Genomic DNA, 55629 nt, shown 5'->3' with positions numbered 1-55629 from the left:
CGCCACCTGGATTATCTTTTCCACCGATGGTCCCAGCGTTTACTGAAGCAGGTAAAACTAAAAGAATAGTAAGCATTAACATCACCAACCTTTTCATTCCAACACTCCCTCTAAATAATTTAGGGGATATACTCCCCATCTATTCTATCGGAAAAGAGGAGAGATTAAGAATGAATTTTCTGAAAATGAGCATGAGGTAGGAGTGTATCACCATACTTAATAGGAAAAAGGATAGCTTTTCGACATATTCAAGCAGGAATTTCTCGTGCAGGAAAGAAATGTATGTAATGTGAAAGAAAAAGGTAGTACTTACTATCCAGAAAATACAGAAGAGGGAGAAAAGGATGATTTTTGTTATTTGGGCATTGTATTTGATTCTGTCATTAGGCAGTATTTACACCATTGTTGAAGCAGGGTCTTCAACGGAAATGGTAATTGGCGTTATCTTACTTATCATAAGTACCATTGGATTTATTGCGGCCTTACTTTATTACAAAAAGAAACGTGAAAAAAAGAATCGAGATAGCAGTTGGTGGGACTGCTGGTATTGTGATATTCCATTCTCGGGATCAACTGGTTCAGGGAAATCTAGCAGCATGGATTGCACAGATTTTGACTGCAATCCATTTAACTAAGGTGAAATTACGATGCTAGCATTAATGAAATCATTTTTTACTTTGGAGTTCTTTCCATGTCATCGCAGACGGGAAAGGTCCTTGGTTATCAGAGGAAAACAGTTTCCTATTTGTTATCGGTGCATGTCTATCCTTTTAGGGTATCTAGTAATCTTTCCGTTGTTTTTTATAGCTAGTACCCTATCATTTCTTGTAATGATAATTATAGGGTTTGCACTCATTTTTCCAATGGTATTGGACGGCTACACCCAGTGGAAGGGCTGGCGAATGAGCAATAATTTTCTTCGTGTTCTAACAGGATTGGTGAGCGGAGTGGGGATGTCTTTTATCATGGTAGCATGTATTGTTCAATTTCCGCGAGGTGTGAAGGCTGTTGCTGTTATGATTGAGGGTATTATTTAATAGAAAGGGTGAGGCTATGAGAAAGTTTCCTATGTCTCACCTATTTTCCGTTATGGTCGATTTTATAAGAATTGGAGGATGCGTACTCTCCATTCTTTTTATTTTAAGGCTATGTTAAAAAAGCATGTTCTTAACATGAGTTTCTAGCAGTTGATTGGAGTCAATGGCAGACACTCTTCTCGGAGTGACCCAGCAGGGCATGCCCGAGGAGGCTTACAAATCGCCCCGCGGACGCGGAGTCAATTTGCGGAAATCAACAGCGAAATTAAACAAAGCCTATTTTAAATAGATATTTTATATGTAGAAGACATATTCATAGATAGACAAGATTAGTGGAAGGGGAGAAGCAGCTAATGAAAGCCGTTGTTTATTCTAAATATGGACCACCGGAGGTACTTACATTAACGACTTTAGATAAACCTAAACCGAAAAACAATGAAATCCTCATTAAGGTAGCTGCAAGTGCAGTAAACGCAGCAGATTGGCGACTTCGCAAAGCTGAACCTGCTTTAGTAAGGTTTTTCTTTGGATTAACCAAACCAAAGCAACCGGTTCTTGGTGGTGTATTTTCAGGTGAAGTAGTGGAAACAGGTACGAATGTATCTCGTTTTAAAAAGGGAGATCAAGTATTTGGGTCAGCTGGCTTAAAAATGGGTGGTTATGCAGAGTATATTTGTATTCCTGAAACTGCTATATTATCTGAAAAACCTGTCAGCCTCACTTATCAGGAAGCATCATGTATTCCTTTCGGTGGAACAACTGCCATTTACTTTTTGAAAAAAGCAGGTATCCAAAAAGGGCAAAAAGTCCTCATTTATGGAGCATCCGGAGCGGTTGGAACTGCAGCAGTCCAGCTTGCTGTGCATTTTGGTGCTGAAGTAACGGGAGTTTGTAGCACTGCGAATCTAGAAATGGTTCGCGAGATTGGCGCAAAAAAAGTGATAGATTACTTGAAGGATGACCTAACTGCGTCGTTAGAAAGATATGATATCATCTTTGATACGGTAGGAAAAATGCCATATCAGGCACTCAAAGCAAGCCTAAAAGAAAAGGGAACTCTAATTTTATGTGGTGCCGGCCTTGGACAAATGACTCAAGGACAGTGGCTAAAATTACGGCATGGGATAAATGTTCTCGCTGGAGTTGCAAGGGAGAGACAGGATGATCTCCACTATTTGACGGCATTAGCGGAGCAAGGGGAATGGAAGGTTGTAATGGACAAATCATATAAGTTGGAGGAGATTGTGGAGGCACATCGGTATGTGGAACAAGGGCATAAGAAGGGAAATGTGGCAATTGTTGTGGGAGAGGAATAGCACTATTGAAGGCTATCTGCATGCTAAATTGCAGATAGCCTTTATCGGAAGCTTCGTTTGGCCAGTATAGAGGGGGGATGATAGAAACATTTGTCAAATGGACTTTATAATTGAATGAGTAGCAAATAAATTAAAAACAGCGCAAATAAACCCCTAGAAAGTGCAAATAAAATAAAAATAGCGCAAATAAAACCAAAACTCCGCAAATATACGTATATATGCTATCGCCACCGAATATCAAATACCACCAAAATACTAAACTTTGGAGTTTATTCTATCCATCCCTCGAGCCCTTACAAATTAGTTGCTTTTTTCACACGAAAACTTTGACAAAGTCCAGAATGTTCCACCTTCGACAATAGCGGTGCCGCCCTTATCCATGCATTCTTCCATGTTTGTTAAAAGATCTTTGGAATTTGTATGTACTTGCACAATTCTACCCACTCCTAAAAATAATAGGAGAGCCAATATTATGATAAACCCTCTCCACACATAAACATTCGCTTTTCTGATATGGGGGATTTCCTTAAATTGATAGCGTCCATTGAAAAACTTCTTCATATCCCAATAAACCATAGCATACTGAGCTATTAAAATAGTGAAAATAGCAAAAATGAAGACAAAGCGGTGCAAAGGGAAAAACATCAACAACACTAACACAGGAAGTACACTAGAATACAGGATGTAGATTTTTTGAGTTACATTCTTGGAAACTTGCTGAAGCATCTCATCATCATCAAGTAGCTCACCTGGTCTAAAAAAAGAAAAGAAAAGTAGTTTTTTATTTGGACTCTTCCTATTGTGGGCTTTAAAACGTACAAAAAATATACCATAAAAAAGAATAAATGAAACCATGCTTATCCCAAGCCATGAAAATGTTGGAAGCTTCCAATTGAATGCACCAGTTTCCGCAATAAATACATCAAATTGAAAAAAAACTAAATTCCAAAATTCAACGGCGTGGTAGGTAAAAAACATCATAAGCACCAATAAACCAATCGTCCAAAGCGGTAACTCCACACGCAAATCCTTATCCATTGTGCTCATCCTCTCCTTCTAACCAAAATAAATCATCCACTTTCACCTGCAAGTGTTTAGCAATTCGCAACGATAATGCAATAGAGGGGGAAAACTCTCCTTTTTCAATAAATCCAATTGTTTGCCTAGTCACTCCAACAAGATTACCAAGATCAGACTGCGAAAAACCATGTCTTGCCCGCAATTCCTTCACTCTATTACGAAGCATATACTCTACTCCTTTTGTTAACTTTACTGTACTAAATGTAAAGTATTATTAACATAATGTCAATAATAAGTAACACATGAAATCCCCCATGTAAAATTTACCTTCACCATACAATTTTTTTAGTAAAATAAAGGGAAGAAGGATTAATAGCTTATTCTGCAGCTATTATTGTCACAAAAATCAAATGTTAGGAGACCTACCCATGCAAATAAAAATAGACAAAATCGAAGAACAAGTTGTTATTGATTTTCTAAAAGATCATATGTACCAGCTTAGCTTAGAATCTCCACCAGAAAGTAATCACTATCTTGGCATTGACGAGTTGAAAAGGGAAGATGTTACTTTTTGGACAGCTTGGGAAGATGGAGAATTGCTCGGCTGTGGCGCGATAAAAGAAATAGAGGCAGGTCATGGAGAGGTAAAATCGATGAGAACTTCTTCCAAGCATTTGAGAAAAGGTGTAGGGAAGCAAATTCTCCTCAGAATCATCGAATCTGCTAAACTACGAGGATATCATCGAATTAGTCTTGAAACAGGCTCTCTACAAGCATTTATTCCTGCTCAAAAATTATATGAAAGCTGTGGTTTTACATATTGTGCTCCATTTGCTGATTATCAGGAAGATCCTAACTGTGTGTTTATGACATTATTATTGGAAGAAAATTCCGAAAAATAAAAAGGGATTTGTTGATTCTTGCCGAATTTTACTTTAAAAAGAAAAAGTAGTAAAGGTGGAGTTCGTGATAAACATTTCAATGACAGATGTAAAAGTTATTATAGAAAACCAATCGTTCTCAAAGAGGGAACAAAAAATTTTAGAGGTTTTATTATTGAACCTTGCTGCTCAAGCAAACGCCCAAACAATCGGGGAAGGAATGGCGTTAAATCCTTTGGAATTTTTTTCAGAAAAAGGCGAGCTACTCCATTATCGCTTTGCATGGCAAAAAGCAATCACCCAAGAAAAATATTCAGAATTTAAAGAAGGGATTCAAAGAAGGTTTAATAATACATTTAAGATGTGTGAATTACCTCAACCAGAAATTTCTTTCAAGGAAAATGCGTATGCTGAACAATAACAACAAGGGGTTTGCTTTTTAGAAAGTAAGTCTCTTTTTATGAAACATAAAAAAATTTGTTACGTACATATAAGATAAGAGGTGAATCAAATGGTAGTAGATCCTATTGAAAAAAAGCTTCGAGAAACGGATAAAAAGCGAAAGCGACTAACTATTTTAATTTGTGGATTGATTGGGTTATGTGCAATCTTTTACATGATTCGTTTCCCAGTTGCAATGGCAAACTGGATTGTTCCTTTTGAAGTTCAAAATCCGACTTATGTTCCATTGGATGTAGAGAATAGCTATGCTTCTACTGGTGGATGGAATACAGTGCAGATGGTGTATGAAAATGACAATCAGAAAATCAGAATATGGGCTTCGACAAAAGCGGGAACAAGCGCCTCTGAAACTACAGAAAAAGTGATGCTAAACGATGAAAAACAAGCAAATTATTCTGCAGAAGGTCTTTCACAACATCTCTCCTTTAGAAAAGGAGATGTCCTCTATTCAATCGAATATAGTGGAACAGGATTAGTAACAAAAGAAGAATTAATAAAAATGGCCAACTCCATTAACCAAAAATAAAGGAGGGGGATGCAATCATTCCCCTTTTAACCGGTGTCAATATATTCATTTAAAATACGCATCCTTCGCCTTCTTTACCACACCGCTCAATAAGACAATTCCGATGATATTGGGCACTACAATCAGGAATAAGAGTAAATCCAATAACTCCCATACAAATTTCAACCCGCCAACTGCTCCTATCACGATTGCTCCAAGGTACACAAACCGCATGATAAAACGAACTTTTCGCCCAAATAAAAGCTCTGCCTGACTTTCTCCATAAAAAATGATAACACCGACAGTTGCGAGAACAAAAAAGACTAAAAAAATGGAAATGGAATAAGAACTGAGCCAATCTGGCAAGGTGGTTTTGAAAGCGTAAGAAACCATGGAGGCTGCTTTTCCCACTTCAACCTCTTTCCAAACGCCTGTAATCAAAACGGTTAGGCCTGTTAATGTGCATATTAACAGGGTGTCAATCATTACTGCAATCATCCCCCAAAACGATTGCCTTACCGGATTATCCGTATCGGCTGAAGCATACGCGATGGCTGACGTCCCCATACCTGCTTCACTTGTATAAAGTCCTCGAGCTAGTCCCCAGCGCAAAGTCTGCACAACCGTAGCACCTGCAAACGTTCCTATTGCAGCTGTCGGAGTAAAGGCATCAGAGAGAATCATGGAAAAGACACTAGGCAACTTGGAAGCGTTCATTACAATGACAAAGAGGGTCAAGCCTACATAGGCAATAACAAAAATAGGGAGGAGCACTGCGCTCAATTTTCCAATCCGTTCAATGCCACCAAAAACAATCACTCCAGTTACAAGGGCTAGGACAATACCAATAATGATGAGGGACACATTATGCTCATGGTGGACCTGTACACTCACGCTGTTTGCCTGCACCATCACACTAGGTACCACTTCTAGCATCAATCCAAAAGCATAAAACCAGGCTAGTTTATCCCATTTTAATCCCTTTGATAAGTAATAAAAGGGTCCTCCAACCCATTTGTCGTCTTTATTTTTTTCTCGAAAAGTGATGCCTAGTACGAGCTCCGAAAAAATGGTGGTCATTCCAATCAAAGCAACAATCCACATCCAAAACAAGGCTCCTGGCCCACCGAACGCAATGGCGACTGGTACACCGACAATGTTTGTTGCTCCGGCTGTTGCAGAAAGTGCAGATGTAAACGCCGCAAAAGGGCTAATTCCACCCCCATGACTTGCCTTTTTTTTACCAAGCTGTCCGATGGTCATTTTGAAAATATGAGGAAAATGAAGAAAAGGAAGAAAGCCCATTCGAAATGTCAAAAAAAGTCCTGCCAACACAAAAAGCGTAATCATTGGGAATCCCCAGATAAATTCAGTAAACGTGGATAGATATTCTTTCATGGATAAGCCCCTCCTCCTTGTTAGCTTTTTCAACAAAGAGGAAAGTATTCTTACAAAACTAAGTCCATAAAGTTTAAGAAAAAGGGAATTGCTGCTGCAATTAGGAGTACACCAGCAATTAAATTGATACTCCTTAATATTTTTTCTTTAATAAAAGCACGAGCAAAATGAACAGTAAATGCCATATTCAAATTCCAAAGAAAAATGCCAAGAAGAATCGAAAGAGAGCCCACCAAAGCAACGTACCACCCTTTTATTGCAAGAGATTGAAGGGCCGACCCAAAAATACCAAACCAAAAAACGAAGTTAATGGGGTTAAACGCGGCAATGGCAAACCCTATGAAAAAAGAATTATTCCCAACTGGTTGTCCAAAATCAAGAATGCGTTTCTTTTTCAGATTTACATAAATCGTCGTGATGCCTAAATATAATAACAAGCTGCTTCCAATTCCATACATGCTGATTTGAACGAGTTCCAGTTGAAGAAACGGACCAAGACCAACTAAAATTCCAAGTAGAAATAAACAATCCGCTGTCATCCCACCAATCCCCACAAGCCAGGACGAGTAAAAACCTGAAGAAATCCCTCTTTTAATTATCTCAAGATTTATCGGACCAACTGGAGCGGCGAGACTAATTCCAAGCACGATAAACTGAAGCGCAATCCAAAAAATGTCCATTCCAAACTCCTCTTCGTAAAGACTTGTCCTTACGAATTATATGAGGACGAGCAACATTTTCATGCATAGGACCGCACATTATTTCGTATCTATTATTATGTATTCATAATCTAAGGGGGAATTGTGTGCAACCAACAGAAGTCAAAAGCTTGTATTCTTTGAAGGACGTTCCTCCATGGGGACATAAGATCTTTGACGATTTTACGAAGGATATGCTCTCCGACCTTCGTCCTTTCCCTTGTGTGCTTGGTGTAGAAGGGTTCAAGCAAGGATCCTTACGCTTTGTATTCATTGATAGTATTTCTTCCGATGAAGCCATGAAAAAGTTGGCCGCAGAGTTGAAAGGATATTTGAAAATCGCCAGAAGCTTAGGGAAAAATACATCTTTCGTTGCTTTTTTCAAGCCAGAAGCCGTCAAAACCTTAAAGGAGTATGAACAACAATTTTGGGAAGTATTAAGCAACCTACATCGTCTAGATGAAATGGAATGGCCACACCATATTCCTACTGATCCCGATCATTATCTTTGGGAATTTTCCTTTTGTGATGAGCCGATGTTTGTTGTTTGTAACACTCCTGCTCACAAAAAAAGAGCAAGTAGAAAGAGCTCTACTTTTATGATTACCTTTCAGCCAAGATGGGTGTTTGATGGAATCAGTGGGGACACCATCGTAGGGAAGCAGTTTAAGAAAATCGTAAGAGAACGTCTCGAGCAGTTCGATGAGGTGGAAGCCCACCCATCGTTAAACTGGTACGGTAATGAGAAAACGAGAGAATGGAGGCAGTATTTTTTAATGGATGACAATCAAACTCAAACAAGTAAATGTCCTTTTCATGCTTCATTGGAGAAAAAGCAAACGAAGGTCACTTACCAAGTAAATCACCTATTTGAGCATTTTAGAGTGGAAGAAGGCGTAGGAGGCACGCTTGATGAAGTAGTGATGGAACTGCTGCCAGTAAAAGGAACAGGGTATGTAGAAGTTCAAAAAGATGAACCGTTTAAAGCGCATCCTGCTCACACTCATCCTACCAACGAAATCCTACATATCCTCTCTGGTTCTGTGTCGATAGAGGTGGGAGGCGAGCTAATCTCCTGCAAGGGCGGGGACAGAATTTATCTTCCTAAAGAAACACATCATGCTTCGTTAGCTGGAATGGATGGATGTCTGTATGTGATTGCGGTGTTAAAAGAATAAAATGAAATTCACCTCCTGTTGAAAATAAGGAGGTGAATTTTTTGTTAATTTACATATATTAATTCTACAGGTCCATGGTCATCGCAATGGTCACCATGTACGTGATGTAATCTTCCGTTTACCAAATAGTCCAGATGATCGCCATGGGGAACCAGTTCATGTCCGCAATCCTTGTCATGGCGACAACCACAATTCATTGGTTTACATTCTGCTGGATTTGTTTCATTCACAGGAATTGTACATTCATCCCAGTGGCCGTTGTGTTCATGGTGCATATGACCATTATGCAAATAATCTATGTGATCACCATGCTTAATTTTTGTATGCCCACAGGACAAGCTATGTTTATGAGGATGATTTTCATGGATTTGATGATCGTTCATTTTTCGCACCTCCTTTACTTTTTCCGTTTTATTCTGTCCCAAAAGTATAGAAATTTTTTCATGAAGAGCAAATAATTGTAAATAATCTTGAAAGCATACATTTTGACATCGAGATTTTATCGTGTTAAATATAATAAGTAACTTTCAAATAAGAAGGAGAGATTCAAATGGCTAACACAACAACTAAATCTGCAATTGATATAATGAAGGAACGTCATTCCGTTCGAAAATACACGAAATTTGAAATGCCACAATCTGATTTAACAGAAATTTTGGAAGCGACCATAACGGCTCCGTCTTCTTGGAACCTACAGCACTGGAAGTTCCTTATCATCCAATCTGACAGCCAAAAAGAAAAGCTGCTTCCTTTAGCATATAACCAACAGCAAGTAGTGGACAGCTCCGTAACTATTGCCATTCTAGGTGATTTGCAGGCCAATGTGAATGCGGAAAAAGTATATGGAGAAGTCGTTAGCAAAGGCTTTATGAAACAAGAAGTAAAAGACATTTTGACTGGCCAAATCAATGGAGCTTACACAAATGAACAATTTGCCCGTGATGAAGCGGTAATGAACAGCTCCCTAGCAGCCATGCAATTGATGCTTGCCGCAAAAGAAAAAGGCTATGACACAGTTCCAATGGGCGGCTTTGATCGAGCAGCATTCGTAAAAGAATTTAACGTACCAGATCGTTACATCCCAGTAATGCTCATCTCAGTTGGAAAAGCAGATGCTGAAGCACACGGCACACTGCGTTTCCCATTGGATGAAGTTATTGCATATGAGACGTTTTAAGTAATGGTGGGGCTCACTCTTTTTTGGAGTGGGTCTTATTTTTACTTTTGGAAAAAGAAGCAGATCCTCGTTTTTTTGTCTACCTGAAGGAAAGAAAGAAAATCGATGAAAAGCGTGTGCCTATTGATCGGAAGAGGCGAGGGAACCTATTGAAATGATGGATAGAGCCAGTCTCTACATCAAAAAACTCCCTCCAAGCAAGAAAAGTGATGTCTAAAGCTTGCCTCTTCATCAAAAAACAAGCAGCAAGCGAGACAACAGTCATCTATAGCTAGCCCTTAACCCCACTCTCACTCATACAAATATCCAAAAATCATAGGCAGTCTTTCCCGCCATGCAGCCTCGTTATGTACGGCGTCCTCCACAATTTCAAAACGGACATTTTCCACCTTTGAAGCCAAAATATCATATACCGCCTGACTGGAATCCACATAGATTTGATGATTGATAAAGGAAGTATCTTCTTTTGTTCCAATGTCCATATAAAAACGTTCTAAGGCGAATAAGTCACTTTGACCTACATATTCCTCTATTTCTTTCTGGTTAATCCAATAAGCAGAAGAGATAGAAGCTACCTTCTTATAAATTTCAGGGTATTTACATGCGGCATAGGTTGAAATTAATCCTCCCATGGAGCTACCGGCCAACGCAGTTTCATTGGGGAGTGTTCGGTACTTTTCATCAATGAACGGCTTCAGTTCGTGGGTGATGTAGTCAATATATTCCTTTCCTTTCCCACCTTTTAAATTCTCATCATTGAACAAGCGTTGACCGAGTTCCTTATTTTCCCACGGTGCATATTCGTTAAAGCGTTCAAATCCTTCTTGATTGCAATCAATCCCAACTACGATTAACTCCAGGTCAGGCTTATTTTCCAAATACTCTTTGATCCCCCAGCTAACCCCGAAGCTTGCCTCCTCATCCAAAAACAAATTCTGCCCATCATGCATATATAAAACAGGGTATTTTTTATCGGATTGATGATAGTTCTGTGGTAATAGCACACTTATTCTTCTGTTCAATTGAAAAGGGGTAATGGTCACATGAAAATACTCTATCACAACGTTCACTCCCATATAGTTTCCTACTATTATATTAAATTTTCCAAAAAACAGATATACTAGATTATTATAAGGATAAAAGAGGCGATTACTATGCTTGACATCGAAATTAGAAGGCCAACAAAGGAGGATGTAGAAAACTTACATCAATTTTTCACAATAGTTATCACGGATACGTTCCAAAAAGAGGGCATTGGTGACCAAGTGTACGATATTCAACAAGAAATCGAAACTAAAAAGGCTTACATAAAAAGTGATCTAGAAAGTGGGGGAAACAAACGTTATTTTCTCATCGCTACTTTACATAACGAAATTATCGCTTCCATAGAATATGGACCTGTTAGTGAATTAATCATTGAATGCACACATGGTGCTTTTCAAGATTTAATAGAAGTGGGAACCGTCTTTGTTCATCCAAACCATCAACGGCAGGGAATTGGAGTCAGGATGCTTGAAGCGATGAATCAGCAGTTGAAAAAACAAGGAATTCGCGAGTATTGTCTCGATAGTGGGTATAAAACGGCGCAACAGATTTGGCAAAATATGTTTGGAGTTCCTGATTACTTGATGAAGGATTATTGGGATGAAGGATTCCACCATATGATATGGAAAATTAAAATCTAGATAAAAGAAAGGGAGAGCTGGTGTGCAGACTCTCCCTTTGAATTATTTTAGGTGCTTTCTTAACAACTGAATATGCTTTTGATGCTCCTGTAAAATAGCGGCGACCATATTTCTGCTTTCAAGGTCAAGGTCGCCTTTTACAAACTCTGCCATCATTTCTGAACCGAACTCTTCCCCATGTATGGCACCTTCCACAATGGATTTCCTATCTTTTGGATACCCTTTTACCTGCTGAAGTCGTTCTTGGAATTCTCCAACCAATCCTACATCATCCACTGCTGTGCCACCTAAATTTTGGATGTGCTCTGCTACAAAAATGGCGTGCATTTTATGATTTTGTTGGATATTTTGTAGCTCTTTTTTTAACTCAGCATCTTCCGCATGTTGAATGTAATGTTCATATGCATGTATTCCCATAAACTCGCCTTCTAAAAAGGCATTCAGTTCCTTTATCTGCTCGTCCTTCATACCTCAATCCTCCAATCAATATTTATAGGGTTTAATTTTGAAGGAGAATTTATTCAATTAAAAAAGCAGAAAGCCTAATAGCTCCCTGCATTACTCGTTACCAAATCCAATTTCCTCTAAAAACTCATCGATTGCCTTTTCATATTCTTCCCGGTTTTCTGAGTAGCTCATCGCATGCATCCCATTTCTGGCAACGTAGAGCTGCTTTTTTCCTAGTTTTTTCTCAAATAGCTGTTGAGTCATCATCAAGGGAATGAAATCATCGGGCTCACTATGGATGAAGAGAACAGGGTTTTCAATGTTTTCAATAACAGTAATTGGTGAGACATCTCGGATCGAATACTTATCACGAATTCGTAAAAACGTGTTTGCAATAGGCATCACGAGCTGCTTTGGTATGTTAAAATCCGCTTTCAGCCTGTAGGTGAGTTGTTCCTCCAGGTCAGAGAATGGGCAGTCTGCAATATAAAAATCAGCACCGTCCTCAATAGCTCCAGCATACATGAGGAGAGTGGCAGCTCCCATGGATTCTCCGTGAATTCCGATAACGGCATCCTCCACTGCGTGTTCCCTTACCCAATCGACTACAGCTTTTAAGTCATGCTTTTCATAAAATCCGTAACTCGTTGTTTTTCCACCTGATTTTCCGTGACGGCGGTGATCATAGAGAATAACGTTCCAGCCTCGTTTTAAAAAAATATTCATGTACTTAATGGAATTTAACGTGTTTTGTGTTACTCCGTGGCTAAGAATCATATATCGTTTTGATCCTGGTACATCTACCATTTCTCCATAAATGTTATATCCCAATGGAGATTGTATGGTTAGTTCTTTTTTCTGGATTTTTTCATAAAGCTCTTCCTGATAATGACCAAGCAATCTTTCCTTCTCCAAAATTTCTTCATTCGTTTTTTTGCGAATATACATGACTTTATTGGTGAAGAAAATACCAACGAACAAAATATAGGACAATAAAATGCCAAGAACAATGAACACTCTTTTTAGTTGACTCACATGAAAACCTCCATCTAGCTATATGATACATTTTACCATTTGGAAATGCTGGAGGGGAAATGGAATTGGAAAAAATTATTTGTTATTTCTCAAGACAGTAATAAAGCCATCCAAAATATCATGACTAACATAAAATCCTTTTCGTTTATAAAACTCTAGTGCCTTCTCATTGCCATTAGACACATAGATAAACAAATCATCCACATCGTCAAATTGTTTTAACCATTCCATGCTTAGCTTAAAAAGCTCCGATCCTACACCGTATTGGCGATAGCCATCTTTAATGTAAAATTGAGACAGGCAGCCCACATTCCGTTTCGCAACAGAATCCATGTCAAAGAAGGTGGCAAAGTCGTTTGAATATGCTTGTTTAGGTGAAACATTGGAATAAACATAACCAATAATCTGTTCTTCATGCTTTACCACCACCAAATAATTATGTATGGCCTTTTCAATAGAAGGGAGCATCCTAGTATCAAAATTCATTGTATCAAATCTCTCTGGAGCAATATGCGCTTTTGACTTTTGGAAAGCCATCAATTCATTGCATATCTCCCGGCACTCATCCGCTCTTTCTAGTGGTAATACCTCATAAACAAGATTCATCACGATTTCCCCTTTATAAATTTACTGAAAATTTAAGAAATAAAGCTTTAATTGTGGTAAAATATTACAAGTAGCCATTTGCTAAATATTAAAAGGCAGTTTTGCAGCTTGAAAAATAGTACAGAGATATTCATATTTTACTCTTCAAGGGTAATTTTTCGCAATACTGTTAGGTTGACAAGGGGGAACAAACATTGCTTTATTCTTTGGAATTTTACTTGTTTGTCACAGTTACAGGAGCATTTTGGGTTGGAGCCAGAAAACTTTTAACTGTTAATAAAAAGTTGGCAATTGGGGCGTTTGCATATATTGTGTTGCTTTGGGGGTTTGTATTGTTTCAAGAGTTGAAAGTATTATCCTTTCACAGCTTAGCTAAAGAATATATTCATGAAGAAACGACAATTCAGCAAATGACGATAAATGTGGTTGAGGGGGAAAGTAATGAAGTTGTAAGAAGCATTGATGTAAGTGATTCAGATACCATTCAAAAAATATTAGAGAATCTATCAGAAATTAAGATGCAGAAGCCTCAAAAAGAACAACAAATAGAATATGAATATTTGCTGTATTTTTTAGTGTCTAATCCTAAAGGAAATATGATGGAAACTACTAGCGTGACATACGGGGTAGGACAAAATCATTTTGATGACTACAAGATTATTAATGACGTAGACCATTTAAAAACGGTTAAAGAGGTTATAGAAGGACAGTAATTAAAGATAAAAATGTGGGTTGGTCCATTAGCTCAGAGAATATTGCACTGAGCTAGTATTTTAGAATATGGGTACGACAAAATACAAGGATGTTTCTTCCTTTTCATGATCAAATGTTTCAGGATAGGATTCAAAACAAAAGCTTTGATTTATTTTATATTCAATTGAAGAATCCTTCCTGATGAAATTTAAAACTGCTTCTATCTCCTCATCCTTGTTGGAAAAAGGAATATCAAAAAATAAGTAATCTCCTTTAGGAATGACAATTTTGTGAAAATCATGTGTAACACCAAACTCTGTTACTTCACAAGCAGCATAATACTCAAAGGATTTACTACTTTCATTTTTAAAACTCATGTATCCAATTGCCTCTTTCTTTTCAACAAGATTGCTTACTTCATCTTTCATAAACTTCTTTGAGAACTCTTCCCAGAATTCTGGCAAGTCCAACTGCTTCATTGAGGTAACGAGTGCTGGGTATTTAAAACCTACATAATATTTGTCGGTTGAGAAGCTTGTTAGTGTAAAATTCAATTTTGGAACTCCTTTCATAAAGGAACGTATTTTGTGAAATCACTAGTCATCTCTTTTTATTTTCCTAGAAAAGGAAGCAGCAAGTGATGCAAAAACATCTCCAAGAAAACTAAGGAGTGCAGCTATCAAAAAATCACCCCATTCGTCCTGTATTTCCTAATCTGATTTTAACATAAATATCCAAGCGAGGAGATGATGAAATGACCGATAAGGAAAAACCCTACCAAATGAGAGAGAGGCTTAAACAAGAGGAAAGCAAGCGAAATCCGGGTGGGGCTTTTAATGACGGAGTGACACGAAGTATTATTGGTAGCGTTTCTGATATGAGCTTAAAAACCCTCGGTATCACAATCCTTATTTTGCTAGGAATAATTTTGATTTTTATCATTTTTTAGAAAAAATTAGTAGACGTGTTTTCCTCTATGAGAGATAATCAATTTCTGGTTATTTTGAACATGGGGGGATAAGAATGAACCATCAAATCATTGCAAAAATACCATTAATAAAACATGCAGAAAATGTGAAAGTATTGCAAAAAGGGTTTTCTCATGATAAAAAATACAAAATAGATGATAAGTATCTCCTAAGGGTTTTTCCAAAAGAAGATGCTACAAACCGAAAACAGGAATTTCAAATTTTAAACGAGCTTTTTACTCTATCTGATTATGTTCCAGAGGCAATAGAATTTGGAGTATTGGATTGTGAGGATTGTGCTTATATGATTCTCGAATTTGTTGCAGGTGAAGATGGAGAAGTGGCACTGCCTTTGTTGTCAGAAAAAGAGCAATATGAGGTAGGTTTTAAAGCTGGATTGGAATTGAAAAAGCTTCATCAACTTCCTGCTCCAGTTGAAGCAGAATCCTGGTACACGGTGAAAAAACGCAAGAGTGACAAGTATTTAAATGAACTTAAAGACATGCCGGAAGTGGATAAAAGTGTTGTACATCTATTGGAAAATCACATAAAGATTAATGAGCATTTAATGATCGATAGGCCCAACACATTTCAACATGATGATTTTCATCCAAACAATTTAGTGTTTCATAAAGGTAAGTTTGCTGGCTTCATAGATTTTCAACAGATGGATTGGGGAGATCCGGTTCATGATTTGCATAAGCTAGGATTTTTTGCCATTCAGGTAAGTGTGCCCTTTTCCATTGGCGCCATTGATGGGTATCATGAGGGAAAAGAAATTTCTGATGAGTTTTGGCAGCTGTTCAGCCTTTATGACGCAATGCATGCCGTCGCGGCAATTGTGTGGGGAAAAAGAATGAGCGAAGAGCAGGGTGCTTTGTTACTTCGTTACTCATTAGCTAATATAAAGGATCACGATAATTTTGAAAAGAATGTGCCAAGTTGGTATCAAACTAGGTGAAATAGAGATGGTGCACCCCCTAAAAAAGCGTTGCCCGGAGAAACATGTGTCGAGCAGGGATGCTGCACGACCCAAAAAAGCGTAGTCGAGAGAAAAAGAGGTCGAGCAGGGATGCTGCACGACCCAAAAAAGCGTGGTCGAAAGAAAAAGAGGTCGAGCAGGGATGCTGCACGACCCAAAAAAGCGTGGTCGAGAGAAAAAGAGGTCGAGCAGAGGTGCTGCACGACCCAAAAAAGCGTAGTCGAGAGAAAAAGAGGTCGAGCAGGGAGACTGCACGACCCAAAAAAGCGTGGTCGAGAGAAAAAGAGGTCGAGCAGGGGTGCTGCTTGACCCAAAAAAGCGTGGTCGCGAGAAGAAGAGGTCGAGCAGAGGTGCTGCACGACCTCAAAGGTGCCAAAGCTCCCTTTAAAAGCCCACTCCAAACAACACAAAAAGCACGTAAAGGTAAACAAGATGTTTTTCCTCACGTGCTTTTTATTTTCAAGCATTTTAAGGCTATTTCTTTTTCTTTTTCGAAAGGTCAACAAGCGGTTTTTTTACTATTTTTTCAAGCTCCACATGAACATTCACATGACTATCATCGAAGTTGGTCACGCTGATTACTTTTGCTTTTCTGCCTTTGATTCTGAGCTCTTCGTTCACTGCTGGAATCTGTTTTCTTAACTGACTTAGAATACAATTTTTATTTTCAAGAAAGTAGACGTAATACACCTATATCCCACCTATACTAAGAGTAGACGAAAAGAATTTCGCTTTCTAAAAAATATGTACAAGTTGTGGGAACTAGAACGTAACATGGGAAAAAAATATGGAGATGATGAGTATGATACAAGCATTAACACTCTTTCTAATTGCTGGTCTTGCAGAAATAGGGGGAGGGTACCTCATCTGGTTATGGTTAAGAGAAGGGAAACCACTTTCATGGGGAGTTGTTGGGGGAGTCGCACTCGTGATGTATGGAATCATTGCTACGTTTCAAAGCTTTCCAACCTTTGGGAGAGTATACGCAGCTTACGGAGGCGTATTTATTGTGCTTTCTGTCCTGTGGGGGTGGGGAATTGATCGAAAAACACCAGATGTTTATGACTGGTTAGGAGCTGGAATCTGTCTAGTGGGAGTTTCTGTGATGCTGTTTGCTCCGAGGAGTGGATGAGGAACGAAAAAGCCGTATTTAAAAGTCAGGATAATACTTTCAAATACGGCTTACCATTCCATTATTGTTCAGAATTTTGACGTTTCGTTGGGTGGTTTGCACGCTCCACTTCTTCCGCTGCAACCGTCTGCTTCGCACTTTCAGCATGAGGCTGACCCTTTTGACTTGGGCCATGATGATTATTATGCTTGGACATCTCTTTAGGCTCCCTTCCATAGAAAATTTCCTTTCTAATATGGATAGGAAGTGGAACTTTTATGCACGAGGCTGTGCAATGGCACCGCCTTGTACAAGCTTATAATACTGACTTTCATATTGCTTATCTAAATGTGGTAACAGGTTCTCTAAAGCCTTTACCACTCGGTTTAGGTTTATTCCCGTTTCGATCCCCATCTCTTCTAACATATAAACAACATCTTCTGTGGCAACATTGCCTGAAGCACCCGGGGCAAATGGACACCCACCTAAGCCACCGGCAGAGGCATCAAAACGGTCCACTCCAGCTTGAAGCGCAGCAAAAACATTGGCAAGTGCCATGCCGCGAGTATTATGGAAGTGAGCGGTAATGAAAATCTCAGCAAGTTCTTTTTTCAAAACGGAAAATAATTCAAAGGACTCTAATGGGTTGGCCATTCCAACTGTATCTGCAACACTTAACTCATCTGCACCAAATGCAACAAACTGTTTGCATAATGAAACGACTCTCTCAACAGGAATTTTACCTTCGTAAGGACAATAAAAGGATGTGGAAATGCATGCGCGTACAAAATAACCTTGTGCCTTTAAATCACGAATTAAGGGCTCAAGCTCAAGCATGCTTTCTTTTGTTGTTTTATTTATATTCTTCTTATTAAACGTATCGCTAACTCCTACAAAAACTGCCGCATTTTTACACGACGTACTTTTTAGACGCTCAATTCCTTTTTCGTTTGGAACTAGAACAAAATTTCTTGAATCTTGATCATTGCAGCTCTCAATAACTAAGGCCGCATCCGACATTTGCGGAACCCATCTTGGTGACACGAAAGATGTAAGCTCCATTTCACGCACTCCTGCTTTTTTCAATTCTTGTATAAATTCAACTTTTGCATCTGTTGGGACGAAAGTTTTTAGATTTTGCAAGCCATCACGAGGCCCCACTTCAATGATGGTTGCTTTCTTTGGCAAATTCATGCTAGTAATTCCCCCTTATTAAAAATTTCTCCCTTCCTTCAATTTTACACAACCTATCGTAAGAATTATAGAAATTTTATAAAAAAAGAAGGAGTTTCGACATCTGTCTAGAAATTAGTCAGTCGAGAGGAGAGGAAATTATGTCGAATAAAGAAGTAGTAATTGTAAGCGCTGTCCGAACAGCGATAGGAAGCTTTGGTGGGGCATTAAAGGATGTTTCCGCTCCACAACTCGGAGCAATAGTTATTAAAGAGGCTCTTGCAAGGGCGGGAGTTTCTCCTGATAGTGTAGACGAAGTGATCATGGGGAATGTCTTACAGGCAGGGCTTGGCCAAAATCCCGCAAGACAAGCTGCTATGGCAGCAGGAATTCCTCAAGAAGTTTCATCCATGACCATCAACAAAGTATGTGGTTCTGGACTCAAAACCGTACATCTAGCAGCTCAAGCAATTATAGCTGGTGATGCTGATATAGTAGTGGCTGGCGGGATGGAGAACATGTCTCAGGCACCGTATTTATTAAAAGGAGCAAGAGACGGCTTTCGCATGGGCGACCAGAAAGTTGTCGATAGCATGGTAGCAGACGGCTTGACTTGCGCGTTCCATGATTATCATATGGGCGTAACAGCAGAAAACCTTTGCGAAAAATATGGATTATCACGCGAGGAGCAGGACGAATTTGCGGCAAACAGCCAACAAAAAGCGGTTCAAGCAATAGAAGACGGCAAGTTTACGGGTGAAATCGTTCCTGTTGAAGTGAAGAAGAAAAAGGAAATTTTGACCATTGATACAGACGAATTTCCTAGAAAGGGAACAACCGCTGAAAAGCTTGGTGGCTTGCGTCCTGCCTTCAAAAAAGATGGATCGGTAACAGCTGGAAATGCTTCTGGAATCAATGATGGAGCAGCTGCTGTTGTCGTGATGAGTAGGGAGAAAGCAGAGGAGCTTGGCATTCAACCACTTGTGAAAATTGTAGCAAATGCGAGCAGTGGGGTTGATCCAAGTATTATGGGAATTGGTCCTGTAACTGCTGTGAAAAAGGCCCTTGAAAAAGGTGCGCAAACAATGGAAGAAATGGATCTTGTAGAAGCAAACGAAGCCTTTGCTGCTCAAGCACTGGCTGTAGGACGCGAGCTTCAATTTGATCCGGAAAAATTAAATGTAAACGGTGGGGCAATCGCTCTAGGTCACCCTATTGGTGCTAGTGGCGCGCGAATTCTCGTTACCCTTATTCACGAAATGAAACGCCGTGACGCCAAAAAAGGCCTTGCTACATTATGTATTGGCGGCGGACAAGGTGTTGCTACAATCGTAGAAAATATTTAATCACAATAGAAAGAGGTGCAACGAAGATGAAACCTGTATACACATCCTTCACTGAAGCAGTTAAAGACATTCATGACGGAGCAACCATCATGGTAGGAGGCTTCGGTCTTTGTGGAATCCCGGAAAATTTGATCTTAGCCCTTGTGGAAACTGGGGTGAAAGACTTAACGGTTATCTCCAATAACTGTGGAGTGGACGAATGGGGATTAGGTCTTTTATTGAAAAACAAACAAATTAAAAAAATGATTGGTTCATATGTTGGGGAAAACAAAGAGTTTGAACGCCAAGTTTTATCAGGAGAGCTGGAAGTGGAACTAACTCCTCAAGGAACGTTAGCGGAAAAAATTAGAGCTGGCGGTGCAGGTATTCCTGCATTCTACACTCCTGCAGGCGTCGGAACACCAATCGCCGAAGGAAAAGAAGTACGTTCATTTAATGGAAAAGAGTATTTACTTGAAGAAGCGTTTACTGCTGACTTCAGTCTTGTTCGAGCGACAAAAGCGGATAAAATGGGAAATCTCATCTACAACAAAACAGCTCGAAATTTTAATCCAATGATTGCCGCTGCAGGAAAAGTAACGATTGCGGAAGTGGAAGAGCTTGTGGAAATTGGTGATTTAGATCCAAACCTCATCCAAACACCAAGTATCTATGTGCAACGCTTAATTGTTGGAAAACAAGAAAAGAAAATCGAACGCGTCACCACAAGAGACTAGCGAGGAGGGGAACAAACGATGACGAAAGTAAATAACCGAGAAAAAATTGCAAAAAGAGCAGAAAAAGAAATTGAAAACGGCTTTTATGTAAATCTTGGAATCGGGATGCCAACACTTGTTGCCAACTACATATCCGATAACAAGCAAGTCGTATTACAATCGGAAAATGGTTTGCTTGGTATAGGGCCATATCCAACAAAGGAACATGTTGATCCGGATTTAATCAACGCTGGTAAAGAGACGGTCACTGCCATTCCAGGAGCGGCCTACTTTGACAGCGCCGAATCCTTTGCCATGATCCGCGGTGGGCATGTGAACATCGCCATTTTAGGTGGCATGGAAGTTAGTGAAAATGGGGACCTAGCTAACTGGATGATTCCAGGAAAAATGATCAAGGGCATGGGCGGAGCGATGGACCTCGTTCACGGAGCCGAACGCATTATCGTGATCATGGACCATGTGAATAAAGCAGGGGAAGCAAAAATATTAAAAGAGTGCACCCTTCCTTTAACTGGTAAAGGAGTAGTCGATCGAATTATAACGGACCGCGCAGTAATCGATGTGACTGACCAGGGCTTAAAGCTTGTAGAGGTTGCAAGCGGGTTTTCCGTAGAGGATATCCAAAATACAACAGAACCTACCTTAATAGTTGATGAGCATGTGAAATTAGAAGCGTTTTAAATGTAAAAAAGCCGGTCGTCACTTATTTGTGTGCGACCGGCTTTATTTGCCTTAATTAACTCCCTTTTATCTGCGAAATAAAGCTACAAAAAGCAAAAATACACCAGTTAAGAACAAAATAATTCCAAATCCCCCGGTAAAAGGATTGAGCACCTGAAGCATACCTGCTATGTAAAAGCTTATCCCTCCTGAAACAACCAAGCCCAATGCAATAACGCCTATTTCTAAAACTGTTTTGTTATCAAATCTGCTAGCATTTACGATGATAACAAATAAAACGAATGCAATTATTATAATCCCCCAAATCCAGAAAAGCTCCATCTCTATCCCCCTTGCAAAATAAAAACCATTCTCTACATAAATTGTACCATATTCAACCATTTATGCTAATTATATTCTGAATTTTGTCACTTTAAATCGAATGTAGTGGTATAATATGGATTAAAAATCTTACATAGTAAAGGAGAAGCCACATGAAACAAATTATTGCCCTTGGTGGTGGCGGTTTTTCAATGGAACCAGAAAATCCACTATTAGATATCTATATTCTGAATCAAGCTGAAGCATCACGCCCGAAAATTTGTTTTCTTCCTACCGCAAGTGGTGACGCTCAAAACTATATAGATAGATTTTACCAAGCTTTTGAGAAACAGAATTGTGAACCTTCTCATTTGTCTCTTTTTCAACCACATACTAGGAACTTTCAAACTTACTTATTAGATCAGGATATTATCTTTGTTGGCGGAGGGAACACAAGAAACTTACTTGTGCTCTGGAAAGAATGGGGCCTTGACGAAATTTTGCACAAAGCCTACCAAAAAGGAATAGTTCTTAGTGGTATTAGCGCAGGTTCTCTTTGCTGGTTTGAAGAAGGCTTGACCGACTCCTATGGGAACGAGCTAGAAACGTTAGTGTGTCTAGGATTTTTGGAAGGCAGCCACTCTCCGCATTACGATGGAGAAAGCAAAAGGAGACCATCCTATCAAAATTTCATCCATTCAAATCAGTTAAAGCCGGGTATTGCAGCTGATGATGGTGTTGCTCTCCATTTTATTGATGGCAAGCTGAGTAAGGCTGTCAGTTCTAGAACAGAAGCGAAAGCTTATTATGTTAGTCAACTTCAGGAGAGAGAATTAGATACGATCTATCTTGGGAAAGAAACATGTTAAGGAGCTCATGTGAACAAAACGAGAAAGAAGAATATCATATGAATGGATTTAACTGGGTAGGCAGCCGAATGCATTATGTCGATGAAATTAGCATTTCAACTTATCAAGACAGAGTTACTTGTGGCCTTTTTGGTGGGAACTCCAATGCAGGGCAGTACAAAAATGAAGATGGTGCTCTTTTATGGCTGGATGAAAAGGGAGAATGGGAGTTTGCTATCGTGCTAGATGCACATTCTTCAGCAGAAAGTGCAGATTTGGTAGTGAAGACAATGGGAAAGAATAAGAAAGCCATTTTAGAAGTACTAAATCTACCTTTGCAAACAGTTTTCAAAACGTTATCACAAAAAATCCTAAGTATTTTTGATAGTCCAGATTTCCTCCTAAAATGCCAAAGAGTAAATGGAGAAACAGCTTGTCTCATTGCTTTTAGGAAATCAAATTACCTTTGGTGGTTTTCAGTAGGAGATTGTGCACTACTTATATACCATCCTGAACTAGCTCGACTTGGTGAATATCAATTGAATCATCGAAGTTTTTTCGAATGGGTGGGAAAAGAAAGCACGTTTCATAAAAAGGTACCTACCTACAGCACTGGTGTAAAGGAATTGCGGAGAGGCACCAATCATATCCTTTTAACAACTGATGGGCTCCTAGAATGTCCGAATACAAGCTATCACAAGCCTGAGAATATATTTGAAAAGTTTAAGGGGATGGATGTGACTTCAGGAGTTCACGTACTCTTACGTGATATTCAATTAAATAATGTGCGTGACAGTACCACGATCATTTCTTGGTCTATTGATGTGGTGGAAAGAGGGACATTGCCTAGTGATTATCGAGAACTGACAGAAAATCATAATAAAGAGGTGGATAAGAATGCAAGTTTTGAAGGGGAAACACACCTTTGACTTAGATAGTATGTTGAAAAAGCCACTTTTTGCCCACCTTGCTACGGTGGAGGAGGACACACCCAAAGATTCTCCTGTCTGGTTTCATTGGGAAAATAACGAAATATGGATTATTGGAACGAAGTCAGACTCCTTTCCCAAAAGGATTCAAAAAAACCCAAAGTGTGCGCTAGGAATTGTGGACTTTGATGTAAAAACGGGAAAAGTATTTCATGCAGGCTTCAGAGGTATTGGAAAAGTGGAACGTTTTCGCTCTGAAATTGTTTTCGAAATTATCTCGAAGTACTTAGGAAAAAATGAAGAGAATTGGGATTCCCGTTTTCGTAACCTTGACGATTCCACTGTTTTGATTCGTTTCACGCCACAAACAGTGGTGGTGAGAGATCAGTCTTATAAGGTTTGAACTTTTGTACTTAGCAATTTATAAAACATATTAAACATTTGTGAGGAACCAACATGAATTTAAAACAAACTGCAAAACAACTAGCAAACAAATATAAAGAAAATCCGAAGGTAGAGGCAATATTATTGACAGGCTCGGTAGCCAATGGGTGGGAGGATGAATTCTCGGATATCGAGTTACATATTTTTTGGAAAACTGCCCCTACCGATATAGACAGACATTTACCTATACAATCAGTAAACGGCACTGTTTTATCCTTCCATCCATTTGAAGATGATGAGTGGTCTGAATCGTTTATAACAGAGGGTGGGATAAAGCTTGAAATTAGTAATTTTTTGACCATTACAGTGGAGAACATTATTGATGATGTTTGTCATTTTTTTGATACAAATTACGATAAACAATGTATCCTTGCGTCACTTCATGATGGTTTACCTTTATATGGAAATTATAAGGTAGAAGATTTAAAGAGAAGGATACTTTTTTATCCGGAAAAACTTTCTCAAGCAATGATAAAAGAAAATTTATTTTTAGGAAATCGCTGGAATAACAGAAGAGCATTGATAAAAAGACAAGACGATACATGGAGTCAAACAGGAAGTTTTGATAAAACTGATGGGAGCTCTTTTTGGACTAAATAGGTTATATGTACATCATCCATCATTCAAATGGCTTGCAAACAAAACAAAGTATGACCATCACACCATATGACTTTGAAGAAAGGGTAAATCAAGTTTTGCTTAGTGATTCAGTTGTAGCTTTTGATTTATTAGAGAAACTTGTTCAGGAAACGGTCTTTCTTATCGAACAACACTATCCAGATTTGGACATCCAGGAACAAAAGATGAACATGATATTTTTGAAATAGGAAACGTTTTTTACATTTTTTAACTACCAAGCGAAGGAGAACACAATGGAAGTACGTCGATTATCATTAGAGCATCATCCAAGTGTCATCGAGTTGTTTGGAAAGGACGAAAAAAATTATCAATTCGTATTGAATGATTTGCTTGTTAGTCAATATGCGGCAACAAATGTTCAAGTGTTTGGTAGTTTTCAGAACAATAAATTAACCGCTATTCTTTTTCAAAATGAAGGAAACTTATTTTTTTATGAAAACACAAATCAGAGTGTTGAATGTTTTACACCATTCATAAAACAAGTGACTTATCATAAAATCTCAGGCCCAAGTAGAATGGTGGAAAAACTCGTACCCTACCTAAATATCACTCATGATAGCTCCTCATATATGGGGGCTGTTCATCAAATCAAAGCAAGTAGAAGGTATCCTGAACTCCGGATGAAGCGGGTGAAAACGGAAGATGAGCTTGGAATGCAGTATAACTTGTTTTCTCTAACTGAGGAATTTAAGGGAAGTCTTCCTAAGGACAAACAAGCCTATATAGATTGTGAAAAAATAAAGATAGTAGAAACGTCGAATAGAAACTACTATGTTGCAATAGATGGGAAAATGGTTGCTTGTGCAGCAACTGTAAAAGAGACAGAAACAAGTGCGATTATTATTGGCGTGTTTACAGATCCAGAGTTTCGCGGGAAAGGCTATGGCACAGAAGTATTAATAGCACTGTTTGATCAACTCTTAATAGAAGGAAAAGTTCCGTATTTGTTTTATTCCAATCCTGCTGCCCGTAGCGTTTATAAAAACCTTGGGATGGATGAAGTATGTGAATGGCGGGTTTTATATGTTTAAGAGGAGAGTAGAGCATGAAAGCAATGGAAATTGGGCAAAAGTGGGGAATAGAGGCAACAGAATTTCAAACATTATATGAAAGAGCATTTTTATTAAAGGATGGTAATCAAAAACGTTACATATTAAAAAAGCACTTTTCAGAAGACAAAAGCAATCTTGAAATAAATTTGCTCCAAAAACTTCATCAGGAAAATCCAATAATTCACGCCAAAGGGGTTTGTGGACCTAAGACTAGACCTTTTCACAGGTGAACAACAACAAATTACGTTTCCAAAAGAAAATAAGTATGATCGTGATCCGCAATCTGTTTATCCTTATATAACGTGGATTAGAGAAGGTTCTAGTCGTGATGCTTGGATAAAAGAAGGGGTGGATGGACAGGAAATTCTTTGGATAGAGAATATGGAGGAGGCACCTGTCCTTCACGATAAAACAGAAAGATGATGAACGCTATGTCATCATATTTTTCAGCTATCATGATTATTGTTTAACATTTTGCACCTGTAAAATCTCCACGGCAATTTTTCCAATTTGTCTTCCTAGACGTAAGCCTTCTTTATTATCTGCGTCAAAATGAACCCCAGCGTACAATCTTGATTGTGCGCTTGCTTCCGTTGTCGCTTTGATATTAGCTTCCTCTTCTGGAAAGAAATACGTCATTAATATGTCCGCTGCCCCTGCCAAACTGGCATGAGCAGACGGATATGCAGGAAAGCGTGGTGTATCTATGATCTTTGGAATATGCCTTCCATATTGATTAGGTCTTGCAACGTCCCACATATATTTTAGATACCAGCAGACAACAAAGACGTCGTTCAAGGTTGCATGAAAGAATCCTTGCATACGGGCACAATTTGGAGAGCCCATTGGATATTTTGCTGCATATTCATAGAGCATCGTAGAAAAACGTTCACCTATTTCACCAGTCGCCCAGTAACTTGCACTTTGAATTTGCTGAGGAGTTACTGAATTCACTGTACGTTCAACGAGTGCAAGCTCGGCATTCCAGTCAATTGTAAGCGGCGGTTTAATCTGCCATTGAATCTCTCTTCCAAAAGGATCGAAAAATCTATTTTCACTGTCCCTTTTTATGAAAAACATAGGCCAAAAGCCTGCTTGTGGTACACCAACAGGGGGAGACTGTTCCTCTTGATAGGGCCATGCTGACCAAAGTCTATATTCTGAACGCATCCTTCGCTCCACTCCTTCAAAAGTTCTTCTACTTTTTTATGAAGGAAAAGAAAGATATATGTTAGAAACAGAACGATACCCCACATGGAAATTAATTGGCTTTTCTTTTTGAAATTTCCTCTGTTACAACAAATGCTAAATCATCATTTCCAAACATGGACAAAACACCGAGAACGGTTTGATCAGGTATTTCACCAGCTTCTTCCTTAGAAACTGTTAATTCCAGTGCTTGTTGTAGGGCAGGGTTGTTCGTCTGATTTGGGTAAGCTTTGGAATAAAGTGCGATAGGGTCTAAATTGTGATTGATACACCACTGTGCAAATACGAGTATCATCATGTTTTCTTCTTTTTGATAATTTTCCACAATTGCAGCTTCTAAGTCTTTTTTATTCATCTGAAACATCCTTTCAAACTAGTATTTCTATTATAATTCAAGGAATGTTGGTTTCCAACTGATACTTCAGAACGAATAAGTAGATAACTTTTAGATACATTTAATAAAAACCGTGACTTTTGATGTATAATGAAGGAAGTTGAATGAGGGATATTTTTCCTATATTGGGGTGGAATAGATGAAAATGGAGGTAGGAGATTTACTTTTTGTGAAGGGAAATTGCAACGTAAGTCCTTTTATTCGCTTTTTCTTAAAATCACCGTACACACATGTCACTATTGCAGTTGATCAGGAGAATATTTGTGAAGTAGATTTACATAAGAAAATGGAAATTATGAAAAATCCTTACAAGGAATACGATCTCTATCGTTTGAAAACGAAGCTGTCAATTGGGCAACAAGAGCAAATGTTAGCCTTTATTCATAGAAAAATTTCAACATCGAAGGGCTATGACTGGTGGAGGTTAATTTCACTATGTGTGAAAAGATTTTTTCGCTGGAACATTATCATTCATGAACAGGATCGATATATTTGCTCAGAAATTATTGATAAAGCCTACCAGCATATCGGCATTGATCTAGTAGAAAATCTTGTAACTGGTGACGTTACACCTATAGATATTATGAAATCACAGCAGCTAGAATATGTTTCCTCCGTATATAAAATTAAGGAATCACTCTTTGAAAAAGCGAAAGAAAAAGCTAGTGGAAAGATGTAATACCATTTAACTTCATAATAAGGTCATTCACCTACCCTACCTGTTTTCCATAAGATATTGAAAAACTGGTGGGGTGATTTTTTTTATGTTTGGGAGGTTTTTTAGCAGAATTGTAAAGCCAAGGCTTTTTCCTGCACCCGTAAAAACGGTAGAAGGAACAAAATGGGGCTATATTGATGAAAAAGGTAAAGTTGTTTTAAAGCCAGCCTATGCTAATGCCAATGGTTTTCAACAAAACGGATTGGCGATAGTAAGTAAGAGAGAAGGAACTGGGATAATCAATCAAACAGGAAAGTTTGTGGTAAAACCATCTTACGCCACAATCTTGCCATTTACAGAGGGCAGAGCCATTGCGATGTTAAATGAAGGTGGTTCGGTAGTCATTAATGAAAAAGGAAAGGTCCTCACAGAAAAAAAGTACGATTACATCAGCCCATACCAGGGAGGACGGGCGGTTTATCAAGAAACCAAAAATGACACCACACGCTATGGCTATTTAGATTTGAACGGAAGAGTTGCCATCCCTGCAAGATATCTAAATGTTTATGATTTTAATACAGGAAAAGGACTTGTCCAAGTTAGAGAAGATCAGTATGCCTTACTGGATTCTACTGGATCCCAGCTACAAACGTTTCCCTATCAGCAAATGAATGGACTGAGTGAAGGACTCCTTTCATTTAAGAAAACCTACCAGGATAAAGCAGGATATGTGGATGAAACAGGAAAAGTCATCATTCCCCCGCAATTTGGAATGGCCCTCCCATTTCAGGGCGGAAGAGCGGTAGTGAATCAATCAACAGACTATCAAAATGAGTTCGGATTGATTGATAAAACTGGCAAGTACATCATTTCTCCAAAACATAATGACATGAATATTTTAGGTGGAAACCGTGTTTCAGTTGGAAAGGCCTTGAATCCTGAGGAACCCTTTGTTGGATCCATGTATGCCTTGGCGAATGCAGAGACAGGAAAACTTTTAAGCGAGTTTGTCTATAGTGAAATAGGAAACTATCAAGGAGAGTACAGTTCCGTAACCAAAGGACTACAGACGTTTTTTGTCGATAAAAATGGTCGACAGGTAAAATCTCTACCAATCGTTGATGGTATAGGCACTCTAACAATAGAAGGGCAACTTGTAAAAGCCTTTGTGGATCAGCGTTTATCTTACTATGATAAAACTGGTAAGCTTGTCTGGAGTCAAAACACAGAAATACCTTTAACCAAAACTGTTTCCGTAATGGAAGAAAAATACCGTCCAAACAAAGACTACCTCGTGTATTACCCGCAACTTCAAGGGATGGAAAATAAACAAGCAGAAAAGAAAGTTAACGAGTATCTTAGCGTTCAATCACAAGTCGTTCCCATTCCGCCTAACCAACAATTAGATTACAACTTCACGGGTGATTTTGATATCCAATTTTTCAACAAGAACCTGGTAATTCTTGAGTTAAGTGCGTACAACTATCCATTTGGGGCCGCGCATGGCATGCCAACACAAATGATGGTCCCTATAGACATTAAGTCTGGCCAAATTTATCAGCTGAAGGATTTGTTTAAAAAAGATAGTGATTATGTGAAGGTTTTGAGTGAAATCGTAGGAAAGCAAATTGCGGAAAACCCTGAAGATTATTTCCCCGATGCTTACAAGGGAATCCAACCTGATCAACCATTTTACGTTTCGAGTGATTCGCTATTTCTTTACTTTACTCCATACGAAATCGCCCCTTATGCAGCAGGGTTCCCCACGTTTGAAATACCGTTTAAAGAGATTAATAGCATCATTGATAAAAAAGGAGCGTTTTGGCGGTCGTTTCATTAACCTCAAACAAAAAACCAGCAGGCACTGGATAAGGGTGCCTGCTGGTTTTTTTAGATATGAGAATAAAAGAGAATTGCAATGTTATGTTTAGCGAATTTCTTGTGGGATTTTCAACCCAAGGGCTTCGGCTACTTTTGTTCCATATTCAGGGTCAGCTTTATAGAAGTGAGTTATTTGACGAAGTTTAATTTCATCACTTTCTACAGGAGCCATTGCCCCAACAATATTTTTTACTAAACGATTTCGCTCGTTTTCACTCATTAAGCGATACAGATCTCCCGCTTGCGTGTAATGGTCGTTATGATCATATGCGACACTCTCAGCAACACCAGAAACACTATAGGAAGCCTGCTTATCTTCTGGTGACTCCGTTGGTCCATTCAAGCTGTTCGGCTCATAATAAACAGAGTCCCCGCCATTGTCATCAAAGCGCATTTGACCGTCACGCTGATAGTTGTTTACTTCATTTTTTGCACGGTTTATTGGTAGTGCCTGATGATTGGCCCCAACACGGTATCGGTGGGCATCATGGTAGGCAAACAAGCGACCTTGCAGCATTTTATCAGGTGACACATCAATACCCGGAACCAATGTGCCAGGGGAGAAGGTGGCTTGCTCCACTTCCGCAAAATAGTTTTCTGGGTTACGGTTGAGCACCATGCGACCAACCTCCACTAATGGATAATCCTTTTGGGACCAAACCTTTGTCACATCGAACGGATCAAAACGGTAAGTATTCGCATCCTCTAGCGGCATAATTTGTACATATACCTTCCAGGATGGATAGTCTCCATGTTCAATAGCATGATATAAATCCTCTGTATGATGGTCTGGATTTTCACCAGCAAGTTTTGTTCCAACTTCCTCTGTAAGGTTTTTGATACCCTGTTCTGTTTTAAAATGGTATTTAATCCAAACTCCGTCTCCATCTTCATTTACCCATTTAAATGTATGGCTCCCAAATCCATGCATATGGCGGTAAGTGGCAGGAATTCCTCTGTCAGACATCAAGATGGTCACTTGATGCAGGGACTCAGGAGAAAGGGACCAAAAATCCCAAACTGCATTTGGGTTTTTCAAATGTGTTTTTGGATGACGTTTTTGTGTATGAATAAAGTCAGGGAACTTAATAGCATCTCGAATAAAGAAAACAGGTGTGTTGTTTCCAACAAGATCATAATTTCCTTCTTCTGTATAAAACTTGACGGCAAAGCCCCGTGGATCACGAACCGAGTCGGCAGAGCCATTTTCCCCAGCAACTGTAGAGAAACGGACAAATAATGGAGTTCGCTTGCCAACCTCTGAAAGAAATGCTGCTTTCGTGTAAGGTGTTACGTCATTGGTCACCTCAAAGAATCCGTGTGCTCCCGCACCTTTTGCATGAACCACTCGTTCAGGAACACGCTCACGGTTAAAATGAGCAAGCTTTTCAAGTAAATGAACATCTTGGATCAGGGTAGGTCCTCTAGATCCAGCTGTCATCGAGTTTTGATTATCTCCAACAGGTGCACCCCAGCTGGTTGTTAGCTTTTTGTTAGTAGTTTGCAATGATATCACCTCGTAATTAATGTGGTAGCTCGTTAACAATAATAACACTTATTAAAGAAAAATCAATATTAAATTATAATAATTATAAAGTAATATTTTTTATCAAAAGAGGCTGGTGATTTCTGATCATGCATTTTTTTGCTATACTACTAGAAAAGTAATGGAGTAGGGGGCTGTTCATAATGAAAAAGAAAAAGCAAAAAAGTACGGGGAATGCCGTATCACATAAAAAGGAAGAATCATTAACTCTTAAGGATCAACTAGAGGGAGATGTATTCTCTAAGCTGAAATCCATGAAATCTCAACTAGTAGAAACAGAACAAAAACAGAAGGAAGAAGCGGCTGCAAAAGCAAAGGAAGAGAGACGTTTGAGAGAAAAGAATAAAAGCTTTGAAGAGTTGTTTGAGGAGAGCAATCAAAATTGGCGGGAATTTAAGTAGAGGGTTTGAGGTGAAAGTAGGTGTTAGGGAGGTTACGGGCTGAGCTGGCAGGGTGGTTCTGCTGGCGAATTTAGTCAGTATGTGTCGAATGGCCTTTATCTGGGATCACATGGACAAAAAAATAAAAAAGTGGCTAAATTATTTCGAAAGTGGCTTAAATATCGAAAAGTTGGACAGAAAAAATCAAAGTTGGACAGATTAATTTCACATACAACCCTCCACACCAACATAAATAGGAGGAGCAGCCCCGAGCTGCCCCCCACATCTAGCTAAATCAGCAAAAACTTCCTAATCCCGATGCTCTTCATACACATTTTGCTTTAACAATTGCTTAAATTGAGCAAAATCATCTCCATAAAATTCAAAATCCTTAACTGCTTCCACATTTGCCTCCAGCTGTTCAACAGAGCTTGCACCTGGTATGACAGCAGCAACGGATGGGTGCGCTAAACAATATTCAAATGCAGCAGCCTCTAACGGACGCCCATCGGCAATTGTTAAAAGCTTGCGCACCAATTCCTCAAGCTCCTTTTTTGAATAAGCCATGTACCCTTTTTCAGCAAACTTTGTATGTAGCTTTTCGACCCCTTTATCAGACAACAATCCCTTCGCCAATGGCCCACGAGCAATGACACTAACACCATGCGTATCAAGATATTCTAGCCATTCCTCCGGCCGGGTATCGAGCATACTATACTGCATCATTACAGACACTATCGAGGATTTCTCTACAAAACGCTTGATCACATTCGGCCGAATGGAGGAAATACCATACTCACGAATCAAGCCTTCTGACTTTAACTCCTCAAACGCTTCAATGGTTTCCTCAAACGGATCATCTATGGTACCACCATGCAATTGATATAAATCAATGTAATCAGTACCTAAACGGGATAAACTATCCTTTACAGCAGATTTTATATGCTTTTTGGAAGGATCCCATTCCCAACCTTCTTTTCCTGGTGTCCACCTGTTGCCGGCCTTAGTTGCAAGTACAACCTGATCTCGCACTCCTTTTAGTGCTTTTCCCACCAACTTTTCATTCTCACCAAAGTCATACAAGTCTGCCGTATCAAAATAATTTATCCCTAAATCCAATGCTTTTTTTACAATATCGACAGCTTTCGTTTCCTCTGTACCTAAAGACATGCAGCCAAGTCCAACCTCACTTACTATTAAATCAGACCTGCCAAGACGATTTTTATGGAACAAAAAAATCCCTCCTTTTTTGTTATTTTACAAAAAAGAAGAGGGAGTCTACAAATTTGGAGGCTTATTTATCCTTCAGAGCATTGATCCAAGATGTGACATACACATGGTGAAGTGCATAATCCTTTAACTTTTGCCGAATTTCCCAAGCTTTTCCGACCATTACAATGCTGTTAGGGCGGACATATACCTTCATGTTGTCTCCTCCTAATCCTTGTATGGTAGAATGTATGAAGATAAACAACGCTACAGAACAAGGAGCGAGTGAGATGGATCATTTAAAAGAGAAAACCTTACACAGTGAAAAACTATTTTCAGGAAGAATTATTGATTTATATTTAGAGGATGTAGAACTTCCAAATGGAAAAACGAGCAAGCGAGAAATAATCAAGCATCCAGGAGCCGTAGCGGTGATTGCCTTCACAGAAGAAAATAAAATGGTGATGGTGCGACAATATCGAAAAGCAATGGAGCGTGTGTTAGTAGAAATTCCAGCGGGAAAGCTTGAAATTGGGGAGGAACCAGTTGTAACTGCCAAGCGGGAGCTCGAGGAGGAAACTGGCTACACGTGTGATGATTTGGAGCCCCTGATTTCCTTTTATACATCTCCAGGATTTGCCGATGAGCTTGTCCATTTGTATGTGGCAAAAGGACTAAGAGCAGATACAGAAGAGCACCATTTAGACGAAGATGAGTTTGTTGATTTATTGGAAGTGACGCTTGAAGAAGCACTTGAATTAATCGAAAAGAAGGAAATATATGATGCCAAAACGGCCTATGCGGTTCAATATTGGCAAATGAAAGAGCAGCTTGGAAAGTAGGAACAACCATGCAGGAATATTTTGCAGATTTACATATTCATCTAGGCAGAACGTCAAGTGGCAAGCCTGTCAAAATTACCGCCTCCAATAAACTTACTTTGGAGGCGGTTTTGGAAGAAGCACGTGATAGAAAAGGGCTAAACATGATAGGGGTCATTGATTGCCATGTACCTGAAGTGTTGGTGGAACTTCGAAATGCTGTTACCAATGGAGCGATGTCAGAGCTTGAGGGCGGGGGCATACAGGTGGGAGAGCTCACGCTAATTCTGGGAGCGGAAATCGAGTTATTCGATGAGAATTGTCAAGGGCTTATTCATGTTCTTACCTATATGCCAACGATAGAGAGTATGATTCGTTTTTCAAACTGGATTAGTAAAAGAGTGAAAAACAACACCTTGTCCACGCAGCGTGTTTATGAAAAAACAAAAGTGATACAGCAAAAAGTACGCGAGCTTGGTGGGTTGTTTATCCCAGCACACATCTTTACACCTTTTAAAAGCTTATATGGCAGAGGAGTTAAGAAAAGCTTAAAAGAGGTATTTGATCCAGCCTTAATTGACGCTGTGGAGCTGGGCTTAAGTGCCGATACCACGATGGCAGCAAGACTGAGTGAACTCGAAAACTACACGTTTCTCAGTAATTCAGACGCGCACTCCACTGGGAAAATTGCACGAGAGTATCAAAAAATACGGATGAAAGAGCCCACTTTTAAAGAACTGCACATGGCATTAAAAGAAGAGGGTGGGAGAAAAATCACGGCAAACTACGGCCTTAACCCTCAACTAGGAAAGTATTACAAAACAGTTTGTGAAAAGTGCTACCAAATGCCCAAAAGCGAAGTTGCTATCTGTAGTAGTTGCAGCCATCCCCGTTTTATTAAAGGAGTATCGACAAGAATCAAGGAACTAGCTAACGTTCCATCTTTAGTTGATTCTAGAGAGAGGCCTCCATACATTCATCAGGTTCCGCTTGATTTTATTCCAGGAATTGGACCTAAAACCTTAGAAAAACTAAGAAATGCTTTTGGCAGTGAAATGGGAATTCTCCATCATGCGTCTAAAAATGAGCTTGAAGCCATTGTTGGTGAACAAACAGCTTCCCTTATTGTGGCAGCAAGAATAGGAGAGCTTGATTTCCAGGCTGGCGGTGGTGGAAAGTTCGGAAGGATAGGCAGTAAGACAAAATAGATTTTTCTTCTTCACTAAGTCATACTTCCTAAACTCTATCATACAATCTAGTAAGCGTATGATAGGAGGAAACGAAGATGAAAAAACAGTCGCAGTTTACTATTCTACTAGGGCATATAAAAGAGCATTCCTCATTGTATTTATTTATTGTGGTTCTGTTTTTTATGGGAGTAATTTTTGGGGCCATTGTGGTCAATAGTATGAACTTTACACAAAAGCAGGATCTCTTAGGCTACATGAGCCGATTTTTTGGACAAGTGGAAGAAGGAAACTTTGCAAATACGAAGGATATTTTCTTCCAAAGCTATTTTCACAACATTAAATATGTGCTTTTAATGTGGGTACTTGGGATATCCATCATCGGATTGCCTGTCATTTTAATTCTTCTCTTTTTGAGGGGAGTAGTGATTGGGTTTACGGTTGGATTTTTAGTCAATCAATTGAGCTGGGAGGGATTCCTTTTGTCGTTTGTTTCCATCCTTCCGCAAAATATGGTTGCAATACCAGCCTACATTATCATTGGAACACTCTCTGTTGCGTTTTCATTAAAAATGATACGTCAGCAGTTTGTAAAACGAATACAGGAGCCGTTTTTTCAACATTTTCTGCGCTATAGTATGGCGATGGGATTGATTTGCGTGCTGTTGGTACCTGCTTCCTTTATTGAAGCATTTGCTTCTCCTGTGTTCATGAAATCAGTCATTTCTATGTTAAAATAAATATTATAATATAATGATTATAAATAATTCTCATTTGTGGAGGACCTTATTTATAATCATTATTTTTTTCTTTGACAGTTCCTTCCCCATTCGCTAAAATTAAGTAGAAAGCGAGGGAGGGACCAAAGAATGGAAAGTCGAATAGATCGTATAAAAAAACAACTGCATTCCGCTAGCTACAAGCTTACTCCTCAACGGGAATCGACTGTGAGAGTATTACTTGAGCATGAAGAGGACCATTTAAGCGCGGAAGATGTATACCTCCTCGTTAAAGAAAAGTCACCAGAGATTGGGCTTGCAACGGTATATCGTACATTGGAATTGCTAACGGAATTAAAAATTGTTGATAAAATTAATTTTGGCGACGGGGTATCCCGTTATGATTTACGTCAGGAAGGCGCAAAGCATTTCCACCATCACTTGGTTTGTATTGAATGTGGGGCCGTGGATGAAATTCAGGATGACCTGCTTGAAGATGTGGAAGCGATTGTGGAACGGGACTGGAACTTTAAAATTAAAGACCACCGTCTAACCTTCCATGGTATCTGCCATCGATGCCAGGACAATGTAACAGACGACCCTGAAGAGGGCGAACATACATAGACCTTTTCCATGAAGAACTGGAAAAGGTTTTTCTTTTTTCAGGTATAAAAATTCTCCAAGTTGACATACCCTCTAATAAGACAAGTTTGGAGGAGCGAAACATGAAGAATTTTATGGATTCATGCTATAATACTTTTAAAGTATTTATCCTTTTTACAGGGTGTACGGTATTGTTTTATTATGGCATTATGTGGATAAATCAAGAGTATCAAAATTATCACCGATACGATGAGCCAGAAGGTGCTGCGGTGAAAGTAACTAAAATGGTAGAGGAAAGGGATGAGGGCTGGTTTAAGCGTTTGCTTTTCTTTTATCATTACGGGGAGTAGAGAATATTGCAGGATGAGCTGAAAGATTTTATTCATTTTTTAATCGTGGAAAAAGGCTTAGCAAATAATACAGTAGTCTCCTATGAGAGGGATTTAAAATCTTATCTCCAATACATGGAAAAAGTGGAGTGTGTGGGAGATTTGAATAAAGTCTCGCGTTCTACTATTCTACAATTCTTAAAATTTTTGCATGATAAAGGTAAGTCCTCAAAAACGATTGCACGGCATATAGCTTCCATCCGGTCCTTTCATCAATTTTTACTACGAGAAAAAGTAACAGAACAGGACCCTACTGTTCATATTGATCGGCCAAAACAGGAGCAAAAGCTGCCACATGTGCTATCGGTTGAAGAGGTACAAGCGTTGTTAGAGGTGCCTGATGTGCAAAAGGTGTATGGGAAGCGCGATAAAGCAATGCTCGAGTTATTGTATGCAACAGGAATTCGTGTTTCAGAACTAATCTCATTGGATATTAGTGATGTTCACTTAACGATGGGATTTGTCCGTTGTGTAGGAAAGGGAAACAAAGAACGTATTATTCCACTTGGGAAGCTCGCTCAAGAAGCGATTTCTTTATATATAGAAGAAAGCAGGGGGCAAATAAAAAAGAAAAAAACAACAGATGCTTTGTTTCTTAATCATTTAGGAAATCGTTTATCCCGCCAAGGCTTTTGGAAAATTCTTAAAAAGCTAACACAGGAAGCTGGGATTCAAAAGGAACTCACACCCCATACGCTGAGGCATTCCTTTGCTACACATTTACTTGAAAACGGTGCAGATTTAAGAGCGGTGCAAGAGATGCTAGGTCATGCAGATATTTCGACTACTCAAATATACACGCATGTTACTAAAAACAGAATGAAAGATGTATACACAATGTTTCATCCAAGAGCATAAGACCACAACAATGTCTTGCGAAGTAGCAGGGACTGTTCTAATAAATAAAATGTCTGAACAGTCTTTTTTTCGCATTTTAATTGCAAGATTGAAAGCGCTTGTTTATACTAGGGTTTGAGGTCAGACTTCTGACAAGTAGAAGTGTCCTTATGTATGACTATCCTGTTTAAAAAAGGGGAAAATACATGAGGTGAATATATAGATCGTAATGGTAGGAGGTAATGTAGATGAGTTCGTATACATACAAACGTGTATTCCTTGTCGTAATGGATTCTGTTGGAATCGGAGAAGCACCTGATGCTGAGAAGTTTGGTGACAAGGGAGCCGATACGCTCGGTCATATTGCAGAAAGAATGAATGGTCTTAACATGCCGAATATGGCAAAACTGGGCTTAAGTAATATTGAAGAAGTAAAAGGTGTACCAAAAGCAGAGAAGCCGCTTGCATTTTATACGAAAATGGAGGAAGCATCTAGCGGAAAAGACACCATGACTGGTCATTGGGAGATTATGGGTCTTCATATCGATACACCTTTCCGTGTTTTTCCAGAAGGATTTCCTCCTGAATTGATTCAAGAACTTGAAGAGAAGACAGGGCGAAAAGTGATTGGGAACATCCCTGCAAGTGGAACAGAAATCCTTGATCAGCTTGGCCAAGAGCATGTTGATACAGGAGCATTAATTGTGTATACATCTGCTGATTCTGTGCTTCAAATTGCCGCACATGAAGAAGTAGTTCCGCTTGAAGAGCTTTACGAAATCTGTAAAATTGCCCGTGAACTAACTCTTGATGAGAAGTATATGGTAGGTCGAATTATTGCAAGGCCATTCGTTGGAGAAGCAGGAAACTGGAAACGCACATCTAATCGTCATGACTACGCACTTAAACCTTTCGAGCGAACAGTAATGAATGAATTGAAAGATAGCGGCTTTGATGTTATCTCTATAGGGAAAATTTCTGATATCTATGATGGAGAAGGGATAACAGAGTCCCTTCGAACAGTCTCCAACATGGATGGCATGGATAAGCTTGTTGACACAACGAAGAAGGACTTTACTGGAATCAGCTTTATTAACCTTGTCGATTTCGATGCGGTTTATGGTCATAGAAGAGATCCTGAGGGCTATGGAAAAGCACTAGAAGAATATGATAGCCGTCTGCCAGAAGTGTTTGAAAACCTTCAAGAACAAGATCTTTTGATTATTACCGCTGATCATGGAAATGACCCAACAGCTCCTGGTACGGACCATACTCGTGAATATGTTCCATTGTTGGTATATTCTCCTCAGCATAAAGAAGGAAAGCAACTGGATATCCGCAAAACCTTTGCTGATATTGGAGCAACCATTGCAGATAACTTTAATACAAAAATGCCAAAGCACGGAAAGAGCTTTTTACAAGATTTAAACTAAGGGGGACATGAACATGAACATAGATGCGATTAAACAATCTGCTGATTATATAAATGCGAAATTATCCAACACGCCTGAAATTGGCCTTATTTTAGGCTCAGGTTTAGGTGTGTTGGCAGAAGAAATTCAAAACCCAATTGTGATTCCTTACACAGAAATTCCTGAATTTCCTGTGTCTACAGTGGAAGGCCATGCAGGTCAGCTTGTCATTGGGGACTTAGAAGGAAAAACAGTTATTGCCATGCAAGGACGCTTTCATTTCTATGAGGGCTATTCCATGGATAAAGTAACGTTCCCTGTGCGCGTGATGAAGAAGCTTGGTGTAGAAAAATTAATCGTGACTAATGCTGCTGGTGGTGTGAACGAAAGCTTTGAAGCAGGCGATTTAATGATCCTTTCTGACCACATTAATAACATGGGCACCAACCCATTAATCGGACCAAACAACAATGAACTTGGTGCACGTTTCCCTGATATGTCTGAGCCATATTGCAAAGAACTTCGCAAACTGGCAAAAGACGTAGCGGAAGAAATCGGCCTAAAAGTACAAGAAGGCGTTTATGTTGGAAACACAGGTCCTTCCTATGAAACACCAGCCGAGGTTAGAATGATTCGTACTCTTGGTGGAGATGCAGTAGGAATGTCTACAGTTCCAGAAGTAATCATTGCACGCCACAGTGGGATGAAGGTGCTAGGAATCTCTTGTATTTCCAACATGGCAGCAGGAATCCTCGATCAGCCATTAACGCATGACGAGGTAATAGAAACAACAGAAATGGTAAAAGCAAACTTCTTACAATTCGTAAAAACAATCGTTAAAGGAATGTAATTTTCGCTTTTATTTTTAAATATTTTATAGCTGCTGAAGGTAGCAAAGGCGGAGGTCCCTCGGGAATGAAGTGATTGACTAGAGACATCGAAGCGCCAAGCCTGAGGAGGCTCATAAATCCCCCCTCAGGACGCGGAGCCATTTGAGCAAATCTACAGCGTTTAATAGTGATAATATAGAAAACAGAGGTGTTTCAGAATGAGAATGGTTGACCTTATTCAAAAGAAGCGTGACGGCAAGGAACTTACAACAGAAGAAATCCAACATATCGTTACAGGATTTACTGACGGATCAATCCCTGACTATCAAATGAGTGCTTTTTCTATGGCACTATACTTTCAAGGAATGAGCGACCAAGAGCGTGCGGACCTTACAATGGCAATGGTAAACTCTGGTGACACCATTGACCTTTCTGCTATCGAAGGAATTAAGGTTGATAAGCACAGTACTGGCGGAGTAGGAGATACAACGACACTTGTTCTAGCTCCTCTAGTGGCTGCAGTGGGCGTACCGGTTGCAAAAATGAGCGGACGTGGTCTTGGCCATACTGGGGGAACCATTGATAAATTAGAGTCTGTTCCTGGCTTCCACGTGGAAATTGATAACCAAGAATTTATTGATTATGTGAACAAAAATAAAGTTGCAGTAATCGGGCAAAGTGGAAACCTTACACCTGCTGATAAAAAGCTATACGCGCTTCGTGACGTGACAGCTACGGTAAATAGTATCCCGCTAATTGCCAGCTCCATTATGAGCAAAAAAATTGCTGCAGGTGCAGATGCCATTGTGCTTGATGTAAAAACAGGTGCAGGTGCCTTCATGAAGGATTTAGACGAAGCGAAAAAACTTGCAAAAGCAATGGTGGATATCGGAAACAATGTTGGCCGTAGAACAATGGCAGTTATTTCTGATATGAGTCAGCCTCTTGGGTATGCAATCGGTAATGCGTTAGAAATTAAAGAAGCGATTGACACATTAAGAGGTAAAGGACCAAAAGATTTAGAAGAGCTTTGCTTAGTGCTAGGTAGCTACATGGTTCTTTTAGCTGAAAAAGCTTCTACTTTAGAAGAAGCGCGTGAAATGCTCGAGGAGGTTATTCGCTCTGGAGCAGCAATTGACACGCTAAAAACGTTCCTTGAAGCACAAGGTGGCGACGCTTCTGTTGTGGACAACCCGGAAAAATTACCACAAGCGAAGCATGTCATTGAGTTAGAAGCGAAAGAAGCTGGAGTGGTATCAGAAATCGTCGCAGATTCTGTTGGAACAGCAGCGATGCTACTTGGAGCTGGTCGTGCGACAAAAGAATCCGAAATTGATCTTGCAGTAGGTATCGTTCTTAACAAGAAAATCGGTGACAAAGTGGAAGCAGGAGAATCTCTTGCAACCATCCACAGCAATCAAGAAGATATCGAGAAAGTGAAAGAAGCCCTATATGAAAGCATTAAAGTGGTAAACGGCGACGTAACAGTCCCACCACTTGTATACGATACAATTTCAGAGTAGTTTTATCATACAAGGCAGTCCTGCTTTTAAAGTAGGGCTGCTTTTTTTATATCTGCCAAAAATATTTCCTCTCCTTCCAAAACTTAGTATAAAACCTACTTTTTTGGAAAAAATGTGAAGTATGGAATATGATTGGAGGTCTAAGGATGAAAAAGTTTATAACCGCAATAATAGCAATTGCTTTTACTTTTTCCGCATTTAGTCCTGTTGCAGGGGCGGAAGAAAGAGGTGTGCAGCTTACTGAAAATGCAAAATCAGCCATTTTAATTGAGCGTGACACCGGACAAGTGTTATATGAGAAAAATGGACACGAGAAATTACCGCCAGCAAGTATGACCAAGATTATGACGATGCTTCTCATTATGGAAGCTCTTGATGAAGGTAAATTAACGTGGGATGAAAAAATTAGAACAAGTGAGTACGCTGCCTCCATGGGAGGCTCGCAAATTTTCTTAGAAGCTGGCGAAGAAATGACAACAGATGAGATGCTACGCGGAATTGCCATTGCATCCGGTAATGATGCATCTGTTGCGATGGCAGAACGAATTGCCGGGTCTGAGGAAGCCTTTGTAGAAATGATGAATACCAAAGTGAAGGAATTGGGTTTAAATAACACACTTTTCCAAAACCCAACAGGCCTACCAGAGAAGGACCATTATAGCACAGCAAACGATATGGCAGTGATGGCAAAAGAATTACTGAAATACGAAGCTATTACAAAATATACAGGTCAATATGAAGACTATCTCAGACAAAATTCAGAAAAAAAATTCTGGCTTGTAAATACAAATAAATTGGTTCGTTTTTACCCTGGTGTAGACGGTGTGAAAACTGGATTTACACAGGAAGCAAAATACTGCTTAACGGCCACAGCAAAAAAAGATAACATGCGCGTGATAGCAGTTGTGTTTGGTGCGCCGACTCCTAAAGATCGCAACGCACAAATCACCAATATGCTTGATTATGCATTTAGTCACTACAAAACTCATCCGATGTACAAGCGAAACATTGCCGTTGAGAAGGTGGAAGTAAGTAAAGGTGCAAGAAAAGAAGTCGATGCCGTGACTAGTGAACCCATTTCCGTTCTAACCAAAAAGGGCGAAAATGTAGATGATGTTGAAAAAGTTATTACAGTAGATGAAAAAGTAAAAGCACCAGTTAAGAAGGGTGACAAAGTTGGGACGCTTGTCTTGAAAAAAGGTGGCAAGGTGGTTTCAGAAAGTGACTTAGTTGCAGGCTCCGATAGTATGGAAGCGAGCTGGTGGCAATTGTTCAAGCGATCGATGGGTCATTTTACAAAGGTAGATTAACAAGAAGGTAGCTTTATCACACATTTTAGCGAAAGAACACTAGTTTTGTCTGTAGGCAGGATTTTAGAAAACAAATAGCGAAAAGGACTCACTGAACAAAGTTTCCACAAGGAGGAACGTACAGTGAGTCTTGCCGTTGATTTAGAAGTTAAACAAAATGTTCTTTGCATTCGCTTAGCAGGAGAATTGGACCACCATACAGCTGAAAACCTTAGGGAACAAGCTTCAGCGATTATAGAAAAACATCAGATTTCTCATATTCTTTTGAATCTCGAGCATTTGTCCTTTATGGATAGCTCTGGACTTGGAGTGATCCTCGGACGCTACAAGCAGATTAAGAGTAATGGTGGAGAAATGGTGGTCTGTTCCATTTCCCCAGCTGTTAAAAGGCTGTTTGAAATGTCGGGTTTATTCAAAATCATCCGCCTTGAAGAAAGTGAACAAAATGCCCTTGAGAAATTGGGGGTGGCGTAATGAAAAATGTCATGGATATGAAATTTTCAGCTATTAGTCAAAATGAATCTTTTGCAAGGGTGACCGTTGCCGCATTCATTATGCAGCTAGACCCTACTATGGATGAGCTGACAGAAATTAAAACAGTAGTTTCAGAAGCAGTAACCAATGCAATCATTCACGGCTATGATAATGATCCGAATGCTTTTGTTTATATTTCTGTTGAACTAGAAGACGGTGCAGTCCATATCACCATAAAAGATAAAGGTATGGGCATTGACGACGTGGAGGAAGCTAGACAGCCATTGTATACTACTAAGCCTGAGCTCGAGCGTTCTGGTATGGGGTTTACCATTATGGAAAACTTTATGGATCATGTAGAAATTCACTCATCTAAAGAAACCGGCACCTCCATCCATATGACCAAGTATTTAGCTAAGAGCAAAGCGCTTTGTAATTAAGGAGCCAAGCCTATGGATGTCGAGGTTAAAAACCAAGCACAAACATACTTAAAAGATCATGAAGTAAAAGAATTGATTCAGCGCAGTCAGGACGGAGAACAGGAAGCCAGGGACATGATTGTCCAAAAGAATATGCGCCTTGTCTGGTCTGTTGTTCAGCGGTTTATGAACAGAGGTTATGAGCCAGATGATCTGTTCCAAATAGGCTGTATTGGGTTGTTAAAATCTGTAGATAAGTTTGATCTTTCCTATGATGTGAAATTTTCAACCTATGCAGTCCCCATGATCATTGGGGAAATTCAACGATTCATTCGAGATGATGGAAGTGTGAAGGTGAGCCGGTCGTTAAAGGAGATTGCTAACAAAATCCGCAAAGCAAAGGATGAGCTCTCTAAACGATATGGACGGGTACCTACCGTTAATGAAATCGCTGAGTTCTTAGAAATAACAGCAGAGGAAGTGGTGCTTGCCCAAGAAGCTGCAAGAGCGCCTTCTTCCATTCATGAAACGGTGTATGAAAATGATGGTGACCCAATCACGCTGTTGGACCAAATTGCGGATCATTCTGAGCATCGCTGGTTTGACAAGATTGCATTAAAAGAAGCCATTGAAGAGCTTGATGAGCGAGAAAAGCTCATCGTATATCTGCGTTACTATAAAGACCAAACCCAAACAGAAGTGGCACAGCGACTTGGAATATCTCAAGTACAAGTAAGCCGCTTGGAAAAGAAAATCTTACAACAAATGAAAGACCGCATGGACGAATGATGTCCATGCGGTTTTTTATATTGCATTGCTATTACACTTTAGTAAAAAAAATAATAAAATTATTGACACAATTAAATATTTTTACTAAAATTTTCACCAAGAGTTGTAAACGTTTACTTTTAGAAAATTCCTTCTTTAGCTTACGACATTATCAAATTTCTAACTTAGTAAAATTTTTACTTATTTATGAATCCGTTTACAATGAAGTGCTTTAAAGAAAACAGAAGGGGAGGATATTAAATGAAAAATGTTTCAAAGCTATTTATCACACTTTTTGTTGTCGTGTTGATTGCTGCTGGTTGCAGTGGGGGGGACGATGCTTCTGGTAAAGGAGACAAGACCATCACTGCATGGGCTTGGAATGTTAATGTTGGTGCTTTAGAAGAAGCTGCAAAAAAGTTTGAGGAAGAAAACCCTGGATTTGAACTAAAGGTAGAGGATATTGGCCGCTTGGATGTATATGATAAATTATCAACAGGCCTTGCTGCTGGAGGAATTGGCCTTCCTGATATTGTCCTAGTAGAGGACGATCGTATCCAAGGCTATGTGGAAGCATTTCCAGAAGGATTTGTGAATCTTTCTGATAAAGGGTTTGATAAACATATAGAATTATTTCCTCCGTTCAAACAGGAGTTAACATCAAAAAATGGAAAAGTTTATGCATTCTCCTTTGATGCTGGACCTGGAGGCATGTTCTATCGCAGAGATCTTTTTGAACAAGCAGGGGTGGATGCAGAATCCATTGAAACGTGGGATCAGTTCTTAGAAGCAGGGAAGAAAATAAAAGAGGAAACAGGAGCTTACGCAATGCCTTTGGACAAATTCAAAGACGATCCAACTTTTCGCATGATGTTAAATCAACTTGATGCGTATTATTTTGATAAGGAAGGAAACATCGATTTGACGAATCCAAAGGCAGTACAAGCAATGGATATGTTAAAGAAATTCGATGATGCAGAGCTTATCAAGGATGTTGATGGTTGGAATGGGGTCGTATCCTCCACTATTGATGGATCGGTTGCTACTATTCCATTTGGTGCTTGGTATTATGGAACAATTGTGGATCAGGCAAAAGATTCAGAAGGTGATTGGGGAGTATTCTTGCTACCTGCTTTTGAAGAAGGCGGAAATCGTGCTTCCAACTTAGGAGGAAGTAGCTGGATGATTCCTGCAGCCTCCAAAAATGCTGATCTCGCTTATGACTTTATGGAGTTCTTTTCCACAAATGAAGATGTTCAATTAATGGCAATGGATAAATACGGTCTGTTCCCATCTCTTTCTTCCACCTATGATTCTGAGGTTTTCACTGGTGGAGTTGATTTCTTTGGAGGCCAGGATATTTGGAAGCTGTTTGCTGATGAGATGAGTGATGTTCCAACCGCTTATTATACAAAAGATTACTCTCTTGCGCTTGACGAATCCATCAAGGCTCAGGCAGATGTATTTAACGGCAAAAATCCTAAGAAGGCACTTGAAGAAGCTGCAAAACGTTTGAGTGATCGAACACAGCGTGACGTTAATTCGCACTAATCTGTCCTGAAAAATGGCTGACTAATAGTTTAGTAGACACTTCAAAGTAAAGTGGGGACTGCTGTTAAGTCAGCCACATTTGTTTAACTGCTAATTTGTATAATCTGTTTCCACTCCCTAAAGAAAGTAGGATGACTATGAGAACGAAATATATACCCTATCTATTTATTGCTCCGGCCGTTATCTTGTTCTCCGTATTTATGCTCTATCCCATCCTGCACTCATTTGTACTAAGTTTTCAAACAAGTACAGGCGGCGCGATGGAATTTAACGGTTTGGATAATTATAAACGTTTACTGACCGATCAAATCTTTTGGAAAGCAATGAAGAATACGTTCATTATTTTAATTATTCAAGTTCCTATTATGCTTTTCCTAGCTTTGATTCTGGCAACACTTTTAAACTCGGCAATGTTAAAAATAAAAGGATTATTCAGAGTTTCCTTTTTCTTGCCAGCTGTCACCTCATTAGTTGCTTATTCGATTATTTTTTCCATTATGCTAATGAATGATGGGGTAATCAATCAATTAATTAATGCCTTAGGACTGAAAAGCATCCCATGGTTATCAGATCCGTTTTGGGCAAAGGCTTCTTTAATCATTGCGATGACTTGGAGATGGGCTGGATACAACATGGTCATCTATTTAGCTGCACTACAAAATATCTCCGATGAAATATATGAAGCAGCAAGTATGGATGGTGCGGGGAAAATTAGACAATTCTTTTCTATCACCATTCCACAATTAAAACCGGTCATTCTCTTTACTGCCATTCTATGTACAATCGGTACGCTTCAATTATTTGATGAACCTTTTGTACTAACAAAGGGTGGACCAAGTGATGCAACATTAACTTTAGGGATGTATTTGTATCAAACTGGTTTCCGCTACTTCGACTTTGGTTATGCATCAACGATCGCCTATGTAATCGTTGTGCTTATAGCGATCGTTTCCTTTATTCAATTTAAAGTGACGGGGGATGACAAATGAAGAAAAATACGAAAGCATTAAACAAAGTATTCTTATATATTGGTTTAGGACTTGGTGCACTTGTCTCTCTTTTCCCTTTTTACTGGGCAGTGATAGGTGCGACCAATACAAGTGGAAAAATGTTCTCTAAGCCACCAGAATTATTACCAGGAAATCAGTTGATTGAAAATGTCACCAACTTGAACAACTCTATCGGGATTGGCAGGGTAATGTTCAATTCTATGTTTGTTGCAGGCACCTACACGATTATTAGCTTAATTGTTTGTACATTGGCAGCCTATGCGTTCGCAAAGTTTGAGTTCAAAGGAAGAAACATCATCTTTATTATCTTTTTACTTTCTATGATGGTGCCATATCATGCAACAGTTGTTCCGTTATTTAAAATGATGGTGGCATTTGGCTGGATTAATACATACAAAGCGTTGATCTTACCAAATCTCGCTTATCCTTTTGCGATATTTTTGATGAGACAAAATATGCTGGCCTTTCCAAACTCCCTTATTGAAGCAGGAAGAATTGATGGAGCTGGTGAGTGGAAAATCTTCTTCCGTATTGTGTTGCCTTCTATGAAACCTGCTCTTGCAGCAACGGCCATCTTCTTGTTCATGTTTCAGTGGAACAGTTTCCTATGGCCGTTAATTGCAACAGCAACGACTGATATGTATACAATGCCTGTTGCATTATCAAGTTTATTTGGACTTTCAAGAATTGACTATGGTCAGGTAATGGCTGGGGTGACATTGGCAACTATCCCAATTATCGTGTTCTTTCTTGCCTTGCAGCGTCACTTTATCTCAGGAATGCTTGGTAGTGCAGTAAAGTAATAGTAGAGGAGTAGATGGTAGATGCCAATATTCATAAATGAAGACTCGTTACAATTCCATCTTCAAGGAAAAGATTTCAGCTATCTATTTCATGTCATGGAAAATGATCAGTTGGAGCACCTCTATTATGGAAAAAAGGTAACGCATCGTAACAGCTTTTCTCATTTAGTTGTCCGGCCTAATGAAGACATTGGAAACGCAACCTTTCCTTTTGAAGGGAACGGCAGATATTCTTTAGAAGCCATCAAACAGGAGTATCCTACGTATGGAAGCTCGGATTTTAGAGAGCCAGCACTTCAACTTTGGTATGAAAATGGAAGTAGAATAAGCGATTTTCGATTTAAAAGCTTTAACGTTCAAAAAGGAAAGCCTGGTATTAATGGTTTGCCATCCTCCTATGTAGAGAATGATATGGACGCTACTACTTTGACCATTATTTTAGAAGATAGTGAACAACCAGCAACGCTTGAACTTTTCTACACGGTATTTGAGAAACAAAACATGGTGACTAGAAGCTCTAGATTAACAAACAATGGCCCAAAGCATATAGAAATTAATAGATTATTAAGCGCTAGTGTAGATTTTCCAACAAAAGATTATACCATGCTCCAATTGGATGGGGCTTGGATTCGTGAAAGACATCTCCATAAACGCGAGTTACAGCATGGTGTGCAATCGATAGATAGTAAAAGAGGAACAAGCAGCTCTCAGCATAACCCATTTATGGCACTTGCCAAAAGAGATACAAATGAAAACAGTGGGGAAGTGTATGGATTTAGTCTTGTATACAGCGGTAATTTTCTAGCTGGAGTAGAAGTGGACCACTATGAAACAGCACGAGCTTATCTTGGCATCAACTCTTTTGACTTTCGATGGCAGTTGAGAAAATTCGAAAGTTTTCATTCCCCAGAAGCATTGCTAGTTTATTCGGATAAAGGCTTTAATGGTATGAGTCAGTCACTGCATCATTTTTTGCAAAAGCATATTGCCCGTGGCATTTGGAGAGATAAAGAACGTCCTATTCTTATCAATAATTGGGAAGCAACTTATTTTGATTTTGATGAAGACAAGCTTCTTAGTATTGCTGATGTAGCTAGCGACGTGGGAATCGAGCTGTTCGTTCTTGATGATGGGTGGTTCTTAAATAGGAATGACGATACCTCCTCTTTAGGAGATTGGTTTGAAGACAAAAAGAAGTTAAAAAGTGGACTTCGTGGATTAGCGAAAAACATAAATGCACGAGGCATGAAATTTGGCTTATGGTTTGAGCCTGAAATGATTTCAAAGGAAAGCTTGCTCTATAAAAAGCATCCCGAATGGGTGTTGAAACACAAAGGATTCAAGCATGCACACGGGAGAAATCAATATATTTTAGATCTCACTCAAGAAGAGGTCAGGTGCTATATTTTAGATCGATTAAGAGATATTCTATCCTCAGCAAACATTGAATATGTCAAATGGGACATGAATCGGAACATGACGGAAATCGGATCAAGTTTTCTAGATAGCTCTCAACAAGGGGAGGTAGCACACCGATATATTCTCGGCTTGTATACGATGCTCGAGAAGCTTACAGAGGAATTTCCAGAAGTATTATTTGAATCGTGTGCAAGTGGAGGCAATAGATTTGATCCGGGAATGCTCTATTATATGCCCCAAGCCTGGACAAGTGATAATACAGATGCGATAGAGCGGCTAAACATCCAGTACGGCACTTCTTATGCTTATCCATCCTCTATGATGGGAGCACATGTTTCAAGTGTACCAAATCATCAAACTGGAAGAATTACAAGCCTGTTGACACGGTTTCATGTCTCCATGTTTGGTGCATTTGGTTATGAGCTTGATGCAACAAGTTTTACAGAGGAAGAAAAACAAGAAGTAGAACAGCAGGTGGCATTTTATAAAAAGCACCGACACTTGCTACAATATGGGACATTTTTCAGGCTGAAAAGTCCGTTTGAATCCAATGATACGGCATGGATGGTGGTTTCTCCTGATAAAAAGAAAGCCATTGTCGCTTTTTATAGAAAAATGGCAGTTCCTAATCCTAGCTTTGTTTCCATTCCGTTAGATGGCTTGGATTCTGATCAAATGTACCAGGTTCAAGGGGAGTACATCACCTATCTTGGAGATGAACTAATGAATATTGGACTTCAAGTTCCTCCGTTATTTACAGGTACAGGGAAAAACAATCAAACACAACTACTAGGAGACTATCAATCAAAGGTTTGGGTTTTGGAAGCGGTAGACGGGAGGAATACGGAATGACACTACCATCAACATTAATAAAAACAATGAATGAAACGTTTGATGCAAAAGGTCCATTTAGAATGTTTTTTGCTCCGGGAAGAGTAAATCTGATTGGAGAACATACCGATTATAACGGAGGCTACGTCTTGCCATGTGCCTTAGAAATTGGCACTTATGCTAGTGTTAAAAAAAGAGAAGACAGGCAGTTTCGCCTTTATTCAAAAAATTTCCCTGATAAAGGCATTATCTCTTTCTCGTTAGATGAGCTTTCCTATGAAGCAAAAGATGATTGGGCAAATTATCCCAAAGGCGTCATTCAGGCTTTTTATCATAAAGGTGTGAAGGTGACTGGACTTGATATTGCCTTTGAAGGAAACATACCAAATGGGGCGGGCCTTTCTTCCTCTGCGTCCATTGAACTGGTAACAGCCGTGATGTTAAATGAATTATTTGAGGCAGGGTTTTCCATGCTTGAGATGGTAAAGCTCGCTAAAGATGTAGAGAATCATTTTATCGGTGTTAATTGCGGAATAATGGATCAGTTTGCGATTGGTATGGGGAAAAATCATCATGCTGTAATGCTGCACTGTGATTCATTAAAGTATGAATATTTGCCATTAGAGCTTGAAAATTATTCGATCGTAATTGCTAACACCAACAAGCAACGAGGCTTGGCAAGTTCAGCCTACAATCAGCGTAGAGAATCGTGTGAGTCTGCCTTATCCAAATTAAAATCTGTCATTCCTCTTGAGACAGTATCTGATATTACTTTGGAGCAGTTACGGGAATATGGGCACCTGCTAGAAGCAACGGAGATAAAAAGAGTGCAACACGTTATTACAGAAAATCACCGAACGAAAAAAGCGGCACAAGCTTTGAGTGAGGGTAACCTTGCACTATTTGGTGTGTTAATGAATGAATCGCATCAATCGTTAAAAGAAGATTACGAGGTTACTGGTTTAGAGCTGGATACCTTAGTAGAGTTAGCAAGAGAACAAGAAGGAACCATTGGGGCAAGGATGACCGGAGCAGGATTTGGCGGCTGCACTGTCAACATTGTAGCAGACAGAAAAGTTAATAGTTTTATAAAGGAAGTAGGAAGAGAGTATCAAAAGAAAATAGGCTGGGAAGCAGAATTTTATATAGCTAAGGTTGGAGAAGGAGCGAAAGAAATCTTAATACATGAGGTGAGTTAGCATGGTGAACAGTGATATCTATGAAAAAATAGAAAGATTGCTTCAATATGGGCAAGAGATGAAGCTGTTTATGGAACGTGATAAAAACTACGTGCGCAATCGTGTTTATGGGGTTCTCAACTTGCCTGGAAGTAGCGAGCTTTCTTTTGAATTTAACCACTGTGAGGATTTTCATTATGATATTTCTTTTATTTTAAATTGGAGCTATGAAAATAATAGACTTTCAGAAAACACCCTAACTGAAAGAGACATTTTAGAAGCTCAATTGATGGATTGCCTTTTGGCACGGCCTTCTGAAATTGCGAGAACCTTCCAAGAGCGCTATAAGGAAAGCCCTAGGGCAGCGACAGAATACTTTTATCATATTAGTAAGGCGAGCAATTACATTCGTTTAGATCGAATAGCAGAGAATGTAGAGTGGAAAACAAAAACATCATATGGGGATTTGGATATTACAATCAACCTTTCCAAACCGGAAAAAGATCCAAAGGAAATTGAAAAACTAAAATCATTACCTAAAAACAATTACCCAGTTTGCTTGCTTTGTAAAGAAAACGAGGGGTACAAGGGGACACTAGCGCATCCTGCCCGTTCCAATCATCGAATTATACCTGTAACTCTTAATGGGGAAGAATGGTTTATGCAATATTCTCCTTATCTCTACTACCAGGAGCATTCGATTGTTTTTCGAAATGAACATGTACCTATGAAGATCTCAGGTGACACCTTTGGCCGATTACTTGAATTTGTGGAATGGTTCCCACATTATTTTATTGGATCGAATGCAGATTTACCAATTGTTGGAGGGTCCATCCTTTCACATGACCATTTCCAAGGGGGGCATTACTCCTTTCCTATTGAAAGAGCACCTATCTTAAAAGAGTATAGGAAAGATAATGTGACCATTGGGATGGTAAAGTGGCCAATGTCATTATTACGAATAACAGGTGAAAAAGAGGATGTTCTCAAACATGCTATTAAAGTGTGGAGAACTTGGCTTTCTTACGATAATCATGAGTTGAACATCCATTCACATTCAAACGAAATACCTCATAATACGATCACGCCTATCGCAAGAAGACGTGGAGAGTTATTTGAGCTGGATATGGTACTGAGAAATAATAAAACCTCAAAAGAACATCCGGATGGTATCTATCATCCTCATGCAGAGTTACATCACATTAAAAAAGAAAACATTGGTTTGATTGAAGTGATGGGGCTTGCTGTATTACCAGGTAGATTGAAGGAGGAACTGGAGCTGCTTGAGGAGTATTTAATTGCAGATACTCCTGTGCATCATTGGGAAGAAAAGATGAAAAAGCATTATGAGTGGTACAAAGAATTGAAGAAGAAATATAAAAATGTATATCCTGCTGACTGGCCAGTTGTTATAAAGAACGAGGTTGGTTATAAGTTTGAAAAAGTTTTGGAGCATGCTGGAGTATTTAAACAGGATGTTCATGGAATGGAAGCACTCGATCAATTTATAAACAGTTTGTAAGTAGGTGGGAGTATGAGAAAAAGTACCTTCAAAGGTCTAAAATGCGTGATTTTGGAAAATGAGTCAATTCAAGCGATTTTTCTACCTGATTATGGTGGGAAGTTAGCTTCTTTTATCGATAAGAAAAGAAACAAGGAATGGCTTTTTCAATCAAAAGAAGCATCACTTGAAATCCCTCCATATGGTGCAGATTTCAGTGCCTATGATTCTAGTGGCTTTGATGATGTTTTTCCTAGTATTGACCGTTGTCTATGTCCAGAAAGTGGTAAAGAGGTTCCAGATCATGGAGAGGTATGGGCTTTGCCATGGGAAATGGAAACAAAGAATGAGATTCTTTCTTTAAAGGTGAAAAGTCCAGTTTTTCCTTATATTCTTTGTAAAGACATACGTTTAAAAAGTAATGGTCTTCATTTTCACTATCGAGTCATCAATTTGGATAACGAGCGTCCGTTCTATTATATATGGACCCCTCACGCTCTACTCCATTGTTCTACATCAACTGAATTTCTTACAGAATCGCACATGAAAACCATCATGAGTGTAGAGCATGGGTCAGAACATCTTGGTGAGTGGGGGACCATCCATTCTTACCCTTTGACAACGTCAATCAAAACTGGTGATTTGCTTGATTTATCGAAAGTCGAGGCAGTTGAAGCTGGGAATTGCGAGAAGTACTATTTTCTGGAAAAAGCAAAGTCAGGTAAATGTGGAGTAAAAGATATGGCCACTGGAGCTTTTCTCATGTATGAATATCCACCTGAGAAAATTCCGTATCTTGCCGTCTGGAAAACGCAAGGTGGCTATCGTGGCGATTACAATATTGCCTTAGAGCCGTGCACAGGCGTGTATGACAATCTCTATGTTGCTCATGCAATCAAAAAAGCTTCAAGCGTGGAACCAGGAAGGGAATCTTCTTGGTGGTTTGAGATGAAGGTGGGAGGAGAATAACATGTATTTGGGAGTAGACTATTATCCAGAGCATTGGCCAAAAGAAATGCTCGAGGAAGATTTAAAGGGAATAAAAAACCTTGGGGCAAACATCATTCGTATCGGAGAATTTGCATGGCATTTGATGGAACCGAAAGAAGGCGAATTTGATTTTTCATTTTTTGATGAAGTGATTGAAATAGCTAAAAAACAAGAGCTTTCTATTATGTTTGGTACACCTACTGCCACTTTTCCAGCCTGGCTTGCCCATAAAGAACCGTCCGTCTTATCAGAAGATGAGAACGGCAAGAAGCGTGTCTTTGGAGGGAGGCGTCAATATTGCTTCAACTCAAAAGTATACAGAGATTATAGCGCAGCCATTACTCGCAAGCTGGTGGAGCATTATCATAATGAGGAAGCAATTGTAGCTTGGCAAATTGATAATGAATTTGGCCATGAAGGAAGTGATATGTGCTATTGCGCACAATGTCATAAAAGCTTTCATGAATTTCTTGCGCAAAAATATCACGCTATCTCTAATCTAAATGAAGCCTATGGCACCATATTCTGGGGACAAACCTATAATGATTTCTCAGAAGTGCCCATGCCAACGAAAACCATTACCACACATAATCCTTCGTTGGAACTGGATTGGGCTAGATTTCGTTCCTTTTCTGTTAATCGTTTTGCTCATGAGCAAACTGCTATTGTCAAAAAGTTAAAAGGGTCACATCAGCAAGTGACAACCAATGTATCAGGCGGCTTTTTTGATAAATGGTTCGATCATGAAGAAAACGTCAAGCCGATGGATTTTGTTTCATATGATAACTATCCTGTATGGGGTGGCCTAGCAGAACCAATTCCACCAGCAGCTATTGCCCTAAACCATGACTTTAATCGGGGCTTGCTCGATAAGAATTATTGGATTGTCGAAGAGCTCATGGGTGCACAAGGGCATAATGTCATTGGATATCTCCCAAGGCCAAATCAAGCAGCAATGTGGAGCTATCAAGCTTTTGCCCACGGTTGTACAGATCTTCTCTATTTTCGTTGGAGAGGAATGACCAAAGGTGCGGAACAATTCTGCTATGGTGTGGTAGATCATGATAACCATTATGGAAGAAAGTATAAAGAAGTCCAATCTGTTTTTGAAACGATTCGACCATACGAGGAAGTACTCCAAAGTCCTATCGAATCAGACATAGCTTTGTTATATGACTATGATAATATTTGGTCTTGGCGATACCAGACTCAAACAGAAAGCTATGATTTCATGAATGAGGCATTACGCCTTTACACACCATTCTATAACCTGAACACAAACATAGATGTGGTACCAACCACCAGAGACTTTTCGAAATATAAAGTGTTACTTGTTCCCACTTTACAACTTATTGACGAAGAACTAGGTCAACGATTAAAAGAATTTGTTTCATCAGGAGGGACGGTGTTCTTCAGTTACCGAACTGGAATAAAGGATAAAAATAATAACATTCATTTCCAAAAAGCTTTACCTGGATACGCTGCTGAAATATCTGGTATTACAATTCATGAAATTGAATCGCTTTCTGCCAATCAATCCGTTAAAATTAATGGAGAAGGCAAGTATGAAGGACGAACAGGTCAATGTACTACATGGAGAGATATTATTACACCTACAACAGCAGAAATTCTATATCGCTATGATGACCCGTTTTTCCCAGAGGCGGCTATTACGAAGAATACGTTTGAAAAAGGGACCGTTTATTACATCGGTGGAGGTATCGAAGAAGATATCTTAGAGGATTTCGCTGTTGAAACAATAAGAGACCATTCTATTCCATATCAGAATTCTGAAAAAGGTGTAGAAGTCTATAGTAGGAAGGCAAATGGATCAACCTATATTTTCTTGATGAATCACTCGGAAAGTGTGAAGACTTTTCAAGAAATAACGTTACAACCATATGAAAGTAAAATTGTAAAAGCTGATAGACAAAATCAAGGATAACGGTAACATATGTAGGGATGGGAGAATGCAATGGCAACCATTAGAGATATTGCGGAAAAAGCCGGTGTTTCAATTGCAACTGTATCAAGAGTGCTAAATCATGATGAAACGCTATCTGTAGCTGATGAGACGAAAAAACGTGTGTTTGAAGTAGCGCAATCGTTAAATTACAAAACGTTGCGTGAGAGGAATGTTCAACAACCCTCTTCAAAAGAAGTAATGAGAATAGGGCTAATTCACTGGTATTCAGAAGTGCAGGAGCTAGGAGACCCTTATTATATGGCCATTAGGCTCGGTGTAGAACAGGAATGTTTCCAACGTAAAATGGAACTTGTGAAGTTGTTCAAGCAAGGCGATAATTTTGAGACGGAATGGTTGGAAGGATTAGATGGAATCATAGCTCTTGGGAAATTTGGAGAAGCAGAAATAGACAGAATTTCAAAGGGTACCGATCACATTGTGTTTGTCGATTATTCTCCGAAAAATCAGGAGCATGACTCTGTAG

Annotated in this window: 67 protein-coding genes and 1 pseudogene (2 of these 68 cut by a window edge); 48 read left to right on the top strand and 20 right to left on the bottom strand. The window is 39.3% G+C overall.

All coding sequences use genetic code 11. The features are described from left to right. A protein-coding gene (locus FIU87_RS12545; protein ID WP_152444905.1) for a lipase family alpha/beta hydrolase crosses the window boundary here: on the bottom strand, positions 1 to 97 show its 5' end (the start). It extends 1385 nt beyond the left edge of the window; only the first 97 of its 1482 coding nucleotides appear in the window; it begins with the start codon at positions 95 to 97; its stop codon lies off the left edge, out of view. A 247-nt stretch (positions 98 to 344) separates the two neighbouring features. Between FIU87_RS12545 and FIU87_RS12540 the strand changes: the two genes are divergently transcribed. The 3 genes from FIU87_RS12540 to FIU87_RS12530 all read left to right on the top strand — a co-directional run bounded on the left by FIU87_RS12540 (position 345) and on the right by FIU87_RS12530 (position 2353). Next, complete coding sequence (locus FIU87_RS12540; protein ID WP_152444904.1) at positions 345 to 635, top strand: hypothetical protein; 291 nt, start codon at positions 345 to 347, stop codon at positions 633 to 635. Between the two features lie 12 nt (positions 636 to 647). Continuing rightward, a complete protein-coding gene (locus FIU87_RS21560) occupies positions 648 to 1037 on the top strand; it encodes a DUF2085 domain-containing protein (protein WP_367643889.1) in 390 nt (129 codons plus the stop codon). A gap of 353 nt (positions 1038 to 1390) precedes the next feature. Beyond that, positions 1391 to 2353 carry an NAD(P)-dependent alcohol dehydrogenase gene (locus FIU87_RS12530; protein WP_152444903.1) on the top strand — a complete coding sequence of 321 codons (963 nt, stop codon included), beginning with the start codon at positions 1391 to 1393 and terminating at the stop codon, positions 2351 to 2353. A 300-nt stretch (positions 2354 to 2653) separates the two neighbouring features. Here FIU87_RS12530 and FIU87_RS12525 read toward each other — a convergent pair whose 3' ends face one another. Then, on the bottom strand, positions 2654 to 3391 hold the full coding sequence (locus FIU87_RS12525; RefSeq protein ID WP_152444902.1) for a hypothetical protein: 738 nt from the start codon (positions 3389 to 3391) through the stop codon (positions 2654 to 2656). After that, complete coding sequence (locus FIU87_RS12520) at positions 3384 to 3599, bottom strand: helix-turn-helix transcriptional regulator (RefSeq protein WP_152444901.1); 216 nt, start codon at positions 3597 to 3599, stop codon at positions 3384 to 3386. The genes FIU87_RS12525 and FIU87_RS12520 overlap by 8 nt, the downstream gene beginning before the upstream one ends. A 202-nt stretch (positions 3600 to 3801) precedes the next feature. On the opposite strand from FIU87_RS12520, the gene FIU87_RS12515 reads away from it, so the two are divergent. The 3 genes from FIU87_RS12515 (at position 3802) to FIU87_RS12505 (ending at position 5242) form a co-directional block, all read left to right on the top strand. Beyond that, positions 3802 to 4275: a GNAT family N-acetyltransferase gene (locus tag FIU87_RS12515; RefSeq protein WP_152444900.1), complete on the top strand. Its 474-nt coding sequence runs from the start codon at positions 3802 to 3804 to the stop codon at positions 4273 to 4275. 79 nt (positions 4276 to 4354) lie between these two features. Continuing rightward, complete coding sequence (locus FIU87_RS12510; protein WP_152444899.1) at positions 4355 to 4675, top strand: hypothetical protein; 321 nt, start codon at positions 4355 to 4357, stop codon at positions 4673 to 4675. Between the two features lie 90 nt (positions 4676 to 4765). Further along, positions 4766 to 5242, top strand: a complete 477-nt coding sequence (locus FIU87_RS12505) for a DUF4367 domain-containing protein (protein WP_152444898.1) — start codon at positions 4766 to 4768, stop codon at positions 5240 to 5242. A gap of 45 nt (positions 5243 to 5287) precedes the next feature. Here FIU87_RS12505 and FIU87_RS12500 read toward each other — a convergent pair whose 3' ends face one another. Next, positions 5288 to 6619 carry an alanine/glycine:cation symporter family protein gene (locus tag FIU87_RS12500; protein WP_152444897.1) on the bottom strand — a complete coding sequence of 444 codons (1332 nt, stop codon included), beginning with the start codon at positions 6617 to 6619 and terminating at the stop codon, positions 5288 to 5290. A gap of 50 nt (positions 6620 to 6669) precedes the next feature. Beyond that, positions 6670 to 7299, bottom strand: coding sequence for a LysE family translocator (locus FIU87_RS12495; RefSeq protein WP_253905407.1), 630 nt, complete (start codon positions 7297 to 7299; stop codon positions 6670 to 6672). Between the two features lie 125 nt (positions 7300 to 7424). On the opposite strand from FIU87_RS12495, the gene FIU87_RS21240 reads away from it, so the two are divergent. Further along, positions 7425 to 8495, top strand: coding sequence for a YqcI/YcgG family protein (locus FIU87_RS21240; RefSeq protein ID WP_152444896.1), 1071 nt, complete (start codon positions 7425 to 7427; stop codon positions 8493 to 8495). A gap of 44 nt (positions 8496 to 8539) precedes the next feature. Here FIU87_RS21240 and FIU87_RS12485 read toward each other — a convergent pair whose 3' ends face one another. Continuing rightward, complete coding sequence (locus tag FIU87_RS12485) at positions 8540 to 8920, bottom strand: hypothetical protein (protein ID WP_253905406.1); 381 nt, start codon at positions 8918 to 8920, stop codon at positions 8540 to 8542. A gap of 125 nt (positions 8921 to 9045) precedes the next feature. Here FIU87_RS12485 and FIU87_RS12480 point away from each other — a divergent pair, with 125 nt between their 5' ends. Further along, positions 9046 to 9672 (top strand): nitroreductase family protein, encoded by a 627-nt coding sequence (locus tag FIU87_RS12480; RefSeq protein WP_152444895.1) that lies wholly within the window; start codon positions 9046 to 9048, stop codon positions 9670 to 9672. 290 nt (positions 9673 to 9962) lie between these two features. Here FIU87_RS12480 and FIU87_RS12475 read toward each other — a convergent pair whose 3' ends face one another. Further along, positions 9963 to 10748, bottom strand: coding sequence for an alpha/beta hydrolase (locus FIU87_RS12475; protein ID WP_253905405.1), 786 nt, complete (start codon positions 10746 to 10748; stop codon positions 9963 to 9965). A 78-nt stretch (positions 10749 to 10826) separates the two neighbouring features. Between FIU87_RS12475 and FIU87_RS12470 the strand changes: the two genes are divergently transcribed. After that, positions 10827 to 11357: a GNAT family N-acetyltransferase gene (locus tag FIU87_RS12470; RefSeq protein ID WP_152444894.1), complete on the top strand. Its 531-nt coding sequence runs from the start codon at positions 10827 to 10829 to the stop codon at positions 11355 to 11357. A gap of 42 nt (positions 11358 to 11399) precedes the next feature. Here the strand turns inward: FIU87_RS12470 and FIU87_RS12465 are convergent, their stop codons facing one another. The 3 genes from FIU87_RS12465 to FIU87_RS12455 all read right to left on the bottom strand — a co-directional run bounded on the left by FIU87_RS12465 (position 11400) and on the right by FIU87_RS12455 (position 13445). Next, the gene (locus FIU87_RS12465; protein ID WP_152444893.1) at positions 11400 to 11825 is read right to left on the bottom strand and encodes a DUF2383 domain-containing protein; all 426 of its coding nucleotides are present in this window, start codon (positions 11823 to 11825) and stop codon (positions 11400 to 11402) included. Positions 11826 to 11915: 90 nt separating this feature from the next. Further along, positions 11916 to 12821, bottom strand: a complete 906-nt coding sequence (locus tag FIU87_RS12460) for an alpha/beta hydrolase (RefSeq protein ID WP_253905586.1) — start codon at positions 12819 to 12821, stop codon at positions 11916 to 11918. Positions 12822 to 12914: 93 nt separating this feature from the next. Further along, entirely contained in the window at positions 12915 to 13445 is a 531-nt protein-coding gene (locus tag FIU87_RS12455; RefSeq protein WP_152444892.1) for a GNAT family N-acetyltransferase, read from the bottom strand. A gap of 194 nt (positions 13446 to 13639) precedes the next feature. Between FIU87_RS12455 and FIU87_RS12450 the strand changes: the two genes are divergently transcribed. Next, positions 13640 to 14158 carry a hypothetical protein gene (locus tag FIU87_RS12450; protein ID WP_152444891.1) on the top strand — a complete coding sequence of 173 codons (519 nt, stop codon included), beginning with the start codon at positions 13640 to 13642 and terminating at the stop codon, positions 14156 to 14158. Between the two features lie 60 nt (positions 14159 to 14218). Here the strand turns inward: FIU87_RS12450 and FIU87_RS12445 are convergent, their stop codons facing one another. Further along, on the bottom strand, positions 14219 to 14692 hold the full coding sequence (locus FIU87_RS12445) for a GyrI-like domain-containing protein (protein ID WP_172971048.1): 474 nt from the start codon (positions 14690 to 14692) through the stop codon (positions 14219 to 14221). A 200-nt stretch (positions 14693 to 14892) separates the two neighbouring features. Between FIU87_RS12445 and FIU87_RS12440 the strand changes: the two genes are divergently transcribed. Together FIU87_RS12440 and FIU87_RS12435 are read left to right on the top strand one after the other, a co-directional pair. Next, entirely contained in the window at positions 14893 to 15087 is a 195-nt protein-coding gene (locus tag FIU87_RS12440) for a DUF6366 family protein (RefSeq protein WP_152444889.1), read from the top strand. Between the two features lie 74 nt (positions 15088 to 15161). Next, positions 15162 to 16067 (top strand): aminoglycoside phosphotransferase family protein, encoded by a 906-nt coding sequence (locus tag FIU87_RS12435; protein WP_152444888.1) that lies wholly within the window; start codon positions 15162 to 15164, stop codon positions 16065 to 16067. A 495-nt stretch (positions 16068 to 16562) separates the two neighbouring features. Here FIU87_RS12435 and FIU87_RS12430 read toward each other — a convergent pair whose 3' ends face one another. Continuing rightward, complete coding sequence (locus FIU87_RS12430; RefSeq protein ID WP_152444887.1) at positions 16563 to 16778, bottom strand: hypothetical protein; 216 nt, start codon at positions 16776 to 16778, stop codon at positions 16563 to 16565. A gap of 112 nt (positions 16779 to 16890) precedes the next feature. Between FIU87_RS12430 and FIU87_RS12425 the strand changes: the two genes are divergently transcribed. Beyond that, positions 16891 to 17220, top strand: coding sequence for a YnfA family protein (locus tag FIU87_RS12425; RefSeq protein ID WP_152444886.1), 330 nt, complete (start codon positions 16891 to 16893; stop codon positions 17218 to 17220). 61 nt (positions 17221 to 17281) lie between these two features. Here the strand turns inward: FIU87_RS12425 and FIU87_RS21555 are convergent, their stop codons facing one another. Both FIU87_RS21555 and FIU87_RS12420 read right to left on the bottom strand, forming a co-directional pair. Beyond that, positions 17282 to 17416 (bottom strand): hypothetical protein, encoded by a 135-nt coding sequence (locus FIU87_RS21555; protein ID WP_301538626.1) that lies wholly within the window; start codon positions 17414 to 17416, stop codon positions 17282 to 17284. Between the two features lie 59 nt (positions 17417 to 17475). Beyond that, positions 17476 to 18393 (bottom strand): hydroxymethylglutaryl-CoA lyase, encoded by a 918-nt coding sequence (locus FIU87_RS12420; protein WP_152444885.1) that lies wholly within the window; start codon positions 18391 to 18393, stop codon positions 17476 to 17478. A 140-nt stretch (positions 18394 to 18533) separates the two neighbouring features. On the opposite strand from FIU87_RS12420, the gene FIU87_RS12415 reads away from it, so the two are divergent. From FIU87_RS12415 to FIU87_RS12405, 3 genes are read left to right on the top strand one after another with little or no spacing between them, the layout of a single operon-like run. Then, positions 18534 to 19718 (top strand): acetyl-CoA C-acetyltransferase, encoded by a 1185-nt coding sequence (locus FIU87_RS12415; protein WP_152444884.1) that lies wholly within the window; start codon positions 18534 to 18536, stop codon positions 19716 to 19718. A gap of 26 nt (positions 19719 to 19744) precedes the next feature. Further along, positions 19745 to 20434, top strand: coding sequence for a CoA transferase subunit A (locus FIU87_RS12410; protein WP_152444883.1), 690 nt, complete (start codon positions 19745 to 19747; stop codon positions 20432 to 20434). A gap of 18 nt (positions 20435 to 20452) precedes the next feature. Then, entirely contained in the window at positions 20453 to 21115 is a 663-nt protein-coding gene (locus FIU87_RS12405) for a CoA transferase subunit B (protein ID WP_152444882.1), read from the top strand. A 66-nt stretch (positions 21116 to 21181) separates the two neighbouring features. Here the strand turns inward: FIU87_RS12405 and FIU87_RS12400 are convergent, their stop codons facing one another. Continuing rightward, positions 21182 to 21436 carry a hypothetical protein gene (locus FIU87_RS12400; RefSeq protein ID WP_152444881.1) on the bottom strand — a complete coding sequence of 85 codons (255 nt, stop codon included), beginning with the start codon at positions 21434 to 21436 and terminating at the stop codon, positions 21182 to 21184. Between the two features lie 152 nt (positions 21437 to 21588). On the opposite strand from FIU87_RS12400, the gene FIU87_RS12395 reads away from it, so the two are divergent. The 7 genes and pseudogenes from FIU87_RS12395 (at position 21589) to FIU87_RS12365 (ending at position 25750) form a co-directional block, all read left to right on the top strand. Further along, a complete protein-coding gene (locus tag FIU87_RS12395) occupies positions 21589 to 22284 on the top strand; it encodes a Type 1 glutamine amidotransferase-like domain-containing protein (RefSeq protein ID WP_152444880.1) in 696 nt (231 codons plus the stop codon). Then, entirely contained in the window at positions 22278 to 23192 is a 915-nt protein-coding gene (locus FIU87_RS12390; RefSeq protein WP_253905404.1) for a protein phosphatase 2C domain-containing protein, read from the top strand. The genes FIU87_RS12395 and FIU87_RS12390 overlap by 7 nt, the downstream gene beginning before the upstream one ends. After that, complete coding sequence (locus FIU87_RS12385; protein WP_152444878.1) at positions 23161 to 23595, top strand: pyridoxamine 5'-phosphate oxidase family protein; 435 nt, start codon at positions 23161 to 23163, stop codon at positions 23593 to 23595. Before FIU87_RS12390 ends, FIU87_RS12385 begins: the two co-directional genes overlap by 32 nt. A gap of 53 nt (positions 23596 to 23648) precedes the next feature. Then, a pseudogene (locus FIU87_RS12380) lies at positions 23649 to 24463 on the top strand (cytoplasmic protein). 45 nt (positions 24464 to 24508) lie between these two features. Beyond that, on the top strand, positions 24509 to 25306 hold the full coding sequence (locus FIU87_RS12375; RefSeq protein ID WP_152444877.1) for a GNAT family N-acetyltransferase: 798 nt from the start codon (positions 24509 to 24511) through the stop codon (positions 25304 to 25306). A 14-nt stretch (positions 25307 to 25320) separates the two neighbouring features. Next, the gene (locus tag FIU87_RS12370) at positions 25321 to 25557 is read left to right on the top strand and encodes a hypothetical protein (protein ID WP_152444876.1); all 237 of its coding nucleotides are present in this window, start codon (positions 25321 to 25323) and stop codon (positions 25555 to 25557) included. Beyond that, on the top strand, positions 25526 to 25750 hold the full coding sequence (locus FIU87_RS12365; protein WP_152444875.1) for a hypothetical protein: 225 nt from the start codon (positions 25526 to 25528) through the stop codon (positions 25748 to 25750). Before FIU87_RS12370 ends, FIU87_RS12365 begins: the two co-directional genes overlap by 32 nt. Positions 25751 to 25786: 36 nt before the next feature. On the opposite strand, the gene FIU87_RS12360 is transcribed toward FIU87_RS12365, so the two are convergent. After that, complete coding sequence (locus tag FIU87_RS12360; protein ID WP_152444874.1) at positions 25787 to 26497, bottom strand: phosphatase PAP2 family protein; 711 nt, start codon at positions 26495 to 26497, stop codon at positions 25787 to 25789. A gap of 91 nt (positions 26498 to 26588) precedes the next feature. Continuing rightward, complete coding sequence (locus FIU87_RS12355) at positions 26589 to 26891, bottom strand: hypothetical protein (protein ID WP_152444873.1); 303 nt, start codon at positions 26889 to 26891, stop codon at positions 26589 to 26591. Between the two features lie 178 nt (positions 26892 to 27069). Between FIU87_RS12355 and FIU87_RS12350 the strand changes: the two genes are divergently transcribed. Together FIU87_RS12350 and FIU87_RS12345 are read left to right on the top strand one after the other, a co-directional pair. Continuing rightward, complete coding sequence (locus FIU87_RS12350; RefSeq protein ID WP_152444872.1) at positions 27070 to 27609, top strand: C40 family peptidase; 540 nt, start codon at positions 27070 to 27072, stop codon at positions 27607 to 27609. 85 nt (positions 27610 to 27694) lie between these two features. Then, complete coding sequence (locus FIU87_RS12345) at positions 27695 to 29428, top strand: WG repeat-containing protein (protein ID WP_152444871.1); 1734 nt, start codon at positions 27695 to 27697, stop codon at positions 29426 to 29428. A gap of 87 nt (positions 29429 to 29515) precedes the next feature. Here FIU87_RS12345 and katA read toward each other — a convergent pair whose 3' ends face one another. Next, on the bottom strand, positions 29516 to 30976 hold the full coding sequence (katA, locus tag FIU87_RS12340) for a catalase KatA (protein ID WP_301538625.1): 1461 nt from the start codon (positions 30974 to 30976) through the stop codon (positions 29516 to 29518). A 182-nt stretch (positions 30977 to 31158) separates the two neighbouring features. Between katA and FIU87_RS12335 the strand changes: the two genes are divergently transcribed. After that, complete coding sequence (locus FIU87_RS12335; RefSeq protein ID WP_152444870.1) at positions 31159 to 31416, top strand: YqkE family protein; 258 nt, start codon at positions 31159 to 31161, stop codon at positions 31414 to 31416. Between the two features lie 288 nt (positions 31417 to 31704). Here the strand turns inward: FIU87_RS12335 and FIU87_RS12330 are convergent, their stop codons facing one another. After that, entirely contained in the window at positions 31705 to 32628 is a 924-nt protein-coding gene (locus tag FIU87_RS12330) for an aldo/keto reductase (RefSeq protein ID WP_301538624.1), read from the bottom strand. 61 nt (positions 32629 to 32689) lie between these two features. Continuing rightward, complete coding sequence (gene mciZ, locus FIU87_RS12325; RefSeq protein ID WP_152444869.1) at positions 32690 to 32821, bottom strand: Z-ring formation inhibitor MciZ; 132 nt, start codon at positions 32819 to 32821, stop codon at positions 32690 to 32692. A gap of 73 nt (positions 32822 to 32894) precedes the next feature. Here mciZ and FIU87_RS12320 point away from each other — a divergent pair, with 73 nt between their 5' ends. The 22 genes from FIU87_RS12320 to FIU87_RS12215 form a co-directional block, all read left to right on the top strand. Continuing rightward, positions 32895 to 33446, top strand: coding sequence for an NUDIX hydrolase (locus FIU87_RS12320; protein ID WP_152446542.1), 552 nt, complete (start codon positions 32895 to 32897; stop codon positions 33444 to 33446). 8 nt (positions 33447 to 33454) lie between these two features. Continuing rightward, positions 33455 to 34633: an endonuclease Q family protein gene (locus tag FIU87_RS12315; protein ID WP_152446541.1), complete on the top strand. Its 1179-nt coding sequence runs from the start codon at positions 33455 to 33457 to the stop codon at positions 34631 to 34633. A gap of 77 nt (positions 34634 to 34710) precedes the next feature. Beyond that, positions 34711 to 35352: a stage II sporulation protein M gene (gene spoIIM / locus FIU87_RS12310; RefSeq protein ID WP_152444868.1), complete on the top strand. Its 642-nt coding sequence runs from the start codon at positions 34711 to 34713 to the stop codon at positions 35350 to 35352. A 129-nt stretch (positions 35353 to 35481) separates the two neighbouring features. Beyond that, positions 35482 to 35955 carry a ferric iron uptake transcriptional regulator gene (locus FIU87_RS12305; RefSeq protein WP_152444867.1) on the top strand — a complete coding sequence of 158 codons (474 nt, stop codon included), beginning with the start codon at positions 35482 to 35484 and terminating at the stop codon, positions 35953 to 35955. 101 nt (positions 35956 to 36056) lie between these two features. Then, entirely contained in the window at positions 36057 to 36284 is a 228-nt protein-coding gene (locus tag FIU87_RS12300) for a YqzK family protein (RefSeq protein ID WP_152444866.1), read from the top strand. 6 nt (positions 36285 to 36290) lie between these two features. Beyond that, positions 36291 to 37181, top strand: coding sequence for a site-specific tyrosine recombinase XerD (xerD, locus tag FIU87_RS12295; RefSeq protein ID WP_152444865.1), 891 nt, complete (start codon positions 36291 to 36293; stop codon positions 37179 to 37181). Positions 37182 to 37408: 227 nt separating this feature from the next. Next, the gene (deoB, locus tag FIU87_RS12290) at positions 37409 to 38593 is read left to right on the top strand and encodes a phosphopentomutase (protein ID WP_152444864.1); all 1185 of its coding nucleotides are present in this window, start codon (positions 37409 to 37411) and stop codon (positions 38591 to 38593) included. Positions 38594 to 38606: 13 nt separating this feature from the next. Next, positions 38607 to 39422, top strand: coding sequence for a purine-nucleoside phosphorylase (locus FIU87_RS12285; protein WP_152444863.1), 816 nt, complete (start codon positions 38607 to 38609; stop codon positions 39420 to 39422). A gap of 198 nt (positions 39423 to 39620) precedes the next feature. After that, the gene (locus FIU87_RS12280; protein WP_152444862.1) at positions 39621 to 40925 is read left to right on the top strand and encodes a pyrimidine-nucleoside phosphorylase; all 1305 of its coding nucleotides are present in this window, start codon (positions 39621 to 39623) and stop codon (positions 40923 to 40925) included. Positions 40926 to 41071: 146 nt separating this feature from the next. Continuing rightward, entirely contained in the window at positions 41072 to 42235 is a 1164-nt protein-coding gene (locus FIU87_RS12275) for a D-alanyl-D-alanine carboxypeptidase family protein (protein ID WP_152444861.1), read from the top strand. 123 nt (positions 42236 to 42358) lie between these two features. Then, complete coding sequence (gene spoIIAA, locus FIU87_RS12270) at positions 42359 to 42709, top strand: anti-sigma F factor antagonist (RefSeq protein ID WP_152444860.1); 351 nt, start codon at positions 42359 to 42361, stop codon at positions 42707 to 42709. Beyond that, positions 42709 to 43149 carry an anti-sigma F factor gene (gene spoIIAB / locus FIU87_RS12265; protein ID WP_152444859.1) on the top strand — a complete coding sequence of 147 codons (441 nt, stop codon included), beginning with the start codon at positions 42709 to 42711 and terminating at the stop codon, positions 43147 to 43149. Before spoIIAA ends, spoIIAB begins: the two co-directional genes overlap by 1 nt. Before the next feature lie 12 nt (positions 43150 to 43161). After that, positions 43162 to 43917 (top strand): RNA polymerase sporulation sigma factor SigF, encoded by a 756-nt coding sequence (gene sigF / locus FIU87_RS12260; protein WP_152444858.1) that lies wholly within the window; start codon positions 43162 to 43164, stop codon positions 43915 to 43917. 240 nt (positions 43918 to 44157) lie between these two features. Next, positions 44158 to 45447, top strand: a complete 1290-nt coding sequence (locus FIU87_RS12255) for an ABC transporter substrate-binding protein (protein ID WP_152444857.1) — start codon at positions 44158 to 44160, stop codon at positions 45445 to 45447. A gap of 137 nt (positions 45448 to 45584) precedes the next feature. Continuing rightward, positions 45585 to 46436 (top strand): carbohydrate ABC transporter permease, encoded by an 852-nt coding sequence (locus FIU87_RS12250; RefSeq protein ID WP_152444856.1) that lies wholly within the window; start codon positions 45585 to 45587, stop codon positions 46434 to 46436. Then, positions 46433 to 47260, top strand: coding sequence for a carbohydrate ABC transporter permease (locus tag FIU87_RS12245; RefSeq protein ID WP_152444855.1), 828 nt, complete (start codon positions 46433 to 46435; stop codon positions 47258 to 47260). Before FIU87_RS12250 ends, FIU87_RS12245 begins: the two co-directional genes overlap by 4 nt. Positions 47261 to 47281: 21 nt before the next feature. Further along, positions 47282 to 49531, top strand: coding sequence for an alpha-galactosidase (locus tag FIU87_RS12240; protein ID WP_152444854.1), 2250 nt, complete (start codon positions 47282 to 47284; stop codon positions 49529 to 49531). Further along, positions 49528 to 50709 (top strand): galactokinase, encoded by a 1182-nt coding sequence (locus tag FIU87_RS12235; RefSeq protein WP_301538623.1) that lies wholly within the window; start codon positions 49528 to 49530, stop codon positions 50707 to 50709. The genes FIU87_RS12240 and FIU87_RS12235 overlap by 4 nt, the downstream gene beginning before the upstream one ends. A gap of 1 nt (position 50710) precedes the next feature. Next, entirely contained in the window at positions 50711 to 52210 is a 1500-nt protein-coding gene (locus tag FIU87_RS12230) for a UDP-glucose--hexose-1-phosphate uridylyltransferase (RefSeq protein ID WP_152444853.1), read from the top strand. A gap of 12 nt (positions 52211 to 52222) precedes the next feature. Next, positions 52223 to 53158, top strand: coding sequence for an aldose epimerase family protein (locus FIU87_RS12225; protein ID WP_152444852.1), 936 nt, complete (start codon positions 52223 to 52225; stop codon positions 53156 to 53158). 1 nt (position 53159) lies between these two features. Then, the gene (locus FIU87_RS12220) at positions 53160 to 55124 is read left to right on the top strand and encodes a beta-galactosidase (RefSeq protein ID WP_152444851.1); all 1965 of its coding nucleotides are present in this window, start codon (positions 53160 to 53162) and stop codon (positions 55122 to 55124) included. Positions 55125 to 55154: 30 nt separating this feature from the next. Further along, positions 55155 to 55629: the start of a LacI family DNA-binding transcriptional regulator gene (locus FIU87_RS12215; protein WP_152444850.1), read on the top strand. Its footprint extends 545 nt past the window's final position; only the first 475 of its 1020 coding nucleotides appear in the window; its start codon is at positions 55155 to 55157; its stop codon lies off the right edge, out of view.

The organism is Bacillus sp. THAF10, assembly GCF_009363695.1.
Taxonomy (GTDB): domain Bacteria; phylum Bacillota; class Bacilli; order Bacillales; family Bacillaceae_I; genus Sutcliffiella_A.
This window is presented reverse-complemented; position numbering and strand designations above follow the sequence as displayed.

What these genes read in the sequence shown, in the direction of transcription:
- FIU87_RS12540 (WP_152444904.1), top strand. Translation starts at nt 345, where the DNA reads ATGATTTTTGTTATTTGGGCATTGTATTTGATTCTGTCATTAGGCAGT.
- FIU87_RS21560 (WP_367643889.1), top strand. Translation starts at nt 648, where the DNA reads ATGCTAGCATTAATGAAATCATTTTTTACTTTGGAGTTCTTTCCATGT.
- FIU87_RS12530 (WP_152444903.1), top strand. Translation starts at nt 1,391, where the DNA reads ATGAAAGCCGTTGTTTATTCTAAATATGGACCACCGGAGGTACTTACA.
- FIU87_RS12525 (WP_152444902.1), bottom strand. Translation starts at nt 3,391, where the DNA reads ATGGATAAGGATTTGCGTGTGGAGTTACCGCTTTGGACGATTGGTTTA.
- FIU87_RS12520 (WP_152444901.1), bottom strand. Translation starts at nt 3,599, where the DNA reads ATGCTTCGTAATAGAGTGAAGGAATTGCGGGCAAGACATGGTTTTTCG.
- FIU87_RS12515 (WP_152444900.1), top strand. Translation starts at nt 3,802, where the DNA reads ATGCAAATAAAAATAGACAAAATCGAAGAACAAGTTGTTATTGATTTT.
- FIU87_RS12510 (WP_152444899.1), top strand. Translation starts at nt 4,355, where the DNA reads ATGACAGATGTAAAAGTTATTATAGAAAACCAATCGTTCTCAAAGAGG.
- FIU87_RS12505 (WP_152444898.1), top strand. Translation starts at nt 4,766, where the DNA reads ATGGTAGTAGATCCTATTGAAAAAAAGCTTCGAGAAACGGATAAAAAG.
- FIU87_RS12500 (WP_152444897.1), bottom strand. Translation starts at nt 6,619, where the DNA reads ATGAAAGAATATCTATCCACGTTTACTGAATTTATCTGGGGATTCCCA.
- FIU87_RS12495 (WP_253905407.1), bottom strand. Translation starts at nt 7,299, where the DNA reads ATGGACATTTTTTGGATTGCGCTTCAGTTTATCGTGCTTGGAATTAGT.
- FIU87_RS12480 (WP_152444895.1), top strand. Translation starts at nt 9,046, where the DNA reads ATGGCTAACACAACAACTAAATCTGCAATTGATATAATGAAGGAACGT.
- FIU87_RS12475 (WP_253905405.1), bottom strand. Translation starts at nt 10,748, where the DNA reads ATGGGAGTGAACGTTGTGATAGAGTATTTTCATGTGACCATTACCCCT.
- FIU87_RS12470 (WP_152444894.1), top strand. Translation starts at nt 10,827, where the DNA reads ATGCTTGACATCGAAATTAGAAGGCCAACAAAGGAGGATGTAGAAAAC.
- FIU87_RS12465 (WP_152444893.1), bottom strand. Translation starts at nt 11,825, where the DNA reads ATGAAGGACGAGCAGATAAAGGAACTGAATGCCTTTTTAGAAGGCGAG.
- FIU87_RS12455 (WP_152444892.1), bottom strand. Translation starts at nt 13,445, where the DNA reads ATGAATCTTGTTTATGAGGTATTACCACTAGAAAGAGCGGATGAGTGC.
- FIU87_RS12440 (WP_152444889.1), top strand. Translation starts at nt 14,893, where the DNA reads ATGACCGATAAGGAAAAACCCTACCAAATGAGAGAGAGGCTTAAACAA.
- FIU87_RS12435 (WP_152444888.1), top strand. Translation starts at nt 15,162, where the DNA reads ATGAACCATCAAATCATTGCAAAAATACCATTAATAAAACATGCAGAA.
- FIU87_RS12425 (WP_152444886.1), top strand. Translation starts at nt 16,891, where the DNA reads ATGATACAAGCATTAACACTCTTTCTAATTGCTGGTCTTGCAGAAATA.
- FIU87_RS21555 (WP_301538626.1), bottom strand. Translation starts at nt 17,416, where the DNA reads ATGTCCAAGCATAATAATCATCATGGCCCAAGTCAAAAGGGTCAGCCT.
- FIU87_RS12420 (WP_152444885.1), bottom strand. Translation starts at nt 18,393, where the DNA reads ATGAATTTGCCAAAGAAAGCAACCATCATTGAAGTGGGGCCTCGTGAT.
- FIU87_RS12415 (WP_152444884.1), top strand. Translation starts at nt 18,534, where the DNA reads ATGTCGAATAAAGAAGTAGTAATTGTAAGCGCTGTCCGAACAGCGATA.
- FIU87_RS12410 (WP_152444883.1), top strand. Translation starts at nt 19,745, where the DNA reads ATGAAACCTGTATACACATCCTTCACTGAAGCAGTTAAAGACATTCAT.
- FIU87_RS12405 (WP_152444882.1), top strand. Translation starts at nt 20,453, where the DNA reads ATGACGAAAGTAAATAACCGAGAAAAAATTGCAAAAAGAGCAGAAAAA.
- FIU87_RS12400 (WP_152444881.1), bottom strand. Translation starts at nt 21,436, where the DNA reads ATGGAGCTTTTCTGGATTTGGGGGATTATAATAATTGCATTCGTTTTA.
- FIU87_RS12395 (WP_152444880.1), top strand. Translation starts at nt 21,589, where the DNA reads ATGAAACAAATTATTGCCCTTGGTGGTGGCGGTTTTTCAATGGAACCA.
- FIU87_RS12390 (WP_253905404.1), top strand. Translation starts at nt 22,278, where the DNA reads ATGTTAAGGAGCTCATGTGAACAAAACGAGAAAGAAGAATATCATATG.
- FIU87_RS12385 (WP_152444878.1), top strand. Translation starts at nt 23,161, where the DNA reads ATGCAAGTTTTGAAGGGGAAACACACCTTTGACTTAGATAGTATGTTG.
- FIU87_RS12375 (WP_152444877.1), top strand. Translation starts at nt 24,509, where the DNA reads ATGGAAGTACGTCGATTATCATTAGAGCATCATCCAAGTGTCATCGAG.
- FIU87_RS12370 (WP_152444876.1), top strand. Translation starts at nt 25,321, where the DNA reads ATGAAAGCAATGGAAATTGGGCAAAAGTGGGGAATAGAGGCAACAGAA.
- FIU87_RS12360 (WP_152444874.1), bottom strand. Translation starts at nt 26,497, where the DNA reads ATGCGTTCAGAATATAGACTTTGGTCAGCATGGCCCTATCAAGAGGAA.
- FIU87_RS12355 (WP_152444873.1), bottom strand. Translation starts at nt 26,891, where the DNA reads ATGAATAAAAAAGACTTAGAAGCTGCAATTGTGGAAAATTATCAAAAA.
- FIU87_RS12350 (WP_152444872.1), top strand. Translation starts at nt 27,070, where the DNA reads ATGAAAATGGAGGTAGGAGATTTACTTTTTGTGAAGGGAAATTGCAAC.
- FIU87_RS12345 (WP_152444871.1), top strand. Translation starts at nt 27,695, where the DNA reads ATGTTTGGGAGGTTTTTTAGCAGAATTGTAAAGCCAAGGCTTTTTCCT.
- FIU87_RS12335 (WP_152444870.1), top strand. Translation starts at nt 31,159, where the DNA reads ATGAAAAAGAAAAAGCAAAAAAGTACGGGGAATGCCGTATCACATAAA.
- mciZ (WP_152444869.1), bottom strand. Translation starts at nt 32,821, where the DNA reads ATGAAGGTATATGTCCGCCCTAACAGCATTGTAATGGTCGGAAAAGCT.
- FIU87_RS12320 (WP_152446542.1), top strand. Translation starts at nt 32,895, where the DNA reads ATGGATCATTTAAAAGAGAAAACCTTACACAGTGAAAAACTATTTTCA.
- FIU87_RS12315 (WP_152446541.1), top strand. Translation starts at nt 33,455, where the DNA reads ATGCAGGAATATTTTGCAGATTTACATATTCATCTAGGCAGAACGTCA.
- spoIIM (WP_152444868.1), top strand. Translation starts at nt 34,711, where the DNA reads ATGAAAAAACAGTCGCAGTTTACTATTCTACTAGGGCATATAAAAGAG.
- FIU87_RS12305 (WP_152444867.1), top strand. Translation starts at nt 35,482, where the DNA reads ATGGAAAGTCGAATAGATCGTATAAAAAAACAACTGCATTCCGCTAGC.
- FIU87_RS12300 (WP_152444866.1), top strand. Translation starts at nt 36,057, where the DNA reads ATGAAGAATTTTATGGATTCATGCTATAATACTTTTAAAGTATTTATC.
- deoB (WP_152444864.1), top strand. Translation starts at nt 37,409, where the DNA reads ATGAGTTCGTATACATACAAACGTGTATTCCTTGTCGTAATGGATTCT.
- FIU87_RS12285 (WP_152444863.1), top strand. Translation starts at nt 38,607, where the DNA reads ATGAACATAGATGCGATTAAACAATCTGCTGATTATATAAATGCGAAA.
- FIU87_RS12280 (WP_152444862.1), top strand. Translation starts at nt 39,621, where the DNA reads ATGAGAATGGTTGACCTTATTCAAAAGAAGCGTGACGGCAAGGAACTT.
- FIU87_RS12275 (WP_152444861.1), top strand. Translation starts at nt 41,072, where the DNA reads ATGAAAAAGTTTATAACCGCAATAATAGCAATTGCTTTTACTTTTTCC.
- spoIIAB (WP_152444859.1), top strand. Translation starts at nt 42,709, where the DNA reads ATGAAAAATGTCATGGATATGAAATTTTCAGCTATTAGTCAAAATGAA.
- sigF (WP_152444858.1), top strand. Translation starts at nt 43,162, where the DNA reads ATGGATGTCGAGGTTAAAAACCAAGCACAAACATACTTAAAAGATCAT.
- FIU87_RS12255 (WP_152444857.1), top strand. Translation starts at nt 44,158, where the DNA reads ATGAAAAATGTTTCAAAGCTATTTATCACACTTTTTGTTGTCGTGTTG.
- FIU87_RS12250 (WP_152444856.1), top strand. Translation starts at nt 45,585, where the DNA reads ATGAGAACGAAATATATACCCTATCTATTTATTGCTCCGGCCGTTATC.
- FIU87_RS12245 (WP_152444855.1), top strand. Translation starts at nt 46,433, where the DNA reads ATGAAGAAAAATACGAAAGCATTAAACAAAGTATTCTTATATATTGGT.
- FIU87_RS12240 (WP_152444854.1), top strand. Translation starts at nt 47,282, where the DNA reads ATGCCAATATTCATAAATGAAGACTCGTTACAATTCCATCTTCAAGGA.
- FIU87_RS12235 (WP_301538623.1), top strand. Translation starts at nt 49,528, where the DNA reads ATGACACTACCATCAACATTAATAAAAACAATGAATGAAACGTTTGAT.
- FIU87_RS12230 (WP_152444853.1), top strand. Translation starts at nt 50,711, where the DNA reads ATGGTGAACAGTGATATCTATGAAAAAATAGAAAGATTGCTTCAATAT.
- FIU87_RS12225 (WP_152444852.1), top strand. Translation starts at nt 52,223, where the DNA reads ATGAGAAAAAGTACCTTCAAAGGTCTAAAATGCGTGATTTTGGAAAAT.
- FIU87_RS12220 (WP_152444851.1), top strand. Translation starts at nt 53,160, where the DNA reads ATGTATTTGGGAGTAGACTATTATCCAGAGCATTGGCCAAAAGAAATG.